At 63.8% G+C, this 56,905-nt stretch carries 51 protein-coding genes, 1 pseudogene and 1 riboswitch (2 of these 53 only partly in view); of the genes and pseudogenes, 19 read left to right on the top strand and 33 right to left on the bottom strand.

The genetic code is table 11. The features are described from left to right. The 6 genes from NLY36_RS18375 to NLY36_RS18350 all read right to left on the bottom strand — a co-directional run. On the bottom strand, positions 1–75 hold the beginning of the coding sequence (locus NLY36_RS18375; RefSeq protein ID WP_023668840.1) for an ABC transporter ATP-binding protein. 924 nt of this gene lie to the left of the window's left edge; only the first 75 of its 999 coding nucleotides appear in the window; it begins with the start codon at positions 73–75; its stop codon lies off the left edge, out of view. A 30-nt stretch (positions 76–105) separates the two neighbouring features. After that, positions 106–1,167, bottom strand: a complete 1,062-nt coding sequence (locus NLY36_RS18370; protein ID WP_023696937.1) for a Gfo/Idh/MocA family protein — start codon at positions 1,165–1,167, stop codon at positions 106–108. A 249-nt stretch (positions 1,168–1,416) separates the two neighbouring features. Continuing rightward, positions 1,417–2,256: a carbohydrate ABC transporter permease gene (locus NLY36_RS18365; RefSeq protein ID WP_023668842.1), complete on the bottom strand. Its 840-nt coding sequence runs from the start codon at positions 2,254–2,256 to the stop codon at positions 1,417–1,419. A gap of 227 nt (positions 2,257–2,483) precedes the next feature. Then, positions 2,484–3,413 carry a carbohydrate ABC transporter permease gene (locus NLY36_RS18360; RefSeq protein ID WP_023696936.1) on the bottom strand — a complete coding sequence of 310 codons (930 nt, stop codon included), beginning with the start codon at positions 3,411–3,413 and terminating at the stop codon, positions 2,484–2,486. Between the two features lie 242 nt (positions 3,414–3,655). Then, positions 3,656–4,915 carry an ABC transporter substrate-binding protein gene (locus tag NLY36_RS18355; RefSeq protein WP_023668844.1) on the bottom strand — a complete coding sequence of 420 codons (1,260 nt, stop codon included), beginning with the start codon at positions 4,913–4,915 and terminating at the stop codon, positions 3,656–3,658. Position 4,916: 1 nt separating this feature from the next. Continuing rightward, positions 4,917–5,873 (bottom strand): N-acetylmuramic acid 6-phosphate etherase, encoded by a 957-nt coding sequence (locus NLY36_RS18350; RefSeq protein WP_023696935.1) that lies wholly within the window; start codon positions 5,871–5,873, stop codon positions 4,917–4,919. A 198-nt stretch (positions 5,874–6,071) separates the two neighbouring features. Here NLY36_RS18350 and NLY36_RS18345 point away from each other — a divergent pair, with 198 nt between their 5' ends. The 6 genes from NLY36_RS18345 (at position 6,072) to NLY36_RS18320 (ending at position 13,178) form a co-directional block, all read left to right on the top strand. Continuing rightward, complete coding sequence (locus tag NLY36_RS18345) at positions 6,072–6,950, top strand: glucosamine kinase nucleotide-binding domain-containing protein (RefSeq protein ID WP_023696934.1); 879 nt, start codon at positions 6,072–6,074, stop codon at positions 6,948–6,950. After that, positions 6,947–7,729, top strand: coding sequence for a GntR family transcriptional regulator (locus NLY36_RS18340; RefSeq protein WP_023696933.1), 783 nt, complete (start codon positions 6,947–6,949; stop codon positions 7,727–7,729). The genes NLY36_RS18345 and NLY36_RS18340 overlap by 4 nt, the downstream gene beginning before the upstream one ends. Continuing rightward, positions 7,726–8,757, top strand: a complete 1,032-nt coding sequence (locus tag NLY36_RS18335; protein ID WP_023684262.1) for an SIS domain-containing protein — start codon at positions 7,726–7,728, stop codon at positions 8,755–8,757. The genes NLY36_RS18340 and NLY36_RS18335 overlap by 4 nt, the downstream gene beginning before the upstream one ends. Next, the gene (gene nagA / locus NLY36_RS18330; RefSeq protein ID WP_023696932.1) at positions 8,754–9,929 is read left to right on the top strand and encodes an N-acetylglucosamine-6-phosphate deacetylase; all 1,176 of its coding nucleotides are present in this window, start codon (positions 8,754–8,756) and stop codon (positions 9,927–9,929) included. Before NLY36_RS18335 ends, nagA begins: the two co-directional genes overlap by 4 nt. Positions 9,930–9,938: 9 nt before the next feature. Beyond that, entirely contained in the window at positions 9,939–11,051 is a 1,113-nt protein-coding gene (locus NLY36_RS18325) for an NAD(P)/FAD-dependent oxidoreductase (RefSeq protein ID WP_023696931.1), read from the top strand. Positions 11,052–11,123: 72 nt separating this feature from the next. Beyond that, on the top strand, positions 11,124–13,178 hold the full coding sequence (locus NLY36_RS18320; protein ID WP_027049251.1) for an ABC transporter ATP-binding protein/permease: 2,055 nt from the start codon (positions 11,124–11,126) through the stop codon (positions 13,176–13,178). Positions 13,179–13,250: 72 nt separating this feature from the next. On the opposite strand, the gene NLY36_RS18315 is transcribed toward NLY36_RS18320, so the two are convergent. The 5 genes from NLY36_RS18315 to NLY36_RS18295 all read right to left on the bottom strand — a co-directional run bounded on the left by NLY36_RS18315 (position 13,251) and on the right by NLY36_RS18295 (position 23,330). Then, positions 13,251–14,762 carry a malonate--CoA ligase gene (locus NLY36_RS18315; RefSeq protein WP_031249232.1) on the bottom strand — a complete coding sequence of 504 codons (1,512 nt, stop codon included), beginning with the start codon at positions 14,760–14,762 and terminating at the stop codon, positions 13,251–13,253. A 230-nt stretch (positions 14,763–14,992) separates the two neighbouring features. Continuing rightward, positions 14,993–15,730 (bottom strand): GntR family transcriptional regulator, encoded by a 738-nt coding sequence (locus NLY36_RS18310; RefSeq protein WP_023668851.1) that lies wholly within the window; start codon positions 15,728–15,730, stop codon positions 14,993–14,995. 494 nt (positions 15,731–16,224) lie between these two features. Beyond that, complete coding sequence (gene rpe / locus NLY36_RS18305) at positions 16,225–16,902, bottom strand: ribulose-phosphate 3-epimerase (protein WP_023736228.1); 678 nt, start codon at positions 16,900–16,902, stop codon at positions 16,225–16,227. A 304-nt stretch (positions 16,903–17,206) separates the two neighbouring features. Continuing rightward, positions 17,207–21,064, bottom strand: a complete 3,858-nt coding sequence (locus NLY36_RS18300) for a DUF7929 domain-containing protein (RefSeq protein WP_023736229.1) — start codon at positions 21,062–21,064, stop codon at positions 17,207–17,209. A 10-nt stretch (positions 21,065–21,074) separates the two neighbouring features. Continuing rightward, positions 21,075–23,330: a hypothetical protein gene (locus NLY36_RS18295; protein ID WP_031193739.1), complete on the bottom strand. Its 2,256-nt coding sequence runs from the start codon at positions 23,328–23,330 to the stop codon at positions 21,075–21,077. Positions 23,331–23,532: 202 nt separating this feature from the next. Between NLY36_RS18295 and NLY36_RS18290 the strand changes: the two genes are divergently transcribed. Further along, positions 23,533–25,125, top strand: coding sequence for an ABC transporter substrate-binding protein (locus NLY36_RS18290; protein WP_023736231.1), 1,593 nt, complete (start codon positions 23,533–23,535; stop codon positions 25,123–25,125). Positions 25,126–25,131: 6 nt separating this feature from the next. Then, positions 25,132–25,995, top strand: coding sequence for a hypothetical protein (locus NLY36_RS18285; protein WP_023736232.1), 864 nt, complete (start codon positions 25,132–25,134; stop codon positions 25,993–25,995). Between the two features lie 6 nt (positions 25,996–26,001). On the opposite strand, the gene NLY36_RS18280 is transcribed toward NLY36_RS18285, so the two are convergent. From NLY36_RS18280 to bcoG, 7 genes are all read right to left on the bottom strand, one after another. Continuing rightward, on the bottom strand, positions 26,002–26,937 hold the full coding sequence (locus tag NLY36_RS18280) for an alpha/beta hydrolase (RefSeq protein ID WP_023736233.1): 936 nt from the start codon (positions 26,935–26,937) through the stop codon (positions 26,002–26,004). 123 nt (positions 26,938–27,060) lie between these two features. Then, on the bottom strand, positions 27,061–27,843 hold the full coding sequence (locus NLY36_RS18275; protein WP_023736234.1) for a carnitinyl-CoA dehydratase: 783 nt from the start codon (positions 27,841–27,843) through the stop codon (positions 27,061–27,063). Next, positions 27,836–29,914 carry an acetate--CoA ligase family protein gene (locus tag NLY36_RS18270; RefSeq protein WP_023736235.1) on the bottom strand — a complete coding sequence of 693 codons (2,079 nt, stop codon included), beginning with the start codon at positions 29,912–29,914 and terminating at the stop codon, positions 27,836–27,838. The genes NLY36_RS18275 and NLY36_RS18270 overlap by 8 nt, the downstream gene beginning before the upstream one ends. Positions 29,915–29,917: 3 nt before the next feature. Continuing rightward, positions 29,918–31,081, bottom strand: a complete 1,164-nt coding sequence (locus NLY36_RS18265) for an acyl-CoA dehydrogenase family protein (RefSeq protein WP_023736236.1) — start codon at positions 31,079–31,081, stop codon at positions 29,918–29,920. Positions 31,082–31,086: 5 nt separating this feature from the next. After that, a complete protein-coding gene (locus NLY36_RS18260) occupies positions 31,087–32,181 on the bottom strand; it encodes a carnitine 3-dehydrogenase (protein ID WP_023696920.1) in 1,095 nt (364 codons plus the stop codon). 2 nt (positions 32,182–32,183) lie between these two features. After that, positions 32,184–32,807, bottom strand: a complete 624-nt coding sequence (locus tag NLY36_RS18255; protein ID WP_023736237.1) for an HD domain-containing protein — start codon at positions 32,805–32,807, stop codon at positions 32,184–32,186. Between the two features lie 13 nt (positions 32,808–32,820). Next, on the bottom strand, positions 32,821–33,744 hold the full coding sequence (gene bcoG / locus NLY36_RS18250; RefSeq protein ID WP_023736238.1) for a 3-dehydrocarnitine:acetyl-CoA trimethylamine transferase BcoG: 924 nt from the start codon (positions 33,742–33,744) through the stop codon (positions 32,821–32,823). A gap of 76 nt (positions 33,745–33,820) precedes the next feature. Here bcoG and NLY36_RS18245 point away from each other — a divergent pair, with 76 nt between their 5' ends. Beyond that, positions 33,821–34,801 carry a GlxA family transcriptional regulator gene (locus tag NLY36_RS18245; RefSeq protein WP_023736239.1) on the top strand — a complete coding sequence of 327 codons (981 nt, stop codon included), beginning with the start codon at positions 33,821–33,823 and terminating at the stop codon, positions 34,799–34,801. Between the two features lie 61 nt (positions 34,802–34,862). Here NLY36_RS18245 and NLY36_RS18240 read toward each other — a convergent pair whose 3' ends face one another. Further along, entirely contained in the window at positions 34,863–35,066 is a 204-nt protein-coding gene (locus tag NLY36_RS18240) for a hypothetical protein (RefSeq protein WP_023668865.1), read from the bottom strand. A gap of 205 nt (positions 35,067–35,271) precedes the next feature. After that, positions 35,272–36,597, bottom strand: a complete 1,326-nt coding sequence (gene xylA / locus NLY36_RS18235; protein WP_023703616.1) for a xylose isomerase — start codon at positions 36,595–36,597, stop codon at positions 35,272–35,274. Between the two features lie 113 nt (positions 36,598–36,710). Between xylA and NLY36_RS18230 the strand changes: the two genes are divergently transcribed. Beyond that, positions 36,711–37,073 (top strand): nuclear transport factor 2 family protein, encoded by a 363-nt coding sequence (locus tag NLY36_RS18230; protein WP_023715528.1) that lies wholly within the window; start codon positions 36,711–36,713, stop codon positions 37,071–37,073. A 191-nt stretch (positions 37,074–37,264) separates the two neighbouring features. On the opposite strand, the gene xylB is transcribed toward NLY36_RS18230, so the two are convergent. The 3 genes from xylB to NLY36_RS18215 all read right to left on the bottom strand — a co-directional run bounded on the left by xylB (position 37,265) and on the right by NLY36_RS18215 (position 40,773). Beyond that, complete coding sequence (gene xylB, locus NLY36_RS18225; protein WP_023715527.1) at positions 37,265–38,719, bottom strand: xylulokinase; 1,455 nt, start codon at positions 38,717–38,719, stop codon at positions 37,265–37,267. Positions 38,720–38,799: 80 nt separating this feature from the next. Continuing rightward, positions 38,800–40,125 carry a tetratricopeptide repeat protein gene (locus NLY36_RS18220; protein ID WP_023715526.1) on the bottom strand — a complete coding sequence of 442 codons (1,326 nt, stop codon included), beginning with the start codon at positions 40,123–40,125 and terminating at the stop codon, positions 38,800–38,802. 24 nt (positions 40,126–40,149) lie between these two features. Continuing rightward, positions 40,150–40,773 carry a LysE family translocator gene (locus tag NLY36_RS18215; protein WP_023696914.1) on the bottom strand — a complete coding sequence of 208 codons (624 nt, stop codon included), beginning with the start codon at positions 40,771–40,773 and terminating at the stop codon, positions 40,150–40,152. Positions 40,774–41,002: 229 nt separating this feature from the next. Between NLY36_RS18215 and NLY36_RS18210 the strand changes: the two genes are divergently transcribed. The 6 genes and pseudogenes from NLY36_RS18210 (at position 41,003) to NLY36_RS18185 (ending at position 45,529) form a co-directional block, all read left to right on the top strand. Then, complete coding sequence (locus NLY36_RS18210) at positions 41,003–41,770, top strand: L,D-transpeptidase (RefSeq protein ID WP_023668871.1); 768 nt, start codon at positions 41,003–41,005, stop codon at positions 41,768–41,770. Positions 41,771–41,869: 99 nt separating this feature from the next. Beyond that, positions 41,870–43,036, top strand: a complete 1,167-nt coding sequence (locus tag NLY36_RS18205; protein WP_023696913.1) for a diphosphate--fructose-6-phosphate 1-phosphotransferase — start codon at positions 41,870–41,872, stop codon at positions 43,034–43,036. Beyond that, positions 43,036–43,800 carry an MBL fold metallo-hydrolase gene (locus NLY36_RS18200; RefSeq protein ID WP_031196287.1) on the top strand — a complete coding sequence of 255 codons (765 nt, stop codon included), beginning with the start codon at positions 43,036–43,038 and terminating at the stop codon, positions 43,798–43,800. The genes NLY36_RS18205 and NLY36_RS18200 overlap by 1 nt, the downstream gene beginning before the upstream one ends. Before the next feature lie 15 nt (positions 43,801–43,815). Next, positions 43,816–44,046, top strand: a pseudogene (locus tag NLY36_RS18195) (PDZ domain-containing protein); the annotation flags it as partial. Positions 44,047–44,180: 134 nt separating this feature from the next. Beyond that, the gene (locus NLY36_RS18190; RefSeq protein ID WP_023696910.1) at positions 44,181–44,792 is read left to right on the top strand and encodes a sulfite oxidase-like oxidoreductase; all 612 of its coding nucleotides are present in this window, start codon (positions 44,181–44,183) and stop codon (positions 44,790–44,792) included. Further along, positions 44,789–45,529 carry an FAD-binding oxidoreductase gene (locus tag NLY36_RS18185; RefSeq protein ID WP_023696909.1) on the top strand — a complete coding sequence of 247 codons (741 nt, stop codon included), beginning with the start codon at positions 44,789–44,791 and terminating at the stop codon, positions 45,527–45,529. Before NLY36_RS18190 ends, NLY36_RS18185 begins: the two co-directional genes overlap by 4 nt. Positions 45,530–45,574: 45 nt before the next feature. Here the strand turns inward: NLY36_RS18185 and NLY36_RS18180 are convergent, their stop codons facing one another. From NLY36_RS18180 to NLY36_RS18145, 8 genes are all read right to left on the bottom strand, one after another. Beyond that, the gene (locus NLY36_RS18180) at positions 45,575–47,041 is read right to left on the bottom strand and encodes a nucleotidyltransferase family protein (RefSeq protein ID WP_023696908.1); all 1,467 of its coding nucleotides are present in this window, start codon (positions 47,039–47,041) and stop codon (positions 45,575–45,577) included. Further along, positions 47,041–47,733 carry a glycosyltransferase family 2 protein gene (locus NLY36_RS18175; RefSeq protein WP_245260271.1) on the bottom strand — a complete coding sequence of 231 codons (693 nt, stop codon included), beginning with the start codon at positions 47,731–47,733 and terminating at the stop codon, positions 47,041–47,043. Before NLY36_RS18175 ends, NLY36_RS18180 begins: the two co-directional genes overlap by 1 nt. Continuing rightward, a complete protein-coding gene (locus NLY36_RS18170) occupies positions 47,718–48,470 on the bottom strand; it encodes a glycosyltransferase family 2 protein (RefSeq protein ID WP_023736240.1) in 753 nt (250 codons plus the stop codon). Before NLY36_RS18170 ends, NLY36_RS18175 begins: the two co-directional genes overlap by 16 nt. A 33-nt stretch (positions 48,471–48,503) precedes the next feature. After that, a complete protein-coding gene (locus NLY36_RS18165; protein ID WP_023668880.1) occupies positions 48,504–49,247 on the bottom strand; it encodes a glycosyltransferase family 2 protein in 744 nt (247 codons plus the stop codon). Next, the gene (locus NLY36_RS18160) at positions 49,244–50,293 is read right to left on the bottom strand and encodes a hypothetical protein (protein WP_023696906.1); all 1,050 of its coding nucleotides are present in this window, start codon (positions 50,291–50,293) and stop codon (positions 49,244–49,246) included. Before NLY36_RS18160 ends, NLY36_RS18165 begins: the two co-directional genes overlap by 4 nt. A 152-nt stretch (positions 50,294–50,445) precedes the next feature. Beyond that, positions 50,446–50,868 (bottom strand): PqqD family protein, encoded by a 423-nt coding sequence (locus NLY36_RS18155; RefSeq protein ID WP_023696905.1) that lies wholly within the window; start codon positions 50,866–50,868, stop codon positions 50,446–50,448. A gap of 160 nt (positions 50,869–51,028) precedes the next feature. Beyond that, entirely contained in the window at positions 51,029–52,129 is a 1,101-nt protein-coding gene (locus NLY36_RS18150; protein ID WP_023696904.1) for an FAD-binding oxidoreductase, read from the bottom strand. 37 nt (positions 52,130–52,166) lie between these two features. Further along, positions 52,167–53,414 carry an aromatic ring-hydroxylating oxygenase subunit alpha gene (locus tag NLY36_RS18145; RefSeq protein ID WP_023668884.1) on the bottom strand — a complete coding sequence of 416 codons (1,248 nt, stop codon included), beginning with the start codon at positions 53,412–53,414 and terminating at the stop codon, positions 52,167–52,169. Between the two features lie 117 nt (positions 53,415–53,531). Beyond that, a riboswitch (cobalamin riboswitch) is annotated at positions 53,532–53,733 on the bottom strand. A 499-nt stretch (positions 53,734–54,232) separates the two neighbouring features. On the opposite strand from NLY36_RS18145, the gene NLY36_RS18140 reads away from it, so the two are divergent. The 3 genes from NLY36_RS18140 to NLY36_RS18130 all read left to right on the top strand — a co-directional run bounded on the left by NLY36_RS18140 (position 54,233) and on the right by NLY36_RS18130 (position 55,013). Further along, positions 54,233–54,439: a DUF680 domain-containing protein gene (locus tag NLY36_RS18140; protein ID WP_023668885.1), complete on the top strand. Its 207-nt coding sequence runs from the start codon at positions 54,233–54,235 to the stop codon at positions 54,437–54,439. A gap of 66 nt (positions 54,440–54,505) precedes the next feature. Continuing rightward, complete coding sequence (locus NLY36_RS18135) at positions 54,506–54,709, top strand: DUF680 domain-containing protein (RefSeq protein WP_023668886.1); 204 nt, start codon at positions 54,506–54,508, stop codon at positions 54,707–54,709. Positions 54,710–54,779: 70 nt separating this feature from the next. Further along, complete coding sequence (locus tag NLY36_RS18130; RefSeq protein WP_023736241.1) at positions 54,780–55,013, top strand: DUF680 domain-containing protein; 234 nt, start codon at positions 54,780–54,782, stop codon at positions 55,011–55,013. A gap of 73 nt (positions 55,014–55,086) precedes the next feature. Here the strand turns inward: NLY36_RS18130 and NLY36_RS18125 are convergent, their stop codons facing one another. Together NLY36_RS18125 and bglA are read right to left on the bottom strand one after the other, a co-directional pair. Further along, the gene (locus tag NLY36_RS18125) at positions 55,087–56,199 is read right to left on the bottom strand and encodes an ABC transporter ATP-binding protein (protein ID WP_023668888.1); all 1,113 of its coding nucleotides are present in this window, start codon (positions 56,197–56,199) and stop codon (positions 55,087–55,089) included. A 66-nt stretch (positions 56,200–56,265) separates the two neighbouring features. Then, positions 56,266–56,905: the end of a beta-galactosidase BglA gene (gene bglA, locus NLY36_RS18120; RefSeq protein WP_031201799.1), read on the bottom strand. It continues 1,025 nt past the right edge of the window; the window shows 640 of its 1,665 coding nt (coding positions 1,026–1,665); its start codon lies beyond the right edge, outside the window; it ends in the stop codon at positions 56,266–56,268.

Here is a 56,905-nt window from a genome sequence, read left to right as displayed (position 1 = left end):
TTCGAGGTTGATGCCTTTCAGCACCTCGACCGGCCCGAAGGCCTTCTTCACATTCTCGATTACCAGCGAGCCCACGGCTTCGTCCTTGTTCTAGAGTTTGCCCTACTAGAGCTTAACTGGGGCGCCGCTGCGCACGCTCTCATCGGCGGCAAGGCAGACGGCGAGCGATTTGACCGCGTCGTCCATGTGGCGGGTCAGGTCGATGTCTTCCCGGATCGCCTTCAGCACGAAGGCCTGTTCGAGATCGCAGAGGTCCTGGTGGCCGGGTTCGCCGTCCATCGACAGCATCTCGTCCGGCCTGGCGAACTTGCCGTCCGCGCCGGTCGCCGCACTGTGCAGGCGGATGGTCGAGGTCTTGGTGTGGGTGTCGATGTCGTCCGACTTCACACCTTCCTTCATGACGATCGACACGCAGCCATTGGGCGAAATCACGTCCTTCACGAAGAACGCTGTCTCCGAGATCATCGGGCCCCAAGCCGCCTCGTACCAGCCGACCGAGCCGTCGTCGAACAGCACCTGGAGATGGCCGTAATTGTACATTGTCGGCGCGATCTCCTCGGTCAGCCGCAGCCCCATGCCGCGCACCTCGACCGGCCTGGCGTCGGTGATCTGCAGCATCACGTCGAGATAGTGCACGCCGCAATCGACGATCGGCGACGTCGTCTGCATCAACTGCTTGTGCGTCTGCCAGGTCGGGCCTGACGATTGCTGGTTGAGGTTCATGCGAAACACGTAAGGGCCGCCGAGCTTGCGCGCCTCGGCGATCAGCCTGACCCAGGACGGGTGGTGGCGCAGGATGTAGCCGATCACCAATTTTCGGCCATTGGCCTTGGCCGCGGCGACGACGCGCTTGGCGTCCGCCACCGTCGTTGCGAGCGGCTTCTCGACGAAGACGTGGCAGCCGGCCTCGAATGCCTTCACCGCATAGTCGGCATGGCTGTCGGAATAGGTGGCGATGCAGACGACATCGGGTTTCTCGTCGCGCAACGCCTCGTCGAAGGAGCGCCTGATGCCATAGGCCGACAGCCCGTCCGGTAACGGCACGTCGGAGCGGTTGATCAGGGTCGCGATCTCGAAGCCCGGATTGTTATGATAGGCCAGCGCATGGCTGCGGCCCATATTGCCGAGGCCTGCGACGACGACGCTAAGGGGCGATTTAGAGGTCACCTAACTACTCCAGATGTTCCAGTTGTTCCTTCTGAGAGGGTGTCACCCCACCCGGCGCTTCGCGCCGACCTCCCCATCGAGGGGAGGTAGGACTTTGTTGCGAACACCCTCGCTGCCAAAGAAGCTTCTCCGAAAGTCGCCCATTGGCGGTCGTGAATGAAGCCACGACCTTTTACCTCCCCTTGATGGGGGGTCGGCGCGCAGCGCCGGGTGGGGTGAAGGCTCCAGCAGAGATTTGTAGGGCTCCGCTCACTTGACGGCTCCGGATGTGATGCCGCGGATCAGCTGCCGCGAGAAGATGACGTAGAGGGTCAGCACCGGCATGATGGCCAGCGAGAGTGCCGCCAGGATGGCGTTCCAGTTGGTGACGAACTGGCCGAGGAAAAGCTGCGCGCCGAGCGTCACCGTCTTGGTCTCTTCCGACGGCGCCAGGATCAGTGGGAACCACAGATCGTTCCAGATCGGGATCATGGTGAAGACGGCGACCGTCGCCATCGAGGGCCGCACCAGCGGCAGCACCAGCCGGAAGAAGATGGTGTATTCCGACAGGCCGTCGATGCGGCCGGCATTCTTCAGATCGTCGGACACCTGCTTCATGAATTCCGACAGGATGAAGACGGCCAGCGGCAGCCCCTGCGCGGTGTAGACCAGGATCAGCGCCGTCAGCGTGTTGACCAGCCCGCTCGCCACCATCAATTGCAGGATGGCGACGGTGCCGAGCCGGATCGGGATCATGATGCCGAGCGCGAGGTAAAGCCCCATCAGCGTGTTGCCGCGGAAGCGGTATTCCGAGAGCGCGAACGCCGCCATCGCGCCGAACAGAAGCACGAAGAACAGCGAGGCGACGGTGACGACGAGGCTGTTCTGGAAATAATGGATGAAGTCGCCCTGGCCGATCACCGTGGTGTAGCCGATCAGGTCGAAGGTTTTTGGCGTCGGCGGCGTCAGCGGCTCGCTGAAGATGCCGGCGCGCGATTTGAACGAGTTCATGATGACCAGGATCACCGGAAACAGCGCGATCGCCGTGTAGGTCAACAGGATCGCGTGGGCGCCGATGGTGCGGGGCAGCGAACGGGTGGCGGTGCTCATTGGAAGGTCTCCTGACGAGCCAAGGCAAGCGAGGTTGGCGCCAAGGCACCCCCCTCTGTCCTGCCGGACATCTCCCCCTCAAGGGGAGAGATTGGCAGCGTTGACCTTGCCGTCCACCTTGCAACGCTGGTGATTGGCGAAAGCGACGATGACATCTGATCTCCCCCCTTGAGGGGGAGATGCCTGGCAAGGCAGAGGGGGGTGTTTAGCCGTAACATGTCTGCCCCTCAGAACTGGTAGCGACGCAGGCGCGTCTGGACGAGGAACAGGTAGACACAGACGCCGCCGAGGATGATCAGGAACATCATGGTGGCGATCGCCGCGCCCATATTGGGGTCGCCGGTCTGCAGCTGGAAGCCGAAGAAGGCGCGGTAGAGGAAAGTGCCCAGAATATCGGTCGAATAATTCGGGCCGGCCAGCGCCCCTTGCGCGGTGTAGATCAGGTCGAAGGCGTTGAAATTGCCGACGAAGGTCAGGATCGAGATGATGCCGATCGACGGCAGGATCAGCGGCAGCTTGATCTTCCAGAACTGCGACATGCCGGTGATGCCGTCACATTCGGCCGCCTCGATCACCTCTTCGGGGATCGACAAAAGGGCTGCATAGATCAGCATCATCGGGATGCCGACGAACTGCCACACCGAGATCAGGCTGAGCGCGGTCAGGGCATATTGTTCTTTGCCGAGCCACGGCGTGAACAGGCTTTTCAGGCCGACCAGATCCATCAGATGCGGCGCCACGCCCCACAACGGCGACAGGATCAGTTTCCAGGCGAAACCGACGATGACGAAGGACAGGATGGTCGGCACGAAGATCGCGGTGCGGTAGAAGGCGGCGAATCTCAGCCTCGGGCTGGACAGCAATGCCGCCAGCATGACACCGATCGGGTTCTGCACCACCATGTGGATGATGAAGAACCAGGTATTGTTCCGCAGCGCGTTCCAGAAGCCGACCGACCAGTTGGGGTCGCCGAACAACGTACGGAAATTAGTGAAACCGACGAACACCTGATGCTGATCGACATTGCGGAACAGCGACAGCTGCAGCGTGCCGGCGAGCGGCAGGATCATGATCGCCGTATAGACCAGCAGCGCCGGCGCCAGGAAGACGCCGATATGCCAGCGGAACGGTCGTTTCGGTCGTGTTTGTGCGGCCATGAGTGCGGTCCCCGCCGATCAGGTTTAGCAATGCCTTCGACGGCAGCGCTGCCCCTCACCCTTACCCTCTCCCCGTGAAGGACGGGGAGAGGGGGCGCCTGCGTTTCGGCTGATCCTTCTCCCCGTCACTATACGGGGAGAAGGTGCCGGCAGGCGGATGAGGGGCGGCGCCGTCGTTCGTAGTCGATGATGCTATCGAAAAACGCAGGGCCGTCCACTTGGGGCCGTGTCTGTCTCTGAGCTTACTTGCCCGGCTTGTACCAGCTGTCGAGGCCGTCCTGCAGCTTCTTGGCCGCAGCTTCCGGCGTGTCGGTGCCGTTGATGACGTTGGCCGATTCAACCCACGTCTCGTTTTCGAGGTTCGGCGTGCCGCGCGACAGGATCTGGTAGGTCGAGCGGATCGTCGACTTGCACTTGTCGCGCCAGGAGACGAATTCCTGCGCCAGCGGGTCTTCCATCTTCACCGGGGTGGAATTCAGGCTGAAGAAGCCCGGCAAAGCGTTGGCGTAGATGGTGGCGAAGTCCGGCGAGGCGACCCAGGACAGGAAGGTCTTGGCCGCGTCGGCATTCTTCGACGCCGCATTCAGGCCCATGCCGATATCGGTATGGTCGGAGATGTAGCAGGTGTCGCCGGCCTTCTCGACCGGCGGCGGGAAGGCGCCCATCTTGAACTGCGCCTGGGTGTTGAACAGGCCGATCTCCCACGATCCCGCCGGGTAGATGGCGGCGCGGCCAAGCGTGAACAGGTTCTGGCTGTCCGGATAGGTCTGGGCCTCGAAGCCGTCGCCGAGATAAGGCTTCCACTTGGCCAGTTCCTCATAGGGAGCAACCCAGTCCTTGTCGGTCAGCTTCTGGTCGCCCTTGATCAGCGCTGCGCGGCCCTCTTCGCCCTTCCAGTAGTTCGGACCGATGTTCTGATAGCCCATGGTCGCGGCTTCCCAGAGGTCCTTGGTGCCCATGGCCATCGGGATGTAGGTGCCGTCGGCCTTGATCTTGTCGAGCGCGGCGAAGAACTCGTCACGCGTCGTCGGCACCTTGAGGCCGAGCTTGTCGAAGGCGTCCTTGTTGTAGATGAAGCCGTGAATGACCGAGGCCATCGGCACGCAGAAGCTCGCCTTGCCGTCGTCGGTCTGCCAGGCGGCCTTGGCAACGGGCGAAAAGTTTTCCATGCCGGGCAGCGCCGACAGGTCGGCAAGGTTGCCCTTCTTGAACAGTTCGAGCGACTTGTCGAACGGGCGGCAGGTGATCAGGTCGCCAGCCGAGCCGGCGGCGAGCTTGGCGCCGAGTGCGGCGTCATACTCGGTCGGCGCCGACGGTGCGAACACCACTTTGATGCCCGGGTTCTTGGCCTCAAAAGCCGGGATCAGCTTGTCCTTCCAGATAGCAAGGTCGTCGCCGCGCCAGCTTTCGATATTGAGCGTTACGTCATCGGCGTGAGCCAACCCGGCGGTGCCGAGAATGCTGGTGCCGAGAAGCAGTGCCGTCAGTAATTTCGTTGTCATGCTAGTCTCCCTGTTGACCTTTTTCAGGTTCGGTTTTGAGAACAGGGGCCTTCGCGCCCTTGTTCCCCTCGATCGCGGAAAGGGCTGGCCGCAGCTTCTGGCCGGTCCCTTCCAGTATCTTCTCGGCCGCAACGGCGTTGGCAGCGCCGGCGGCGAGCAGAATGGCTGTTTTGACGACGCCGCCGCTCGCTTCGAGCAGCCGCACGGCGTCTTGCCGGTCGCGGCCGCTGATAGCGGCGACGATGCGAGCCGCGCGGTCGCGCAGCTTGATGTTGTCGGCGGTGAGATTGACCATGTAGCCGTCATGGACATGGCCAAGATGAATGGCGGTAAGCGTCGACAGCATGTTGAGCGCGATCTTCTGGGCAGTGCCGGCGCCCATGCGCGTCGAGCCGGCAATCACCTCCGGCGGCGTCTCGAGCAGGATGGCGACGTCGGCCAGCCTGAGCAGGGGCGTGTCCTTGTTGTTGGCAATGGCGATGGTTGCCGCGCCCCGGCTGCGCGCATCCTTCAGCGCCTGCACCGCATAGGGCGTCGAGCCGCTGGCCGAAATCGCGATCAGGCAGTCGCCCTTGCCGATGCCGGCGCCGGCAATTGCCGTCGAGGCTTCGTCGGTGTCGTCTTCCGGTCCGCCGGCCAGGGTCTTGAAAGCGTCGTCGCCACCGGCGATGAGGATGGCGATGCGTTCGCGCTTGATGCCGAAGGTGCCGGGCAACTCCAGCGCGTCGGCCAGCGCCATCAGGCCGGAGCTGCCGGCCGCAGCATAGGCGAGCTTGCCGCCGCCGTTCAGCCGCCCGGCGATGATTTCGGCTGCGGCGGCGATGGCGGGAATGGCGTCGCGCACAGCCTTGGCGGCCTCGATCTGCGCATTGACCAAAGAAGAAAGGATGGCGTCCGGGGCCTGGATGTCCAGTCCCTCGGCATTGCTGTGAAGCGCTTCGGTGCGCGGTTCGGCCATCCCTGTCCCTCCGATGGAAGAACAATACCAAAAAAATACCACTTGTCCACACGCATTAACGAAATTGCGAACTGGAAATCGTTGAGCCGGCGAAATTCCCGGGTTTTTCAACCTGATACGCCTCAATCTTTTTGAAACGGAATTAATCCCTTGGCTATTGGTATTTTATTGGTATTATCCGCCCGGAGGAGACATCGCGTGAAATTCGTGCTCGGTATCGACGGCGGCGGCACCAGCTGCAGGGCAGCCCTTGCGACAGGCGATGGCGTTGTCATTGGCCGTGCCAAAAGCGGCGCCGCCAACATCCGCACCGATCTCACCGGCGCTCGCACCCACATCGTCGAGGCTGCTCGTCAGGCCTTCATCGCCGCCGGGCAAGATCCGGACCTGATCCCGCAGACACCAGCCATTCTCGGCCTTGCCGGCGCCAATGTCGGCACCTACCGCCAGCAGCTTGAAGCAATCCTCCCGTTCAGCATCAGCCGCGTCGAGACGGACGCCGAGATCGCGCTCGAAGGGGCAGTCGGCTCTGGTGACGGCGCCATGGCCATCCTCGGCACCGGCACCGCCTATATGGCGCGCAAGGGCGGCACGTCGCGCGCCATCGGCGGCTGGGGCTTTCAGGTCGGTGATCAAGGCAGCGGCGCCCGGATCGGCCGCGACCTGCTGGAGCAGACGCTGCTCGCCCATGACGGCGTCCGGGCGCGCTCAGTCCTGACCGACAGCATGATGGGCATTTTCCGCAACAATCCCGAAGACGTGGTCGAGTTCACCACCAATGCCAAGCCCGGCGATTTCGGCGGCTTCGCGCCTAAGGTTTTCGAGCATGCCGAGAAGGGCGACAGCGTCGCCAACTGGATCGTGGACAAGTCGGTTGCCGATGTCGAGGAGTCGCTCCACGCGCTCGACCTCTCTGATGACGCCCCGCTCTGCCTGCTCGGCGGGCTGGCGCCGCTCTATGGGCCGCGCCTTTCCCAGCGCTACCAGGCGCTGGTGAAAGCGCCGCTCGACGATGCGCTGGGCGGCGCCGTGCAGATGGCTGCCCGCATCTTCGCCAAAGCGGAGGCGACGCGATGAGCGACGCCGCCGACCAGATCTTCGCCACGCTGAAGCAGTCGTCGCAGAGCGGCGCCCCGCTCTATCTGCAGCTCAGGAAAAGCATCGAGGACGCCGTCAATCGCGGCCTGATCGGGCCGGGCGATGCGCTGCCTTCCGAGCGCGACATCGCCACCAAGGCCGACATTTCGCGCGTCACCGTGCGCAAGGCGGTGCAGGATCTGGTCAAGGGCGGCATCCTCGTGCAGCGCCACGGCTCCGGCACCTTCGTCGCGCCGCGCATGGAGCGCGTCGAGCAGTCGCTCTCCAGGCTCACTTCATTTACCGAGGACATGGCAAGGCGCGGCATGGCGGTGCGTTCAGCCTGGCTCGATCGCGACCTCTACCCGCCCTCGCCCGACGAGATGATGGTGCTCGGCCTGTCGTCGAACGAGCTGGTGGCGCGCGTGGCGCGCCTGCGCATCGCAAACGACACGCCGCTGGCCATCGAGCGCGCCTCGTTGTCGGCCAGCGTGCTGCCGGATCCGGCCGGGATAGGCTCGTCACTCTATGCGGCGCTGCAACTGACCGGTAACCGGCCGGTGCGGGCGGTGCAGCGCATATCGGCCGCCAATCTCGGCGACGCCGATGCGCGTCTGCTCGAAGTGCCATCCGGCATTGCCGGCCTGCACATCGAACGCATTTCCTATCTCGCGAGCGGCAAGGTGATCGAGTTCACCCGCTCCATCTACCGCGGCGATGCCTATGATTTCGTCGCCGAATTGCGCCTGACAGGGCCGAGCGAAGAGGGCCGACCATGATCCCCAAGACCACCCATATGCGGCGCGAGATCGACGAAATTCCGCAAGCCGTCGCTCGCCTGCTCGATGGCTCGGCGGCGGTGCTGACCGAGGCCGGACGCGGCATTCGCGAGCGCGATCCGAGCTTCGTCGTTACCGTCGCGCGCGGTTCGTCCGACCATGCCGCCACCTTCATGAAATATGCCGTCGAACTGACCGCCGGCCTGGCCGTCGCTTCGGTCGGTCCATCGGTCGCCTCGATCTACGGCGCCAAGCTCAAGCTCGCCGGTTCGGCTTGCCTCGCCATCTCGCAATCCGGCAAAAGCCCTGATATCGTCGCCATGGCCGAGACGGCACGAGCCGGCGGTGCGCTCACCGTCGCCATCACCAACACCGCCGATTCGCCGCTGGCGCGGGCTTCGGATTTTGCCATCGACATTCTGGCCGGCCCCGAGCGCAGCGTCGCGGCGACCAAGACATTCGTCAATTCGGCGGTCGCCGGCCTGGCGCTGATGGCGCATTGCACCGGCGACGACAGACTGCTGGCCGCCCTTGCCCGCCTGCCCGAGCATTTCAGCAAGGCGATCGCCTGCGACTGGATGGCGCTGGCCGGCGCATTGGAGACGCCGCAATCGCTGTTCATCCTGGGACGTGGCCCGTCGGCGGCGATGGCCAACGAGGCGGCGCTGAAATTCAAGGAGACCTGCGGCATGCATGCAGAGGCCTATAGCGCCGCCGAAGTCATGCACGGCCCGCTGGCCCTGGTCGGGCCAGGCTTCCCGGTGCTGGCGCTCGCCGCCCGCGATGCCTCCGAGCCGTCCGTGGCAGAGGCTGCCGACAACCTTGCCGGCAAGGGTGCAGCAGTTTTTGTAACCTCGGACAAAGCCAAGAGCGCGGCGCGGCTGCCGCATGTCGCCACCGGTCATCCCTTGACTGACCCGCTGACGCTGATCGTCTCCTTCTACGGCTTCGTCGAAGCCTTCGCCCGCCATCGCGGCCTCGATCCGGATGTACCGCGCAATCTGCGCAAGGTGACGGAAACCGTATGAGCGACCGTTTTGCCCTGACTGGCGCCCGAATTTTCGATGGCGACGACTGGCATGACAACGCCGCCCTTGTCGTGCACGGCGATGTGGTCGAAGGCATTCATCCCGTCGGCGCCATTCCGTCGGGCGTTGCCCGCATCGACGCCGGGGGCGGCATGCTGGTGCCGGGTTTTGTCGACCTGCAGGTCAATGGCGGCGGCGGCGTCATGCTCAACGACCATCCCGATGTCGCCTCGCTGGCAACAATCTGCCGGGCGCATGCGCCGTTCGGCACGACCGCACTGCTGCCGACGCTGATCACAGATACGCCTGACATCACCGCCGCGGCCATTGCCGCCGGCACCGGGGCGGTACGGCAAAAACTGCCGGGATTTCTCGGCCTGCATCTCGAAGGGCCGCATCTCTCCGTCGCCCGTAAGGGCGCGCATGAACCGGCGCTGATCCGGCCGATGACGGATGCGGATGAAGCGGCGCTGGTCGCGGCACGCAAAAACCTGCCGGTGCTGCTGACGACGATAGCGCCTGAATCCGTCGAGCCTGCCCGCGTTGCGGCCTTGGCCAAGGCCGGTGTGATTGTCAGCCTCGGCCATTCCGACACCGGCTACGCCACGGCCAGAGCCTTTGCCGATGCCGGCGCCAGCGTGGTCACACATCTGTTCAACGCCATGAGCCAGATCGGCAACCGTGAGCCGGGGCTGGCGGGTGCGGCCATCGACATAGGCAGTCTGTCGGCCGGGATCATCGCCGACGGCATCCATGTCGATCCCGCCACCATGGCAATCGCGCTGCGCGCCAAGCAGGGGCCGGGCAGGATCGTGCTGGTCACCGACGCCATGGCGACGATCGGCACCGACATGACGTCGTTCACCCTTAACGGCCGCATCATCTATCGCAAGGATGGCAGTCTGCGGCTGGCCGACGGCACGCTGGCCGGCGCCGATCTCGATATGATCTCGGCCGTCCGCTACATGCACAGGATCGTCGGGCTGGACCTGTCGGAAGCGTTGCGCATGGCCTCGCTCTATCCGGCGCAGGCGGTCGGCCAGGCCCACCGGCTCGGCCGCTTCGCCAATGGCACGGCTGCCGATATCGTCGCTCTGTCGGACGCCCTCGACGTCAACGGCGTCTGGATCGGCGGCGACAAGGTTTTTGCAGGCGCGGACAGTCCGCGCTAAAGTCCACCCATGCATGATGTCGACTGCGTTGTCGCCGGAGCCGGTGTTGTCGGCCTCGCCATTGCCCGCGCGCTGGCGCTGTCGGGCCGCGAGGTGCTGGTGGTCGAGAAGGCCGCAGCCATCGGCACGGGCACCAGTTCGCGCAATTCGGAAGTCATCCATGCCGGGCTTCATTATACGCCGGGCAGCCTGAAGGCCCGTCTCTGCGTCAACGGCCGCGAGCGTCTCTATGCCTATTGCCGCGAGCACGACGTCGCCCATCATCGCACCGGCAAACTGATCGTTGCCGTCCAACCCGAGCAGTTGGACAAACTGCAGGCGATCCAGATCAACGCGGCGCAATGCGGAGTCGGTGACCTCAAGCTTTTGACGCGCGCAGAGGCCGAAAGCCTGGAACCGGCGCTGAGCTGCGCCGGCGCGCTGCTGTCGCCGTCAACCGGCATCGTCGACAGCCAGGCGCTGATGCTGTCATTGCGTGGAGACGCGGAAGCGGCCGGCGCATCTTTCGCCTTGCTCACCGTTGTCTCAGGCGCGAGCATCGAAGCCGACGGCATCCGGATCGACACGCGCGACGCCGATGGCGAGGGTTTCACCTTGAAGACCGGCGCCTTCATCAACGCCGCCGGCCTCGACGCGCAGGCGCTCGCCGGCCGCATCGAAGGCCTCCCGCAAGACCGTGTTCCGCCGCTGTGGCTGGCGCGCGGCAATTATTTCGCGCTTTCCGGCCGCTCGCCCTTTTCGCGGCTGATCTATCCGGTGCCGGTCCATGGCGGCCTCGGCGTGCATCTGACCCTCGACATGTCGGGGAGCGCGCGCTTTGGCCCGGATGTCGAATGGATCGATCGCGTCGACTATACCGTCGATCCCGCACGAGGCGCTGCCTTCTACGACGAAATCAGGCGCTACTGGTCCGGCCTGGCGGACGGCGCCCTGCAACCGGCCTATGCCGGCGTCAGGCCGAAACTGTCCGGTCCGGGCCAGCCGCCCGCCGACTTCGTCATCCAGGGACCGGCTGACCACGGGGGCGGTCAGATCGTCAATCTGTTCGGCATCGAGAGCCCTGGCCTTACCGCCAGCCTCGCCATGGCAGAGCATGTCGTTGGGCTTTTATATCCGCAATGACGGACGTTTCCTGAAACGTCGGGCAGGCGCATACCATGAAACCTTTTGATATGGAGGTCGTTGTCGGGGCATATGTCCGAGGCAAAACCCAAATCGGAACCGACCGACGGTGTCGGAGCGCGCGATGCCACGAAGTCGCGCCGGGAAAAGCCGTCACGGCAAACGCGCGGAGATGGACCGCGCGAGGACACGCCGCGCGAGAAAAAAGCATCGACAGTGGAAGCCGCCTCCGAGCCCGTTGGCGAGGCTGCGCCGCCGCCGGATGCCGTCGAACCCGATCCCAAGCTGACGCCTGAGCAGGCCGAGCAGGCGCGCAAGAAATATCTGCTGCGGCGTTTCTGGATCAGCGGGCGCGGCTATTGGGGGAGGCATGGCGACAAGCTCGCCTGGCCTTTGACGATCGGAGTGCTGCTGCTGATCTGCATCAACATCGGTTTCCAGTATGGCATCAATGTCTGGAACCGCTCGATGTTCGATGCCCTCGAGCAGCGCAACGCCCGCACGGTCTATCTCCTCAGCGCCGTATTCGTGCCGCTGGTGATCTGCAGCGGCAGCCTTGTCGTCGCGCAGGTCTACCTGCGCATGACGATCCAGCGCCGCTGGCGTTCCTGGCTGACCACCGGGGTGGTCGCGCGCTGGCTGGCAAACGGCCGCTACTACCAGCTGAACCTCGTGGGCGGCGACCACCAGAACCCCGAGGCCCGCATGACCGAGGACCTGCGCATCGCCACCGAGTCGCCGGTCGATTTCACCGCCGGCGTCCTCAACGCGTTCCTGTCGGCCTCGACCTTTATCGTCGTGCTGTGGACCATCGGCGGCGCGCTCACCCTGCCGATCGGCGGCGAGAGCATCACCATTCCCGGCTTTCTGGTCATCACCGCGATCATCTATGCCGCCATCACCTCGACCTCGATGGTGGTCATCGGCCGCGATTTCGTCCAGCTCTCCGAGCGGAAGAACCAGGCGGAGGCCGAACTGCGTTACACGCTGACGCGCGTGCGCGAAAACGGCGAGAGCATCGCCTTGCTGGGAGGCGAGGACGAGGAGCGCAGCGGCATCGACAGAAATTTCGGCCACGTGCTGAGGCAATGGGCTCTGCTGACCGGACAGCACATGCGCACGGCGGCGGTGTCGCAGGGATCGAGCCTGTTTGCGCCGGTCGTGCCGATCCTTTTGTGCGCGCCAAAATTCCTCGAAGGCTCGATGACGCTTGGCGAGGTGATGCAGGCGGCGTCTGCCTTTGGCATCGTGCAAGGCGCGTTCGGCTGGCTGGTCGACAACTATCCGCGCCTCGCCGACTGGAACGCCTCCGCGCGGCGCATTGCCTCGCTGATGATGTCGCTAGACGGGCTCGAGCGCGCCGAGCAGAGCGATGCGCTCGGACGCATCAACCGAGGCGAAGCCGAAGACGGCGCCATCCTCAGCCTCGACAATCTTTCCGTGACACTCGACGACGGCACCTCCGTGGTCAAGGAAACCGAGGTCGTGATCGAGCCGGGCGAGCGGGTGCTGGTTTCAGGCGAATCCGGTTCAGGCAAGTCGACGCTGGTGCGGGCCGTCGCGGGCCTGTGGCCATGGGGCGGCGGCAGCGTCAATTTTCACACCGACAGGCGCCTGTTCATGCTGCCGCAACGCCCCTACATCCCTTCCGGAACGCTTCGCCGCGCGGTCGCCTATCCCGCGGCGGCGGACAAGTGGACCATCAAGCAAATCAAGGCTGCCCTCGACAAGGTGGGGCTTGGCTATCTCACCGGCAGGATCAAGGAAGAGGCGCCATGGGACCAGACGCTGTCGGGCGGCGAAAAGCAACGCCTCGCCTTCGCGCGCCTGCTGCTGCATCGCCCCGATATCGTGGTGCTGGATGAAGCGACTTCGGCGCTCGACGAGAAGAGCCAGGACACGATGATGTTGACGGTGATCCGCGAACTGCCTGACGTCACCATCATCAGCGTGGCGCATCGTGCGGAGCTCGAAGCCTTCCACAGCCGCAAGATCACCCTGGAGCGGCGCGAGGGCGGCGCCAAGCTCGTCAGCGACGTCGACCTCATCCCGCGCAAGCGCAAACGCAGCCTGCTGAACCGCGCTTTGTGGGGTTCCAGCACTCGGGTGAAAAAGCCGCGCAGGTAAAAGGCGCCACTGCCGAACCGCGAACAGATGTCCAGGCGAAGCGCTTGGGCAAAGACATTAGCCGGCTATGGATTAGCCGTAGAGACCCTTGTAGGTCTCGCGCAGCAGGTTCTTCTGCACCTTGCCCATCGTGTTGCGCGGCAGCTCATCGACGAAGATCACCTGCTTCGGGTGCTTGTATTTGGCCAGCTGGCCGGCAATGGCGCCAACGATCTCGGCCCCGGTGATCTGCGATGCCGGCGCCCGCACCACGACAGCGGTGACGCCTTCGCCGAAATCGGGATGGGCAATTCCGATGACGGCACTTTCCAAGACGCCGGCAACGGCGTCGATCTCGCTCTCGATCTCCTTGGGATAGATGTTGTAGCCGCCGGAGATAATGAGATCCTTGCCGCGGCCGACGATGTGGACGTAGCCGTCCGCGTCGATGATGCCGAGGTCGCCGGTGATGAAGAAGCCGTCCTTGCGAAACTCCGCCTTGGTTTTTTCCGGCATGCGCCAATAGCCGGAAAAGACATTCGGACCTTTGACCTCGATCATGCCGACTTCACCCTGGCCAAGCGCATCGCCGCTGTCAGGGTCGGCGATGCGCAGCGAAACGCCGGGCAGCGGGAAGCCGACCGTGCCGGCCCGACGCTCGCCCTCATAGGGGTTCGACGTGTTCATGTTGGTCTCGGTCATGCCGTAGCGCTCGAGAATGGCGTGGCCGGTGCGCTCGCGCCAGGCCTTGTGCGTTTCGGCGAGCAGCGGCGCCGAGCCGGAAACGAACAGGCGGATGTTCTTCGCCGCCTGGGCATCCAGCCCGTCCTGCTGCAGGAGCCTGGTATAGAAGGTCGGCACCCCCATCATCACTGTCGCGCGGGGCAAGAGCGAGACGATGCGGCCGGCGTCGAATTTCCGCTCGAACAGCATCGAGGCGCCGGCCATCAGGGTGACGTTGGTGGCGACGAACAAGCCGTGCGTATGGAAGATCGGCAACGCGTGGATCAGCACGTCATCCCCGGTGAAACGCCATTGCTCGACCAGCACGCGCGCATTGGAGGCCAGGTTTTCATGGCTGAGCATGGCGCCCTTGGAGCGTCCGGTGGTGCCGGATGTGTAAAGGATTGCGGCCAGATCGTCCGGCCCGCGCGCCACGGCGTCGAAATCCGTGGGCTGTTGTGCCGCCAGTGCGGTCAGCGAGCCCTCACCATTGCTGCCAAGCGTGACGGTGGCAGCACCCGACGCCTGCGCCAACGGCGCGATAGCGCCGGCGCGGGCCGGGTCGCAGACGACCAGCCGCGGCTCGGCATCCCCGAAGAAATAGCCGAGTTCGGCCAGCGTGTAGGCGGTGTTGAGCGGCAGGAAGACCGCGCCGGCGCGCAGGCAGGCGAGGTAGAGGAAAATGCATTCGGGGCTTTTTTCGACCTGCACGGCAACGCGGTCGCCCGGCTCGACGCCAAAATGCCTCAGCGCATGTGCCAGCTGTGCCGATTGCGCCAACATGTCGCCATAGGCGATCGCGCGTCCGTCATCGGTCGCCATCAGGATGCGCTCGGAGGCTGAAATCCGGCCGCGGAACGCGTCGAACAGGTGATTGGTCATGCGCATTCCCTAGAGATGATGCCGAAAAGTGTGAAGCGGTTTTCGGAGGACATCATGCTCTATCCCTTTGATTTAGAGCCGGATGGCCTTGGAACAAAGGAAACGATTTCGCCTCCGTCCGGCAAAAACGTGAAATCGGGTTTGCCGCCGATCAGATGAAGGCAAGCGGACTTGGATAACGGGCGATTTTGGATAGCGGGCGGATTTTGGATAGCGGACCGGAAGCGCTTCTATCTGCGGCTGCGCAGCGCCTTGGTGGCGCTCACGCGTGGATCGCCGCTGTCGTTGAAGCGCTCCATGCACATGGCTGCCGTCAGACGGTAGTGGCTGAGGAGGGCTTCAACGGCGCCATCGGCATCGCCATCCACCGTGCGCTCCGCAATCAGCCGATGTTCACTGATTTCGTCGCGCTCGCTGCCGTCCTGGGAGATCAGCCGGTAACGGGAGGCCTGATCCGAAAGCTGGTCGCAAAAGCCGGTCAGCCAATGCGAGCGGCAGCCTGCGATCAGTGCCCGATGGAAGGCGCGGTGCAGCTTTTCCCATTCCGGATTGTTCGAGGACGGATCCTCCGGCAAGCGGCGCGGGGCACGCGCCAGGCGATGCAAGGCCAGCACGAGCTGCTCTTCCCATTCGCCGGTGCGGTTGGCAATGGATTCACGCAGCGCCCGCTCTTCCAGCCAGCAGCGGGTGCGCGTCAATTCCTCAAGTTCCGGGGCACTGACCGGCATGATGAAGAAACCGCGCTGGTCGTGGCGGCCGAGCAGGCCTTCCGAAGCAAGTCGGTTGAGGGCCTCGCGAACCGGTGAGGCGCCGGCGCCGTAACGGGAAACCACCCATTCGACACGAAGCTTGCTTTCACTTTCAAACACGCCGCGCAGGAGATCGTCGCGAAGCTGTTGATAGACCGTACTAGCGAGTGTGCTCTTGGGTCCCGCGCCTTCGCTCACATCGGCAGATCCGTAGGTCAATACGACTCCTGTAGCTCTCCCATGCTCCGCTAGCCCGTTCGCGAAGCAAACGATTTCCCCTGCAAATTTACTGTAACTCCTAAGGCATCCGCCCCTCAAGCGAAAGATCACGATATTCGACTTAAAGAGGAAGGTTGACCGCATCTTATCCGCCGGAAGTAACTAAAATCGTGAAAAACTTGTTCTTCTGAAGAAAGTTTGTCTGCCAGCATGGCAGGTGCCCTCGAGAAACAGCTTCGAGATCCCGAATACGGATAATTTTTTCTTAACGCGCGTCATGCCGCCGGATTGACCTCTCCCCGCATGCAGATCCCTTCGGCAGTTATCCACTAGATTTATGGGCCAAAACTAGTGCCGGATGCCGCGATCCTGTCGCTTGCCGCGATGCCCTTGCGGCTGCCACCCGTTGACGGCTTTTTGGGAGATCGAAGGATCAGGCAGGGAGATCAGGCCGAGGAGAACCTACCAGCCGGGAACTTGCCCTGGAACTGATGTCAGCCGGCAGCCCGGTCGGCCGCGGTTCGGATGGCTTCTATATTGGCCCGGTAGGCTTCGACGCTGCCGCCCTTGAAGATGGCGGCGCCTGCCACCAGCACATCGGCGCCGGCTGATGTGACCAGGGGGGCGGTTTCCGGCGACACGCCGCCGTCGACCTCGATGCGAATCGGCCGGTTGCCGATCAGCGCTTTCACCCGCTTGACCTTGTCGACCATGGCCGGGATGAAGGCCTGGCCGCCAAAGCCCGGATTGACGGTCATGATCAGGATCAGGTCGAGCCGGTCGAGCACATATTCGATCGCACTTTCCGGCGTCGCCGGATTGAGCGATACGCCGGCCTTCTTGCCGAGACCCTTGATGGTCTGAAGCGAGCGGTCGAGATGCGGTCCGGCCTCGGCATGCACGGTCATGCCGTCGCAGCCGGCATCGGCAAAGGCGGCCAGATAAGGATCGGCCGGCGCAATCATCAAATGGCAGTCGAAAAAGGCCTTGGTGCGGTTGCGGATGGCCTTGATCACCGGCGGGCCGAAGGTGATGTTGGGCACGAAATGCCCGTCCATCACGTCGAGATGGATCCAGTCGGCGCCGGCCGCCGTCACCGCCTCGACCTCGTCGCCGAGCTTCGAGAAATCCGACGCCAGCACCGATGGCGCGATCAGGGTCTTCCTGCTCATGATGCGGCCCCTTTGGGCGCCCTGTTTGCGGGCGCGGCCTTGACGACTGCTAGAGCAATTCCAAGAAAAGTGGGAACGGCTTTCCGTCCGGAATTGCGTGAAAACAAAGAGATAGAGCGGTTCGGCTTTTCCACCAAACGATGAACTGCTCTAGACCATGATCCCGGAAAGGGAAAGTCGGTATTTGCTGCGCCCGGCAGCGGGTTCGGCGAATACCTGGCCGCCCGATCGCCGCAGCGCGCCCAAGGAAAAACCCCGCCGGATCGCTCCGGCGGGGTTCTGAATTTTGACTCGTATCCAGATCCTATGGCTTGAAGTTGGCCGCCGGATCCCTTTGCGGCTGTACCTGCGTCTGCGGCGTGCGCTTCGGTATGAACTGCTGAAGGACACCTGGATTGAGCAACAGGGTCGGATCGAGCGACGGCTGCTGCCGGATCGCCCTGCAGTTCGGGAACCGACCAACGGTGCCTTCGGGGCAGCGCCGCTTGATGATCGGCACGCACTGGCCGCCGACCATCTGCGAGCCCGGGGCGCAGTCTCCCACCTGCGGCCTCGGCTTGCGGCATGCGCCGTCGATCGCCTGGGTGCCGCGCGGGCAAACACACTCGCCGCGCTTGTTGTGCACCTGGCCGCGTATGTCGCACTGTTCCAGCACAGGCTTCTTCTGCCGGCAGGCATTGCCTTGCACCTCGGTACCCCGCGGGCAGACACAATTGCCGTTGGCGTCGTGGACCTGGCCGCGGATCGAGCACTGCTCGGGCTTCGGCCGGATCGGCCGGCAGACCTTGCCCCTGACTTCTGTGCCGTCCGGGCAGACGCAATCGCCATTGGCGTTTTGGATCTGACCACGGATCGAGCATTGTTCAGGCTTTGGCCGGATCGGCCGGCAGGCTCCATTGCGCACCTCTGTCCCACGCGGGCAGACACAATCGCCATCGGCGTCATGAACCTGGCCGCGTATGCCGCACTCCTCGGGCTTCTGCTTGTCGCGCACGCAGGCATTTGCCTGTCGGTCGAGATGCGTACCTTCCGGGCAGTAGCAGCCATTGCCGTCCGACGTCGGGACCGAACCGGGGATGGTGCAGCCAGGCTTGTCGGTCTTGATGCAAGCGCCGTTCTCAAGCTCGGTTCCGCGGGGGCAGACACAGCGTCCATCCTCGGTGCGGATCTGGCCCTTGAGCAGCACGCAGGGCCTTGGATCCTTTGGCTGGATGATGACGCCGCCGTCGGGCGAGCACTGGCCGTTGCGGAACGTCGTGCCTTCCGGACACACGCACCGACCGGCATCGTTCATGACGAACCCCGGCGAGCATTCCTTCTTCACCTCGCGCTTGATGGTGAAGGGATGGCAGGCATAGGCCTTGCCGCGATCGCCCTGGATATTGGTCAGGTCGCCGGGCAGTACGTCGCCGCCGCCTTGCACCCTGGTGTCGGGAGACAAGACCCCGACGCAGTTCCGGCCGCTGACGTTGCCCCGCAGATTGGCCAGGGGAGCGTCGGGAAGGACCACGGTGACCTTGTGCACATGGCTTTCCCCGGCGCCGAGCGTCAGGTTGGCAATGCAGGTCAACGGCAAGGTCGTCGGTTCGGGCGAGCAGCCGAAGGGCGGCTCGATCGAGGTGATCGCGACGCCTTGCAGCCGCCCCAGCCCGTCCACCCCGATCGCATCGCCGATGCGGACCGGACCGGAGAAGGCGGTCTGGCCATCATTGGTGATGGTGATCTCGAACGAGCAGGGTTGCCCGGGCTGGCACTCGGCATCGCCGGTCTTCTTGACGCTGATGGTGGACGTGCCGCCGCCCTTGGCGCAGGCCTGGCCGATAGGGTAGACGATATCGTCTCCAGGGGCCGGGCCATACGAGCCGCGTGCGCAGTTCTCGAACGCGCCATTGGCCGAGACCGTCACGTCGAAGTGCCTCGATGTTCCGGGAGTCATCACGGCGCCGGGAATCTGGCACGACAGCGCATTGGCCGGAACCGCTCCGCAGGCCCATTCCGCACCGTCGGGTGTGACGGTCTGGATCTGGACCGGCGCGCCACCCGATATCAGCGTGGCAGCATCGTTGACCCGCACCGGACCGGTGGGGGCAGAGGTGCCAAGGCTGATGACGGTGATGCGGCAGGAAACCACCGCCGCACCGGCGAGCGAGCCATTGCAGACCTTGGTGATGCGTAGGGTCGGCTTGCCGCCATTGGGATGACGGAAGCGTTCCTTGGCGCAGGCCTTGTTGTTGGTGAGGTCGACCTCACCGGGGACGGGCTTCAGCGCCGCGCAGTTCTCGACCGAATCCGACTGGTAGCCGGCCGGCATGACCGCCCTGACGACGATCGGCGTCGAGGCGCCCGGCATCAGCACGATGCCTGCATTGTCGCAGCGGAACTGGCCGGGACCGTTCGGTCCGCATGTCCAGGGCGGAGACGGGCCGAAGGTCGAAGAGGCCGGCGCGCCGCCCGGGTAATTGTCGACAACCGTCAACGGCCCATTATAGGGGACGCTGCCATTGTTGATGATGTCGATCACGAAGTAGCAGATGCCGTCGGGCGTGCAGACCGGGATGCGGGCACGCTTCTTCAGGATCAAGTCGACCTTCTTGTCGACCGGGGGCCGGCAATCGCGGTCGCGGTCGCCACGCCGGCAGATCGGGATCGAGGCACAGCCGCGATCGTTCTGCTGGCTGCCGAACAGCGGCTTGCCGCTGGCGCCGTAATTATAGGTGGCGCAGTTGCGCAACGCGCTGCCTTGCCAACCACCCGCCGGCTTGAAGCCGAGCTTGAGGTTGATGGAGGCCCCCGGATTGAGCGTGGTCACCGGATAGGTGCACGTCATCGGGGTCACGCCGGGCATGCATACCCAGGGCGGGTTGGGCCCTGAATCCAGAGTCGAGCCGGCCGGCAGCGTCACCTCGTCGAGCACGATCTTGCCGTGATACGGCCCGTCGCCGACATTGGTGACCTTGATGGTGAAGTCGCAGCCGCCGCCCATCGTGCAACGCGTCACGTCGGCGCGTTTCTCGACCTTGAGGTCCGGTTCCTTGTCCTTGGGGGGACATCTCAAGTCACGCGGGATGACGATGTCGATGGTCTGCGTGCAGCATAGTCCCCAACCCTCCTTCGGGCCGGCATAGGTCTCGATGCCGGTGACGATGAGGTGGATGACGTCGCCGGGCGATGCACCGACGATCTTCCAGTTCAGCACACCGCCGCCCGCCGGCACCAATTGCGTGTCGGGGATGATGGTGATGCCTGGGGTCGTCGTCGATACCTGCACCCATTTGCCGCCCATCTCCGGGCCGACAGGCATGTGGTAGATGAACGCGCCGCCGCCTTGCACGCAATCGACCGTGCCGCGCTCCACCTTGAAACATTCCCGGTCGGGAGGCGGAGGCCGCTTGTCACAGTTGGTGAGGTCGATCTTGATCGAGGTCTTGGCCCCGGTCTTGTAGTCGCCGTCGTCGGGCTTGCCCGGATCCTGCGACGGGATGATGGCCCCCGTGCCGACGCCCGGCGTCACCTTGATCATGCCCTGGTTGTCGACGATGGTCGGCGAAGGAAACGCCGCATGGTCGATCTTGGCGGTGATCTTGAAATTGATGACGCGTTCATTGCCAGCCCCAGCGCCGTCGAGATCGGTGGTGGAAATCCGGAAATCGGAAACCGTTGCCGTATCGTTCGGATTAGCCGAGGTGCTGATTGTCGCACCCGGCAGCGGTCCGCCAGACGCATCCGTGCCGTCGCCGGACACGTTGACGTTGACGATCGCAAGACCGTGCGGAAGCTGATCCTTGAAGTCGAGTTGGAGTTTCTTCAGCCTGGCCGAAAAGCTTGGGTCGGCAAAGCCTTGCGAGTCGCCGCGCAGGCCAAAGCTCAGGGAGTAGACGACGTAGTCGCAGCTCCTCTGTGTGCCTGTTTTGGTGAAGAACGGCACGATCCGTTCCGGCCTCGGATTGACGATTTTTGAATTGTCGAGGTCGAGCCGCAGTTCCGGAGTGATCGGGACTGCATCTTCGGCGTGGCTTGCCACAGGGGTGAACATGGCGACCGCGATACCGGCCGCCATCAGCCAGCGCGCGCCGCGCCTGGCATATGACAGGGGTTTCATGATGGTCTCCATGACGTTGGATTGACTGCTGTTCGCGGTCGGGGAAAGTGCGAGATTTTTCATCTTCCCCTCCTCAACGTTCGCAGCTGACGGCTGGGGTTCTGAGCGGCAAAGTCATCTTGCAGCAAGGGTAGTAGCCACCCTTGTCCTTGTCGGACTGCCTGTAGAAGCAAAGTCCAACATCGACTCTGTCGCCCGGAGAATGGCCGGTGATGTCGACCGTGTAAGGCTTACCGGGAGCATGCGACTGGGGTGATGTCACCCCGACGCCTGGTGTCATGGACTGGACCTTGATCGAATCGCCGCCAAAGCCGGCATGGTCATGGAGATAGAGGTCGGCCTGGAGGCCGCGAGGCGTGCAGTAGAACTGAACATCCTCGACATCGATGCACGGAGGCAGATCGCCGGGCGGTGGGAAGCCCGGCGGATAGAACGGCGGCAGATAACCGCCTGGGATCTCTTCATAATAGCCGGCACGGCCGTCGCAGGGGTGCCAGACCTCGACGTCGCCGACATGGCCTTCCACTTCTGGGTCTTCGAAATAGCCGTCGAAGTCGACGAACCACGAGCCGAAAGGCGGCACGTTGGCCGGCTTGACCAACGGCGTCGGCGTGATCTGCACGCCGTGCACGGCAAGCGGCCCGCCGGCGGCGAGCTGGTCGGCAAGTGTCGGGTTGTCGCGCAGCTTGTCGCCGGTGTTGACCAGCGTGTCGGTGCACACGCCGGTGTCGAGATTGCCGTCGGCGTCATAGCCATATTGCAGGTCGAGCCCACCGGCCGACTGCCGGTTGCCTTGCGGGAAGCCGACTGCATATTCCTGCGGCTCTTCCACCCAGACCGATTCCGTCGCCGGATCGTCCGGGTTTTCGCGCCAGTAGCGGATGACCTCGCCCTTGCCGGAATCGGCGAACTGGCTGTAATCGTAGCGATTCTCGACCGGGCCGCGCTGCGCCAGATACATGAAGCCCTGGTTGTCGAAGGCGATGTCGGTGACGGCGTAGTCCTTGTCGGCCTTGACCGTCAGCTCCCAGCGCGGATCACCGGCAAAGCTGCCATCGCGGGCAATGCCAACCGACCAGATCTCGGCCTTTTCGCCGACCGAATAATAGAGCCGGCCGCCATGATAGGCGACGGACCAGACGCGGCGTTCGTCCTGCGTGTAGCCCCATGTGTCGGGGTCTTCCGAGTCGAAGGCAGCACCCTGTATGTCCATCACCGCACCGTCATCGGCGACGGGAGCCAGCCCATGCGCCGGCCGCCCGGCAACGCCGTGATCGAATGTGTCGATCAGCGTGCCGTTGGCATCGAGGCGGTGGATGAGGCCGGTGTCGAGATCGCTGGCGAAGAACTCGCGGTGATTGCTGTCGAAGCTGATGTCGCCGATGCCGGAACCGCTGTTGGTGTCAATGTCGGCGAATTTGGAGACCGCGCCGGTGATGCCGTCGATCTTCCAGATCGTGCCCGGACCGCCACCGCTTTCGGTGCCGAACTGGCCGTCCATGAAGACGGCGCCTGCGGTTCCGCGGCGCTGTCGCTCGGGCCGACCGTCGGCATCTTCGTCCGGGGTGACGATACGGATGCCGTGCAGCGAGGTAGCGCCGGCATAGAGGTTGGGGACGCCCGAGGGAACGCCGTCGCGCACACCGTCATCATAGGTGATGGCGAATACCTGGCCGATCTGTTCGGCCGTCACCTCGAAAGGCGGCGGCGTGTAGACGAGCTGGCCGGAAGCCGGTCCGCCGAGCGCCGAAACGTCGAAGACGCGCAAGGTGGCGCGCGTCGTGTCGATGAAGGTTTCGTCGACCGGGTCGACGCCGGGCGGCAGCCCCCCCCTTTCGGAATCGGCAGAGTCGAAATTGGGAATGACGGTGCCGGAAAATCCAGTGACCGCCATCGAGCCGGGATAGATGATCTGGGTTTCCTGCGCTTGGGCGGCTGTGCCCAACCAGAGCGCGGCGCTCAGCGCCAGGGCAAGCAAACCGCCGGCCAGATGGAGCGAACGGCGCAAACCGCCGCTTGGAGACGACATGGACGCGCCGCGATCGCAGGACATAAAACTCCCCCCGAAGTTTTCGGGAGGAACATCCGGTCCGGCCGCGCGAAACAGGGCAAGGCGCGGCGTTCCGGCACGTTCGTCCCTGATCGAATTGTCTGCTTTCCTCATCTTCACGATACGCCTGCTCCTGCGCAGGGTCAACGGAATCAGCCGAAAGCCCAGCGCATCGACTCCATCCCGAAGGCGGTGGTCTCGCTGAGCTTGCGTTGGTCCCGGAGACCGTGGAGCCTCTGGGGTCCTGGTCATGGGGGCATCCTTTCCGGCCCGCACCATGCGGCGCCTGGTCGTCAGTCGCAGGCTGAAGCGGAAAGGTTCATGCAAAACGGCGGCCGGGTCTGTCCGCCATTTCACAGAGGCGCGGCTAATTCCTTGTGTCAACTCAAGGTGGAAAACAGTCTTGGCGCGCGAAAGACCGGCCGGCTTACTTACCGTCAGTGCCGGCTTCTGCTAGCGTCTTCCCAACCCTGGGGGGATCATGACACGCAGGCACTTCGTTCTGTTCCTGGCGGCGCTTTTTCCATGTGCGTTGCCGGTCCATCAATCCGTGGCCAAGACCTTGATCTACTGCACCGAGGTCAGTCCGGACACGTTTGATCCCGCACTCGCCTCCGGCGCCCGCGACGCCTCGGCCACCGCTCTCTACAACCGCATGGTCGAGTTCGAGCCCGGCACCACGAAGGTACGCCCCGGCCTTGCCGAAAGCTGGGAGATTTCCGACGACGGCCTCACCTACACATTCCACCTGCGGCACGGTGTGAAATTCCACAGCGTCGAGGGCTTTACGCCGAGCCGCGACTTCGACGCCGACGACGTGCTGTTCACCTTCGACCGTCAGGCCAACGCTCAGAACCCGTTCAACAATTATGCCAAACGCCAGTACATTTACTTCGACGGCATCGGCATGCCGGATCTTGTCGCCGGCTGGCGCAAGCTTGACGACCATACCGTCGTGATGACGCTGAAGGCGCCGCATTCGCCGATGCTTGCCGACCTGGCGATGGATTTCGCTTCGGTCGTTTCCAGGGAATATGCCGATAAGCTCGTCGCCGAGAAGCGGCTGCTCGACCTGGCGCTGAAGCCGGTCGGGACGGGTCCGTTCCAGCTTGTCGACTACCAGCAGGATGCGGTCATCCGTTACAAGGCCAATCCGGACTACTGGCGCGGCAAGCCGAAGATCGACGATCTCGTCTTCGCCATCACCGCCGATGCCAGCATTCGCATGGAAAAGCTGCGCGCCGGCGAATGCGACCTGATGCCCTATCCAAATCCGGCCGACCTGGAGGCGATCAAGGCGACACCCGGCATCAAGGTCATGCGGCAGGAGGGCCTCAATACAGGATACCTCGCCTTCAACACTTTGCAGAAGCCCTTCGACGATCCAAAGGTGAGGAAGGCGATCGCCATGGCCATCGACACCCAGGCGCTGGTCGACGTCGTGTTCCGCGGCACCGGTGAAGTCGCACGCAATCCGCTGCCGCCGACGTCCTGGGCCTATGACAAGACGAGCCCCGATCATGTCTTCGATCCCGCTGCCGGCAGGCAGGGGCTCGCCGATGCAGGCATCAAGGACCTGCACATGAAGATCTGGGCGATGCCGGTGCAGCGTCCGTATAACCCGAATGCGCAGCGTATGGCCGAAATGATCCAGTCCGACCTGGCAAAGATCGGTGTCACCGTGGAAGTCGTGACGTATGAGTGGACTGAATACCTTGCCCGCTCGAAGTCACGCGACCGCGATGGCGCCATGCTGTTCGGCTTCACCGGCGACAATGGCGACCCCGACAATTTCCTGTCGGTGCCGCTTGGCTGTGCCGGCGTCGGCACCACCAATCGTGCCAACTGGTGTTTTCCGGCCTTCGACGATCTGCTCAAGCAGGCAGCCGGGATCGTCGATCCCGCTGCCCGCGCAAAACTCTATTCGCAGGCGCAAACGATCTTCAGGGAGCAGATGCCGTGGGTCACTATCGCCCACTCCGTGGTCTCGATGCCGATGCGCGAACAGGTGACGGGCTATGTCATGGACCCCTTTGATCACCATGATTTCTCGGGCGTCGATATCAAGGAATAGCGTTCGGTGTCTGCCGCCGATCTCGATGTCTATGTAGAGAGCCTGCGCAATTTCCGACTGGTGCGGAGCTATAGCATCGCGCAGTTGCTGTCTTACCTGGAACAGGCTGGATTGAAAGTGCGCCTGCTCGACCGGCCAGCCGGCCGAGATCGGGCCCCGGTGGCCTTTCTGCATGTCGACCTGACAGTCGTGCCGCCAACGTACCGCGGGCTCGGCCACCTCTACGACCGCACCATCAATGGCCGCGCGCTGTCCATCCACCGGCACCTTTATTCGACACTGAAGCTGGAGGCAGGCGACAGCCACGAGGGGCCGGTTGTCGTCAAGACGGTCCTCAACTCCAGGGGCCGACCAGAGCAGCGCTGGTGGCAGCATCGCAACGGCCTGACCAGGAGCGCGCATGCCATCCGCAAGCTCTTCGAACCCGGCTACAAGGACCGCCTGTGCCCGCCCTATAAGGTCTACCAGACGATCGGCGAGGTTCCGCGGGATGTATGGCGCAACAATCGCCTGATGGTGGAAAAGTTCGCTTTCGATACGCTCGACCTGCCCATCGTCAAGCACCGCTACATGTTCCTGCTCGGTGCCGAGGTCAACATGCGGCAGGTCTACGACGATGTGTTGTGCGCCGGCTCAAAAATCCTAAGCAATGAGGTGGGCGGCGCCGTGCCACCGGAAGTGCTGGCGGTGCGGCAGCGGCTCAACCTGGACTTCGGCGCCATCGACTATTTCATTGTCGATGGCAAAGGCGTTGTCGTGGATGCCAACAAGACCGTCGGCTCAAACCCTGAATGGCTGAAGAAGAATCGCTTTCGTCAGGAATTCAACGATCGCATGGCTGAGGAACTGATCGCCTTTGTCCGCGGTTGAGCCGGATCACCAGATCCAGTCGCCCTTGCCCAGCACCGACACCGCTTCGACGATACGGTTGAAGCTGGCGCGGGCCCGGCCGACCGTGTGCCTGGCCCGGAGATAGCCGTGCACCAGTCCCGGCTCCTCGAACCAGGCGGCATGGCCGCCGGCAGCGAGGACGCGGTCGCGATAGGCCTCGCCGTCCGACGACAGCGGGTCGCATTGCGCGGTGATCAGCACTGTCGGTGGCAGGCCGATGAAATCTGCGTCGGCCAGTGGATACAAAGTGATGTCGCCGGTCCCATTGAGGCCGCCGGTGCGGACATCCCTGTAGAAGTCGAGATCGCGCACCGTCAGCATCGGCGCTTCCGCATGCGTCAAATAGGAGCCTTGCGAACGGTCGCCGCCGAGGCCGGGATAGATCAGCACCTGGCCGATCGACTTTTTGGTATGGCTGCGCGTCGCGTGGGCGAGAGCCGCGCAGAGATTGCCGCCGGCGCTGTCGCCGCAGAGCAAAATAGGGCAGTCGTAGTTTGAGGCCGCCCATTCGAAGGCATGCAGCGCATCGTCGAAGGCGGCCGGGTGCAGATGCTCCGGCGCCAGCCGGTAGCCGATGGAGACCACTTCGAAGCCGGTCCGGGCGCACAGCTCGGCGCAGACATCGTCATGGCTGTCCAGCCCACCGAGGATGAAGCCGCCGCCATGGATGTAAAGCACCATCGCGGCATGGCCCGGTGTCGTGCTGCGATAAATGCGGATCGGGATGTCGTGGGCGGCAATGATTGTCGTTTCCGCCGTCACGCCATCGGGATAGCCGGCAAAAAACTCGCGGCACATCCTGTCATAGATCGCACGCTGCTGGGCGATGGTGTAGTCGATCGTGTCGGGAGGATAGTAGGAGTTGGTCTTCTCGATGAAGGCCCAGGTCTCGGCGTCGATGAGGGTTTTGTAGTCGGTCATGCAGCTCCTTTACCTCCCCCTTGATGGGGGAGGTCGCCGCGAAGCGGCGGGTGGGGGTGGTGGCGCATCACCCCACCCCGGACCTTCGGTCCGACCCTCCCCATCGAGGGGAGGGTAAAGAGGCTACTTCCCCTTCCACACCGGGTCGCGCTTTTCCGCAAAAGCCCGGAACCCTTCCATATTGTCCTCCGAGCCATAAAGCGCATCGACCGTCGCCAATTGCCGGCGCGTCACGCGGTTCATCGCGTCCTGGAAGGTCAGCGCCTCGGCCACCCGCGCCGTCTCCTTGATCGCGGCAAACACCAGTGGCGGACCGCCGGCGAGCAGCCGGGCGATCTCCCAGACGCGCTCCTCGAGCTTGTCCTTGGGCAGCACTTCGTTGACCAGGCCCCAGCGATGCGCTTCCGCCACATCCATCCAGCGGCCGGTGAGCAGAAGGTCCATGGCGACATGGTAGGGAATGCGCTTGGGCAGCTTGATCGTCGCGGCATCAGCCAGCGTGCCGGCGCGGATTTCGGGCAGGGCGAAGGAGGAATGGTCGGAGGCGAAAATGAGGTCGCAGGACAGCGCCAGCTCGAAGCCGCCGCCCACCGCCATGCCGTTGACGCAGGCAATGATCGGCTTGTTCATGTCGCGCAGCTCCTGCAGGCCGGCAAAACCGCCGACGCCATAGTCGCCGTCGACCGCATCGCCACCGGCTGCTGCCTTCAAATCCCAGCCGGCGCAGAAGAACTTGTCGCCGGCGGTCTTGACGATGGCGACGCGCAGTTCCGGATCGTCGCGGAACGCCTTGAAGGTCTCGCCCATCAGCCGCGACGTTTTCAGGTCGATGGCGTTGGCCTTGGGCCGGTCGAGCGTGACCTCGAGGATGGTGCCTTCGCGGCGAGTTGAAATGACGTCAGACATTCTTCTTCTCTCCCAGCACCAGCAGCGCGTCGGCAATCCAGGCGCCCTTGCCCTCGGCGCAGACGATCAGCGGGTTGATGTCGAGTTCCTCGATCTCTCCGGCATTCGTCTGCACGAAGCCGGCAATGCCGGCGATGGCGTCGATGGCAGCCCCGACATCGGCCTTGGGCCGGCCACGATAGCCGTCGAGCAGCGGAAACAGTTTGAGGCCACGCAGGGCGGCCTCGATGTCGTCGCGCGTCGCCGGCAGCATGAGCGTAACGCTGTCGCGCAACAGCTCGACCAACACGCCGCCGGTGCCCAGTGTCATGACCGCGCCGAACATCGGATCGCGGGTGAAGCCGACGATCAACTCGGCAACGCCGTCGCGCACCATGCGTTCGACATAGAGGCCGGTGCCGAGCGGCAGCAGATCATGCGCGGCCGTGCTGACCGATTCGGCGTCCTTGAGATTGAGCCTGACAGCGCCGACCTCGGATTTGTGGGTGACGCCGAGCGCCTTCAGCGCCACCGGGAAGCCGAGCGCCATGGATGAGATGACGGCCTCGACAGCGTTAGCGGCACGTTCTGCCTTCGGCACCGGCAAGCCGGCCTTGATCAGCCGCGCCTTGGCTTCGGCCTCGTCAGGGGTGACATGATCGCCGCCGGCAGCACCGGCAGCCGATGTGTCGATCGGCTGCGCCTGCGGCTCGGCCCAGGCCCAGCCGATGAAGGCTGCCGCGCCTGCGGCGTCCATGGCCTCGGAAATGCCGAACAACGGCACCATGCCGCGCGCCATCAGTTCGGCGGTATATTCCTCCGGCAGGTTCTCCGGCAGCGAGGAGACGATCGCACCATGCGCCTTGTTGGTCTTCAGCGCCGATTCGAAGGCGCGCAGCGTCGCCCACCAGTCGGTGACCGAGCAGCGGTCGGGGCGCGGGAAATCGAGCACCAGCATGTTGAGGTCGAAACCGCCCGACACCATGGCGGTGAAGGTGGCGGTCATCGCCGGTTCGTTGTTCCAGATGAAGGTGTGATAGTCCAACGGGTTGGCGACCGCGACCAGCGGCCCGAGCGTCGATTTGACATGGGCGCGGTGCTTGCTGGTGAGCTCCGGGAAATTGACCCAGCGGCCTTCGGCGCTGTCGGCCATGACAGAGGCTTCGCCGCCCGAGCAGCTCATCGATGACAGTCGATAGCCGGGCAGTGGTCCTGTGACATGCAGAAGCTTCAGCGCCTCGATAAAGGCGGGGATGGAATCGACGCGGGCAATGCCGAGCCGCCGCAGGAAAGCGCCCGAGGCAGCGTCCGAGCCAGCCAGCGATGCCGTGTGCGAGACCGTCGCCTGCCGCGCCTGTTCGGACCGGCCGACCTTCATGGCGATGATCGGCTTCTTCAGTTCGCGCGCCCGCGCCGCCAGCTTCTCGAAGCCTGCTACCGAATCGAAGGCTTCGATGTGCAGGCCGAGCGAGGTGACGCGCTCGTCCTCGATCAGGCCGAGCGCCATTTCGGAGAGGCCGGTCTGCGCCTGGTTGCCGGCGGTCATCAGGAAGGCGATCGGCAGGCCGCGCTTCTGCATCGTCATGTTGATGGCGATGTTGGAGGACTGGGTGATGATGGCGACGCCCTTGGCGCCTTCGGGCAGCCTGATGCCGCCATGCTGGTCGGGCCATAGCAGCGCGCCATCGGCATAGTTGATCAGGCCGTAGCAGTTCGGCCCGATGATCGGCATCTGGCCCGCGGCAGCCACCAGTTCGGCCTGCAGCCGCTCGCCGTCATCGTCATAGGCCTCGGTCTCAAGAAAGCCCGCGGCAAAACAGACGGCGCCGCCGGCGCCACGCTTGGCCAGCGCCTTGATCACCTCGATGGTGAGATGCCGGTTTACGCCGACAAAGGCGGCGTCGGGCGCCCCGGGCAATTCGGCGACCGAGCGATAGGCCTTGCGGCCGGCGACCTCGTCCTTGTTCGGATGCACCGGCCAGATTTCGCCGACAAAGCCCATCTTGATCGATTGGGCGACGACGGCGGCGGCCTGGGCCCCGCCGAACACCGCGATGGATTTTGGGCGCAACAGACGCTCAAGCTTGTGCATGGGTTATGCCCCGAACGGGCGCAGCAGCGCCCGCGAAATGATGTGGCGCTGGATTTCCGATGTCCCTTCCCAGATGCGCTCGACGCGGGCGTCGCGCCAGATGCGTTCCAACGGCAGGTCGTCCATCAGCCCCATGCCACCATGGATCTGGACGGCTTCGTCGGCAACGAAGGCGAGCATTTCGGTAGCCTTCAGCTTCGCCATGGCCATGTCCTGATCGGTGACGGTGCCCTGATCGTACTTCCAGCCGGCTTCGAACACCATCAGGTCCGCCGCCTTCAATTCGGTCGCCATGTCGGCGAGTTTGAACGACACGCCCTGGAACTTGCCAATCTGCTGGCCGAACTGCTGGCGCTGCGCCGAATATTCGATGGCATGACCGAGCGCCCGCTCGGCGCGGCCGAGGCAGGTGGCGCCGACCTGCAGGCGCGTGGCGCCGAGCCAGGAATTAGCGACGTCGAAACCCTTGTGCACTTCGCCGAGAACTTGGGCTCCCGGCAGGCGGCAATCGTCGAATTCGAGGATGGCATTGGTGTAGCCGCGATGCGAGACGTTGCGGTAGCCGTCGCGCACGGTGAACCCCCTGGTGCCCTTGTCGACGAAGAAGGCGGTGATCTTCTTGCGCTTGCCGCGCGGCGTTTCTTCCTCGCCCGAAGCCATAAAACAAATCGCGAAATCGGCGAGATCGGCATGGGAGATGAAATGCTTGGTGCCGTTAAGGACCCAGTCGTCGCCGTCCTGCACCGCGGTCGCCTTCATGCCTCGCAGGTCGGAGCCGGCGCCGGGCTCGGTCATCGCCAGGCAGTCCCACTTCTCGCCGCGGATGCACGGGAACAGGTACTTTTCGCGCTGCTCGGGCGTGCCGGCGAGCAGGATGTTGGAGGGGCGCGCGACGCAGGTCCAGTGCAGCGCATAGTTGGCGCGGCCGAGTTCCTTCTCGTAGAGCAGCCAAGTCACCGTATCGAGGCCGGCGCCACCGACATCGGCCGGCATGTTGGCCGCATAGAGCCCCGCTTCGATTGCCTTGACCTTGATCTCCTCGATCAGCTCGCGGCGCAGCACGCCGGTGCGCTCGACCTCGCGTTCATGCGGGTAAAGCTCGTTCTCGACGAAAGCGCGCGTCGTCTCGACAATGAGCTTCTGTTCCTCCGACAGCCCGAAATCCATGGTCTTCAGCCCTTCTTCTTTTTCTTCGGTTTTTCCGCCTTCTTTACCGGCTTGGATGCCTTGGACTTCTCGGCGGCCCTGGATGCGGCCGGCTTCTTCGCCGCCAGCTTGGCCAATTGCCTGGTATAGTCCTTGTGCAAGGCGCCGGCGCCCCAGCCCTTGCCTTTGTTCTGTTTCGACAGAGCATCCATAATCGCGACCAGATTGTCGTCGCGGATCTTTTCCAGCTCACGGATCGACAGGCCATGCGCCTGGTCGTCCGACTGGGTGGCGATCAGATCAACCAGCTCGTCGTTGAACTCCGGGACGTCCATCAGCTTGGTCCACGGCCATTTCAGGCACGGCCCGAACTGCGCCATAAAGTGGCGCATGCCGGCCTCGCCGCCGGCGACGCGGTAGACCTGGAACATGCCCATCTGAGCCCAGCGCAGGCCGAAGCCATAGCGCATGATGTCGTCGAGTTCCTCGACCGTGCAGATGCCGTCCTTGATCAGCCACAGCGCCTCGCGCCACGCCGCCTCCAGCAGGCGGTCGCCGACAAAGGCCTCGATCTCCTTACGGATCACCACCGGCTTCATGCCGATCGAGGCATAGATTTCCTTGGCAACCTCGATCGCTTCGGGGAACGTCTGCTCGCCGCCGACGATCTCGACCAGCGGCAGCAGGTAGACCGGGTTGAAGGGATGTCCGACAACCAGACGCTCCGGATGCTTCTTCATCGCGACCTGCATGTCGGTCGGCTTGATGCCGGAGGTAGACGAGCCGACTATGGCGTTCGCCGGCGCATAAAGGTCGATCTCGGCCAGCACGCGGTGTTTGAGGTCGAGCCGCTCCGGCACGCTCTCCTGGATGAAATCGGCGTCGGCCACCGCCTCGGCGATGGTCTTGGCAAAGGTCAGTCTGCCTTCCCTGGGCAGGCCGCCTGGAACCATCTGCTTGTAGGCGCGGCGCGCGCCCTTCATCACTTCCGAGACCTTGCGCGATGCCTCCGGATCGGGATCGAAGATCGACACGTCGATGCCGTTGAGCAGCAGCCGCGCCACCCAGCCGGCGCCAATGACACCGCCGCCAATGGCGGCTGCCTTGTTGATGATGCTCATGGTCAGGCTCCGGTTCTTGTCTTGGCGGTTTCGGGGTCGATGAGAGGCACGCGCTCGCCGGAGCGGATCACGGAGGGGTCGTAGGCCTTGCGGGCGAAGACTTCGAGCACGAAGGGCCAGAAGAATTCGATCGGCAGCGTGTCGTAGTCCGGGTCGAAGCTCGACTGGTCCCAGCGTTCGCAAAACTGGTCGCAATCGTCGAAATAGGCATGGCCGGCGAAGCGGTCGCGAGCATGGCGGTTGCCGCCGAGATGATGCGCGTAATAGAGCCGCTGGAAGTCGCCATGCTTTTCCACCACCCAGGTGCATTGCTCGCGCACGAAAGGTTTCAGGATCGAGGCGGCGTATTCGTCGTGATTGTACGGTGCGTAGATGTCGCCGATGTCGTGCAGCAGCGCGCAGGCGATCCAGTCGGTGTCGGCGCCGTCGCGCCAGGCACGAGTCGCCGCCTGCAGCGAATGGCCGAGCCGGGTGATCTTGTAGCCGGACAGGCCTTCGTCGAGCTGCACCAAAGCGTCGAGCAGCCGCTCGCCGGTCTTGGCGGCATAGTCGATCTCATGGGCGGTTAGGAACTCGTAGTCTTGCCTGTCGCCATCCTTCATCGCGGTGAATTTGACGGTAGCCATCGTCAATCTCCGCTTAAGCCGCCGCTGCGATCGGCGCCCGCTTGGTCAGGTTGAGCTTCCTGCGCACTTCCTCTGGCCCAAGGATCCTGGCGCCGAGATTGATGACTATGCTGGCCGCGCGCTCGACGAGCTGCGCATTGGTGGCCAGCACGCCCTTGTCGAGCCAGAGATTGTCTTCGAGACCGACGCGGACATTGCCGCCGGCGAGCACTGCAGCGGCTGCATAGGCCATCTGGTTGCGGCCGATGGCGAAGGCCGACCAGTTCCAGGTCGGCGGCACGTTGTTAACCATGGCCATGAAGGTGTTGAGGTCGTCTGGCGCACCCCACGGCACGCCCATGCAGAGCTGCACCAGCGCGTCGGCGTTGAGCACTTTCTCTTCGACCAGCTGCTTGGCGAACCAGAGGTGACCGGTATCGAAAGCTTCGATCTCCGGCTTGACGCCGAGCGCCGTCATCATGCCGCCCATGGCGCGCAGCATGCCGGGCGTGTTGGTCATGACATAATCGGCCTCGGCGAAGTTCATGGTGCCGCAATCCAGCGTGCAGATTTCCGGCAGGCACTGGCGCACATGTTCCAGGCGGTTGGTGGCGCCGCCCATGTCGGTGCCTTTTTTATTGAGCGGCAGCGGCGCTTCCGGTGAGCCGAACACCATGTCGCCGCCCATTCCGGCGGTCAGGTTCAGGATCACATCGACTTCTGCCGCGCGGATGCGGTCCGTCACTTCGCGGTAGAGATGGACATCGCGGCGCGGCTTGCCGGTCTCGGGGTCGCGGACATGGCAGTGGACGATGGCGGCACCGGCCTTGGCCGCGTCGATGGCAGAATCGGCGATCTGCTTGGGCGAGCGTGGCACATGCGGGGAGCGGTCCTGCGAGCCGCCGGACCCGGTCACGGCACAGGTAATGAAAACCTCACGGTTCATCGCGAGCGGCATGGACATCTCCTCCCATAGAAACAGACCCAACAATGCCCGACTTGCCGGAAACTGTTTTGCGATTTACGAAGCTCTCATGATCAAAAGCGAAAAACCGACCATCTTTCGCGCTGAGCGATCGCCGCTCAAGGTGACGCTGCTGGTGTTTTCAGGCTCGTCCATCATGTGCGTGGCGTCGGCCGTCGACCCGCTGCGCGCCGCCAACCGCATCTCAGGCGAGACGCTGTTCGATTTCAAACTGGTCTCGGTCACCGGCGAGGCGCCGGTCACCACATGCGGCCTGCCGGTGGCGGTCAGGGGCCGCTTCGATGCGGCCGAGCCGACCGACGTGCTTGTCGTCGTCGCCGGCTTCGGCACCCAGAATTACGCGACATCGGCTCTGCTTTCCGGATTACGGCGAGCGGCCCGCGCGGCTCGCGCCTGCGGCGGCGTCGAGGCCGGCACATGGCTGGTGGCGCGCGCCGGCCTCCTCGAAGGCCGCAGCGCCACCACCCATTGGGAAGACATGGAGGATTTTTCCTCCGCCTTTCCCGGCGTCGACGTGCGTCCGGACCGCTACGTCATCGACGGACCGGTGTTCACCTCGGGCGGGGCGTCGCCGACCTTCGACCTGATGCTGCATCTGATCCGCACCCGGCTCGGCATGGCCGTCGCGCTCGATGTCGCCAGCGTCTTCATCTACGACCAGGCGCGCGCCGCGACCGACGCGCAGCCGCTGGTCTCGCTCGGCCGGCTCGATGGCTACGACCCGCGTCTGGCGCAGGCTATCCGGCTGATGGAATCGCATGTCGACCAGCCGCTGACCATCGACGCGGTGGCAAAACGCGCCGGGGTGACGGCGCGGACATTGGAGAGCATTTTTCGCAAGTCGATCGGCGAGACGCCGGGCGCATATTATCTCAGGCTGCGGCTGGGCGCGGCGCGGCGGCTGGTGGTCGACACGCGGATCGCCATGGCGGATATTGCCGGGCGGACGGGGTTCTCGTCCGCCGCGGCATTTTCCAGAGCGTTTTCAAGAGCGTTCGGCGAAGCCCCGGTCAGGCTGCGCCGAGGTTGATGCATGTCGCCCAAAAGTGTGTCGCGGTTTTGGGATAACGACATGCACAGACAAAGGGAGATCAGGCTGCGTTCTGTCGATCGCTGCCGGCGTCCATCTGCGAGCGCATCTGCCTCGCCAGACGGACTTCAAATCGGCTGCTGACAGCACGATCCCATTCGTTTTTCACGCTGTCGGTCGGCCGCGGCAGCGCCATCAGCCGGTCGATGATCGATCCGGTCTCGCCGGATGAGAGCAGGGCGTCGATTTCGCGTTCATGCTGCATATCGGTTCGCCTCCTTCCTTTTCACCCGCCACAACCGCATCCTTATACGAGATACGTGACGGCAGTTTGAAGGCAAGAGCGAGGTCATTGAGGGGCGCCAAAGGGCAAACCCTTGTCGTCGGATAGGGTCTTGCGCAAACCCCATTCCGGGGCGGCCGGAATGTTATCCAGCCACCCTTGAGCACAACGAATCGGCTTTCCGCCCTCAGACGTAGCGGTTGACGATGTTTTCCAGCAACTCCTGGCGGCCGGAGCGTGGCTGCGGCTCGATCTTCTTCTTCACCACGCGCTCGGCGATGTCTTCCAGCGAGCGCTTGCCCGACAGCATCGCCTTGCCCTCGGCCGTGTTCCAACCGGCATAGCGCTCGGCCAGCGGACCCGACAGCGCCTTGTCCTCGACCATCTTGGCGGCTGCCTTGAGGCCTCGTGCGCAGGAATCCATGCCGCCGATATGGCCGATCAGCAGGTCCTGCGGGTCGAGCGACTGGCGGCGCAGCTTGGCGTCGAAATTGGTGCCGCCGGTCTTGAAGCCGCCGGCCTGCAACACCTGGTAATAGGCCAGCGCCATCTCGGGCACATTGTTGGGGAACTGGTCGGTGTCCCAGCCCGACTGGTAGTCGTTGCGGTTCATGTCGATCGAGCCGAAGACGCCGAGCGCATTGGCCAGCGCCAGCTCGTGTTCGAAGGAATGGCCGGCGAGAATCGCGTGGCCCTGCTCGATGTTAAGCTTCACTTCCTTCTCCAGCCCGAAGCGCTTGAGGAAACCGTAGACCGTGGCGACGTCGTAGTCGTACTGATGCTTGGTCGGCTCCTGCGGTTTCGGCTCGATCAGGATCGTGCCTTTGAAGCCAATCTTGTGCTTGTAGTCGACGACCAGGCTGAGGAAGCGCCCGGCCTGCTCCTGCTCGCGGGCAAGATCGGTGTTGAGCAGCGTTTCATAGCCCTCGCGCCCGCCCCACAGTACATAATTCTCGCCCTTCAGCCGCTTGGTGACGTCGATGCAGCTTTTCACCGTCGCCGCCGCATAGGCGAAGACATCCGGATCGGGATTGGTGGCGGCGCCCGACATGAAGCGGCGGTTGGAGAACAGGTTGGCCGTGCCCCAGAGCAGCTTGACGCCGGTCTTCTTCATCTTGGCGGCAAAATAGTCGGCGATCTCGTCGAGCCGCGCGGCACTTTCGGAGAAATCCTTTCCTTCGGGCCGCACGTCGGCGTCGTGAAAGCAGAAATAGGGGGCGCCGAGCAGCGAGAACATCTCGAAGGCGACGTCGGCTTTCAGCTTGGCGAGTTCCATCGTGTCGACGCCGCCAGCCTTGGGAAACCAGGGCCGGTCGAAGGTCTGGCCGCCAAAGGGATCGCCGCCCGGCCAGGCGAAAGAATGCCAGTAGGCGACGGCGAAGCGCAGATGGTCTTCCAGCCGTTTGCCGGCCACCACCTCGTCGGGATTGTAGAAGCGGTAGGCCAGCGGGTTGATCGAATCCGGCCCCTCATACTTGATCGCTTTGATGTCGCCGAAAAATCCGCTGCTCATGATTTCTGTCCTCTCTCGAATAGTTCGCCCTGATTACCTCAGGCGTAATTGGTTTCGCTCTCGCTCGGGGTGAAAAGGCTCGTGTCAAAGCCACTCAACGAAGGAGACAGACCATGACCGACCTCAACACGATCGCCCAGAACTACATCACCGCCTGGAACGAGGCCGATGCGGATCGCCGCGCCGAACTGCTCAAGGCCACCTTCACGGAAGACGTCAGCTACCGCGATCCGCTGATGCAAGGCGACGGCCATGCCGGCGTAGCCAAGCTGATCGACGGTGTACAGCAGCGCTTCGCCGGCTTCCGGTTCTCGCTGAAGGGCCAGCCGGACGGGTTTGGCGACCGCATCCGCTTCTCGTGGAATCTTGGGCCGGAAGGCGTGCCGTCGGTTATCGAAGGCACCGATATCGGTGTTATCGAGAACGGCCGTCTGAAGAGCGTCACCGGGTTTCTCGACAAGGTGCCGGCGCAGTGATCGATTAAGGGTGGCGCGAGACACCCCCCTCTGCCCTGCCGGGCATCTCCCCCGCAAGGGGGGAGATTGGCTGGCATCCACGCCTTCGCTAATCACCCACCTTACAAGACTGGCATACCCGCCGACGCTGCCGATCTCCCCCCTTGCGGGGGAGATGCCCGGCAGGGCAGAGGGGGATGCCTCGCGCTCACTCACGCCATGGCGCCTTTGATCGCCGGGTATAGCGCCCGGTAGCGCTGGTACGCATCGGCATACGCCCCGCCAAGCGCAGCATCCGGCTCGATCGTCGCATCCGTCCTCGGCGCCGTGCACACCGCCCGCGGATCAGCCCCTGTCGCCGCGATCAGACCAAGCCTCGCCGCGCCAAAGGCAGCACCGAAATCGCCGTCGGCCGGAATGTCCACGGGCACCTGCAGCGCCGTAGCGATCGCCTTCAGCCAGTAGCGCGAGCGCGAGCCGCCGCCGATTGCCGTCACCCGCGTCAAATCCGTGCCGGCGGTCTTCAAGGCTTCGAGACTGTCGCGGAATGCGAAGGCGACGCCCTCGAGCACGGCCTGCGTCAGCACTGCGCGCCCGGATTCATGCGCCAGTCCGGTGAAGGACCCACGAATGGCGGAATCATTGTGCGGCGTGCGCTCGCCCGAGAGATAGGGCAGGAACGACACCCCGCTAGGCGCTTTCAGCACATCGCCAAGTTCGGCGGTCAATTCGCCGGCCTTCTTGCCTGAAATCTCCGACAGCCAGTTCAGCGAATCGGTCGCCGACAGGATGACGCCCATTTGGTGCCAGGTGTTTGGCAGCGCGTGACAGAAGGTGTGCACCGCGCTGGCCGGATTGGGCAAATAGGACGCGTTGGCGGCAAACAGCACGCCGGATGTGCCAAGCGACACGAAGGCATGGCCGGCGCCGACCGTGCCCATGCCGCAGGCCGAAGCAGCATTGTCGCCGGCGCCGCCGGCAACCGGGGTGCCCGATGCTATGCCCCAGCTGGCGGCCAGTTCGGCGCGCAAGGCGCCGGCCTTCTCCGTGCCTTCGACCAGCGACGGCATATGCCTTTCGTCGAGCGATGTCGCCGCAAGCAATTCGGGGGACCAGCGCCGTTTGCCGACATCGAGCCAGGAGGTGCCGGCCGAGTCGGACATTTCTGAGATATGCTCGCCGGTCAGCCACAACCGCAGGAAATCCTTCGGCAAAAGCACCTTCCCCACTTTGGCGAAGACGGCAGGCTCATTGTTCTTCACCCAGGCGAGTTTCGGCGCCGTGAAGCCGGGGAAGACGATATTCCCGGTGAGTTGGCGAAAGCGCGGGTCGGCATCGAGCGCGGCGGCCTCGGCGTGACTGCGCGTATCGTTCCACAGGATGCAGGGGCGCAGCACCTGGTCGCCGGCATCGAGCAAGGTGGCGCCATGCATATGGCCGGAAAGGCCGATGCCCTTGACCGCGGCAAGCTCTTTCGGGTGCGAGGCTTTCAGCTTGGCAATGGCGGTCTCGCAGGCGCGGATCCAGTCGGCGGGGTTTTGTTCGGACCAGCCGGGATGCGGCCGCGATACGTCAAGCGAAGCATGGCCGGAGCCGATGATCTTCTGCCCGGCATCGATCAACAGCGCCTTGACGCCCGACGTGCCGAGATCGAGGCCGAGATACATGCATTCCTCCCATTGCCATAATTTTTTCGGGTCTCGAAAAAATCTGGCTTGCCAGTTTTTAAAACAAGATCCGCCGCGGGTCAATTCTCTGACAAATTGGCGGCGCGTTGCGAAAACAGCGCCGACAGCGGACTGTCCGGCCGGACCAGTGCGCGCTCGGCCGTCAACGCCCAGGCAAGCGCCGTGTCGCCGGCGCGCAACGCCGCCTCGATCAGCGTGAGATCAATCACATCGCGCTGGGCGTGGCTGCCGCCAAAGCGATGGGCAATGGCGCGGATCGGTCGGATCAGGCGCACCGCTTCGCTGTAATTGCCCTCGCCGAATGCCTTGATGCCTTCCGTCAGTGGCTGGCCGACATCCCGGGTAAAGGCGGCGTTGTCGTCGCTGCCGCGCATCGCCTCGTGCTGGGCTTCGAGCAAGATCTTGGCCGGCGCTTCGAGACCGGCGCCGACGAATGCCATCATCGCATGCGCATCGTTGAAGGCGTAATTGCCGGCTCCAGCCTTCGGCGCCCAGTTGGCAGCGAGCGCTGCCCAGCGGTCGCCGACATCGACACCGCCGAGATAAAGCCGCCACAGGATCGCGGATGCATCGACCATGTTCAGCGCCAGCGTCGAACGCTCGCCATAGATCGGCCCGTCATAGAGTTTGAGCACCTCGTCGGTCTCGCCGAGATCGTAGTGGAACAGCGCCAGATGCCACCAATTATGCACCTGCAGGAAGCTCTCTTTGGTCCACGCCTCGGGATTGGCGCGCATCCAGGCGATGCCGTCCCGTTGCCGGCTCTGCATCTCCATGACATGGGCGACCGCGTGCTGCGCCCAGCCGTCTCGCGGCTCGATCTCGATCGCCTGTCGGCCGAAACTTTCGGCTCTGATATAGTCGCCCATCTCCTCGAGACCGAAGGCCTGCATACCGAGAATGGCGTGATAACCTGGCATGCCGCTCTGCCAGGACGGTAGCGCGCGGCCGATACGGTCGCGCAGCATGCGGGCATTGCCGGTGAAGAAGTCGATCTGGTGGCCGACCTGCAACGCCACCACGTCGAGCGGGTTGTCGATGGCGATATCTTCGAGCAGGCGCGCGGCGTCATGCCAGCGTCCCTCGGCAAGGTGGCCAAGGGCCGCCACATGCGCCTGTTCGCGCGGCGTCGCGGCAAGCGGCAGTGCCGCAGCATGGCATGCCTGGGTGACCGCCATTGCCTCGCGTTCGGTGGCGAGGCCGAACAGATACCCCTTGAAGACATGCGCCATGACGAAACCGGGATCCGCCGATATGGCGCGGTCAACGGAGCCGACCGGGTCGCCGACGAAGCATTGCAATTCATGAACGGCCTGGCTGTAGGGTGAAAACCCGGCCTCGGTCGCGCCCGAAAACATTAGGCCGAATGGATCTCTTACTGCCATATCGGCCCTGATGCTCCGCAGTTCCTAATTGCCCGAGCGCATCGCCACCGTGGCGATCCCGGCGCCGACCAGCAGCGTGCCGCCGGTGCGGTTGAAGATGCGGATCGCCTTGGGGTTGCGTACGACGTTGCGGGCGCGCGCCGCAATCAGCGCGTAGCCGAAGGCATTGGCGAAGGCGAGCGCCAGGAAGGTCGCTTCGAAGATCAGCATCTGTGTCCAGAAATCGGCTTCCCGGTTGAGGAACTGCGGCAGGAAGGCGACGAAGAAGGTGATGCTCTTCGGGTTGAGTGCGGTGACCAGCCAGGCGTGCGCCATCATCTTGGCGGCCGAGACGGCATCTGTGCGTGGTTCGGCTTTGAGCGCGCCGCCGGCGCGAAACAGTTTTACCCCGAGATAGATCAGATAGCAGGCGCCGATCAGCTTCAGAATGGTGAACACGGTCGCCGACGCGGCCAGCAGCGCGCCGATGCCCAGCATCGACAGGGTCATGGCGGTGAAGTCGCCCAGCGCCACGCCGACGGCCATCGGCAAGGCAGTGCGCCAGCCCTGGCCCAGCGCATAGGACACGACCAGAAGAATGGTCGGGCCCGGAATGATGAGCAGGACGGTGGAGGCGGCGGCGAAGGCGGCCCAGTTTTCGAACGACATCTTTGTCTCCTTGAGCGCAAAGAAAAGGATAAATCCTCGTGTGCGGAGGAATGTAAAGAGCCCTCTCCCAAAAATGCACGGCGGACCATTTCGCCAGATCGCTGCGGCTATTGGCGGCACAGGCTTAAGACCGGTCGTTGGGCCTTCACCCTTTTTCAACCATGTTTGGCGAAACTGCCTGCTATCCGGCCGGACCGTGTTTCCCGCCGACAGCGTAGGGTTTGGGTGCATGCGTGAGTTGCCGCAGAATGTGACGCCGCCAGCAAATGGCGACGCAAACGAGACCGAACATCTCTATTCCCGCCGCTTCGTCCTGTCAGGGGCCGGCGCCATGACGCTGCTCGGCATGGCCGGCTGCAGCACTTCGACGCTCGAGCTGCCGCAATTCCAGCTGGATGACACGGTCACCGGCTCGGTGCGGCCGATCCGTCCGGCGATCAGCGTCGACAAGAACGTCACCGGCCCCGATGTCATGTACGCTTCGCTCAACGATGGCGGCTTCGAAGTGCCGGCGGTGCCCTATCAGAAGGTCAAGCCGGAGTTCCGCCGCCAGATCGTCGTCAACGAGACCGGCGAGGCGCCCGGCACCATTGTCGTCCATCTGCAGGAGCGAAAGCTCTATCTGGTGCAGGAGGGCGGCGACGCCATCCGCTACGGCGTCGGCATCGGCAAGGACGGCTTCCGCTGGTCCGGCCGCGCCAACATCCAGTACGGCAAGGAATGGCCGACCTGGACGCCGCCGCCGGAGATGATCCAGCGCAAGCCGGAACTGGTGAAGTGGCAAAACGGCCAGCCCGGTGGCCTCACCAACCCGCTCGGCGCACGCGCTCTTTACATCTACCAGGACGGCAAGGACACCGGCTACCGCATACACGGTTCGCCGGAATGGGCGAGCATCGGCCAGGCGATGTCGTCGGGCTGCGTGCGCCTGATCAACCAGGATATCATCGACCTCTACAGCCGCGTTTCCAAGAAGAACCCGGTCGTGGTCGTCTGATCCTGTGCGGCGGTTTGGCGCCGCTGGAAACTCCCGTTGCGCGATGCGGCAAGCTAGGCCAAGGTGCCTTGAAAACCACAGCGCCGGGAGAGATCGAGCATGGCTGGAACGTTTGTCATCGCACAGGGCGGCGGCCCGACCGCCGTCATCAACCAGACGGTTGTCGGGGCCACGCTGGAAGTCCGCAAGCGCCATCCCGGCGCCAAGGTGCTGGGCTCGCTCCACGGCGTGCGCGGCATTCGTGACGGCAACTATGTCGACCTCTCCGCCATCCCCGAGGACCGGCTGCGGCTGATCGCCGGCACGCCGAGTGCCGCGCTCGGCTCGACACGCGACAAGCCCGACGCTGCCTATTGCGAAGTCATCCTCAACGGGTTGAAGAAGGCCGGCGCCGACGCTTTCATCTACATCGGTGGCAACGACACGTCGGGCACGCAGCAGATCCTGACCGACGCCGCCGGCGGCAGCATCGCTTTCGTCCATGCGCCAAAAACCATCGACAACGACCTCGAGGAAAACGACCACACGCCGGGCTTCATCTCGGCGGCCGAATTCGTCGCCGGCGCCTTCCTGTCCGTCGATCTCGATTTCCGCGCATTGCCCGGCATCTATGTCGGCATCGTCATGGGCCGGCATGCCGGCTTCCTCACCGCGGCGGCTGCAGCCTGGCAGCTCGATCCCGACAGCGGCCCGCATCTGGTCTACGTGCCGGAACGGCCATTCTCCGCCGCCGGTTTCATCGACGACGTGCGCGCCACGCTCGACCGCCACAAGCGCTGCATCGTCGCCGTCTCCGAAGGTGTCAGCACCGCCGACGGCAAGGCGCTGGTCGAAAGCCTGGTGCCGCCGGACAAGCTCGAGCGCGACGCGCATGGCAACGTCAAACTGTCGGGCAGCGACCTGCCGACAGCTCTGGAACGTGCGCTCGCCGAAGGCCTGCCGGGCAAGCGCGCCCGCGTCGATGCGCTTGGCTACATGCCGCGCGGCTATGTCGGCTCGATCAGTGCCGTCGACGCGCAGGAGGCTTTCGACGCCGGCGCCTTCGCGGTTGCCGTTGCCGGCGAAGGCGGTGGCTCGGTGGCGCTGCAATATGACGGCACGAAAACCTTGCTGAAGAAGGTGCCGCTGAAGAACGTCGCCGGCAAGACGCGCCATATGCCCGACGATTTCATGAAGCCCGATGTCAACCAGCTGTCGGAAGCGGGCATGGCTTACCTGAAGCGGCTGGTGCCGGAAAAATACAAGGTGGGAAAGCCCTTCGTCTGATGGGCGGCCGTTTTGGCGGCACCCGTTTTGGTGGCGAGCGCGTTGTCGGCGACTGGTTCGGCAAGACGATCATCGACGACCGCACGACGATGCTGACCGAGCCGTTCGTGCATGATTTCGTGCGCGCCAACATCTGGCATTTCAGGGGACGCGACGCCGACCTGCTGGTCGACACCGGCATGGGCATCTGCCCGCTGGCGCCTGAGATCGACACGCCCGAGGGCAAGCCGCTCATCGTTGTCGCCACCCACATCCATCTCGACCATGTCGGCTCGCTGCACGAGTTTCCGCTGCGCGCCGGGCCGCGGCACAGTGCCGAGCATTTCGAGACCATGAACGATCAGGTGACCTACGCCTACATGTTTTGTAATCTCGACGGCGCCGTTTCGAAATTGCCGGCGCCGGGCTGGACGGCGGCCGACTACAAGATTCCGCCGGCGCCGCTGACGCGCACGCTGGACGAGGGCGACATCGTCGACCTCGGCGACCGGCAGTTCCGCGTCCTGCATCTGCCCGGACATTCGCCGGATTCGATCGCTTTGTTCGACGAGGCAGACGGCCTGTTCTTTGCCGGCGACGCCATCTACGATTCCACGCTGATCGACGACCTGCCGGATTCCTCCCGGCCTGATTATCGCCGTACCATGCAGCGGCTCCTTGACCTGCCTGTTCGCCTCGGCCATGGCGGCCATGGGCCGAGCTTCGACGGCAACCGGATGCGCGAGATCGCCACAGCCTATCTCAGGCGCACCGGAGGCCTCTGACGACATTGGGATTGGAACCAGCGTGGCGCCGTGGTCGAGCGCGTCAATCCGGACAAGGCAGCTGCCAATGCCGGCCTGCAGCCGGGCGACGTCATCGTCGCCGTCGACCGGTCGCCCGTGCGGGATGCGCGGCAAGCCAACCAGGCGATCGCCGAGGCCGGCAGATCGGGCCGGAAGTCGGTGCTGCTTTTGGTCGACCGGGGCGACGCGCAAATCTTCGTCGCCGTACCCTTCGCCGCCGGTTGAGTCATGATGCGGCGGGCTCGCTGAACGATCGGCAGGCCTGCCGCACGGCCCCGCCAAAATTCCTGTTGCCCGCCGCGACATCTTCGAGAACATTACGGCAGGCCGGCAATGGCCTGCTAAAAACGGACAGTCCGATGGTCACTCGCGGTTTTTCCTCCGGTCGAAAGCCTCCGACGGAGACCGATGCGCGCATTCCGCCCGGTCAGTATCTCGAACAGGGCTTTCCGGTGCTGTCGGCGGGGCCGACGCCGCGCGTGCGCACCGAGGACTGGTCGTTCACGCTCAAGCACGGGCCGCGCCGGATCAAGAAATGGAACTGGGCCGAGTTCAACGCGCTGCCCTTGACCAAGATGACGCGCGACATCCATTGCGTTACCGCCTGGACCAAGTTCGATACCGCCTGGCAAGGCGTGCTGGTCGACGACATCCTTGCCGATGCAGGCATCGAAGCGCCGACCGGCTTCCTGCTGGCGCATGGCTATGACGGCTATACCACCAACGTGCCGGCCAAGGATCTCACCGCGGGGAAGGCGATGGTGGCGCTGCTTTATGAAGGCAAGCCAATCACTGCCGACCATGGCGGCCCGGCGCGGCTCCTGGTGCCGCATCTCTATTTCTGGAAATCGGCTAAATGGCTGAACGGGCTGCAGTTCACCGAGCGCGACGAGCCGGGCTTCTGGGAATTGCGCGGCTATCACATCTATGGCGACCCGTGGCGCGAGCAGCGCTATAGCGGCGATCCATGAGCGAAGCGCCGCAATCTCCCTGGCAGACGGCGAAAATCACCCGGATCGAAAAGCGGACGCCACGCGTCACCAGTTTCTTTTTCGCGCTGTCACGGCCATTCGCCTATCGCGCCGGACAGCATGTCGACGTCAGGCTGACGGCGCCTGACGGCTACCAGGCGCGCCGCTCCTATTCCATCGCCTCGGCGCCGGAGAGCGGCGCCACGATCGAGCTGGCGATCGAGAAGCTCGACGACGGTGAAGTCTCGCCCTTCTTCCACGACATCGCCGCGGTCGGTGACGAGATCGAACTGCGCGGGCCGCTCGGCGGCCATTTCGTCTGGTCCGATGGGGATGGCGGGCCGCTGCTTCTGGTCGGCGGCGGCTCCGGCGTGGTGCCGCTGATGGCGATGGTGCGGCATCGAACCTTGCGCAAATCGGCGGTGCCGGTGGCGCTGATGTTTTCGGTGCGGGTCTGGGACGAGGTGATCTTCCGCGACGAGCTGATCGGTCTCGGTGACCGCCGCGACGGGTTCGAGCTGGTGCTGACGCTGACGCGCGAGGCCGTACGGCGCCCGTCCGACTATTCGAGGCGCATCGACACGGCAATGGTCATGCAGGCGCTCACGCGGCTGCCGCGGCCGCCGGCGCTCGCCTTCGTCTGCGGGTCGAACGCCTTCGTCTCGGCGGCTGCCCAGGCGCTGATCGACGCCGGTATATCAGCGGAAATCATCCGCACCGAGCGCTATGGCGTCTGAGAGGGCCACAGTGGTTCACCGTTTCATGGAAACAGCCACCCGCTCTCAGGTGGGTGAAAACCTTGCCGACAGCAATTGGAACGGCAGCGCGCCATAGGCGGCGACTTCGGCCTCATTGTCCCAGTTGCGGAACTGGCGCGATGGCCGTGCCTCGATCACCAGAGGCCGGCCGGTGTCGTCCACCGTTACCTTGCCGCGAAAGCGCAGCACACGTCCGCCGCCGGCGCGGCTGATCACCATGGAACGCAGGCGGGCGACATGGCCGCCGCCGGCATTGATTTCCATCTCAATGCGGCGCCGGATTGGTGGAACGACGATCCTGACGGTGACGTCCAGCACCATCGCTCCAGTCCTGTCCGGACGCGGCAGGGGCTGGGAAAGTGCAAACGGCGCCGACGTCGCTCTTGCCTTGCGCAATGTCGGCCTGCCGCGCCAGACGGCGGGCGTCGGCTGCTGCAGGCGGCCCTTTTTGCGTTTGAGGCGCAACTGCTTGGCAAAGCCGCGCGACAGCCAAACGAGGCCGCCGAAATCGGTGCGCGGCTTGGCCTGCAGCACCGAGGACCAGCGCGACAGGCCGGCGCGGTCGGCCAACTCAATCGTCTTTGCAAGTTCGGCCTCCGGCACCGCAATGCCGATCCCCAGGCAGAGATAGGAGAGCGCCACCGCCGCGGCGACGGCGAGGCCCCGCTTGGCGACGATGTCGGCGAACACGCCCCAGTCGACTGCGCCACTCTCGATGGCGACCGCACAGTCGACCAGCCAGTCGCTGTGGGTGTGGGCATCGAGGCCGCCATGTGCGATGGCGAGCGCCATGCGGTCGGCCGGAGAGGGCACAAGCACGCGGACGCCATTGAAATCGGCTGACAGCGCCCGCTGCCAGATCGCCAGATCATCTTCCGCGCTCTGCTGCGACCCGTCATAAGCGAGCTGGTGCAGGTCGATGTCGCCGAAACTGCCCTTGAAAAAATTCATCGAACGCAAGGACGCCAGCCTGGTGCGCAGATATTGCGGACTGACGCCGGTGGCGATCTGCCAGTCGCGTTCGCTAAGCACATCGAAGGCGGCAATCATGGCCTGCGAGCGCACCAGTATGTCGATGTCATGCGCCACCCGGCCGCGCTGCGCCGACGCGTTGACGGCGATGCGGCTGGCGCCTTTGATAAGCATCACCGCGCAGCCGGCGTCGATCATGGCCTGTAGCGCCGGCTCGGCCTCGCGCGCAGCCAGTCGCGATTTGGTCCACAGCATCTTTTGCAGGCCGACAAGACGTGGATAGGCCGGATGCCCAGCGAGCTTGCGGCCGAACCTGTCGGAGATCGCGGCCAGCAGCCGATGCTCGCGGAAAGCAGCATGGTCGATATCGTTCTCGTCGAGCCAGCGCGCCGCATAGGCCCCGGCCGCCTCTTCATCGGGGAGCAATGCGGCCTTCAGCAACTGGTCGAGGCCGCCAGTGGGCCATGACCAACCATAGTCCGGAAACCGACGGCCGATACGGCGCATGGCATTGGCCATCAGTCGGCGCTCGCCTTTTTCGCTGCTCGCCTTTGCATGGCCAGCCTTACGACTTCGACATAACCGCGGTCGCGCACGGGGTCGCGTCCATAGGACATGCTGTCGGGCCGGATGCGGCGCAAGGTCAGGACATCGTCGAGCATGGCAAGCGCAAAGCCCGCCTCGCGGACACGGGCGATCCAGTCGACCATGTCGCCGCGACCGCCTTGCGGGTCGATGATCGGACCGACGGCCTCGGCTACCTCCCGGCGGATCATCATCGTCGTGCGCGACCAGCCCGCCACGGCCACGTCCTGTTGCACATCGGGCTTGTCATCGCGAAACGTCCGCCAGTGGGCAAAGACTCCTGCCGTCGCGGGAAACCGCTCGAAATGCTCCAGCTGCCTTTCGATCTTGGTCGGCAGCCACAGATCGTCCGCATCGAGCGTGGCGACGAAGGGCGTCGCCAGCGCGGCGATGCCCCTGGTGGTGGCGCTGCCTGGTCCGGCATTGTCCTGGCGCAACACCTGCACCGGCATGCCCAGCGAATTGACCACCGCGACCGTATCGTCGGTCGAGCCGTCATCGACGACGATTATGGCGTCGGGCTGGACCGTCTGGGCCGCGACCGATCGCAGCGTCTCGGCGATGGTGGCGGTCGCGTTGAAGGCCGGAATGACGACGCCGTAGCTGGCCATCACAGGAAACGCCAATTCGCAAGTTCCTTGAAATCGAAGATGCCGTCGACAGGGTGCAAGGAGCGGTCGGCCACGCGCCGTTTCATCGACTTGTAGACGGCGCGCATGAATTCGCGAAAAGGAACATCGGCCTGCCTGGTCATGTTGCCGGGATGGCGCCGGTAATAGAGCGCAACAGTGTCGGGCATCGTGAATTTCGGACCGCTTTCGAAAGTGCGCAGCAGATAGTCGGTGTCCTCGGCCTGGTGGAAATCCTCGTCGAAGCTGCCGATGCGTTCGACCAACCGCCGGACGAAGATAGCGGGAGACAGGTGAATGCCGCGAACCGTCATCGAGTGGCTGTCGGCTGTCGGCTCCAGCGTATCGTCATCTATGTCGTCGACCAGCGTCATGCGCGAATAGGTGAGCTCGAGGGTGGGGTCTGCGTCGAAACAGGTCAGATCCGCCTTGAAGCGGCCCGGCGGGGAAATGTCGTCGGAATCGAGAAACGATACCAGCCCGGTCTGCGGCAGCAATTGCCGCAAGCCCGCGTTGCGTGCCCGCGTCACCCCGGCATTCTGCTGCTGGAAAAGGCGAATGCACGGCGCCTCCGCGATCAGCGAGCGCACGACCGCCACCGAACTGTCGGTCGAACCGTCATCGATAACGATGATGTCGAGATCGGCGGCATCGCGCTGCCTCAGCAGCGAGCGCAGCGCCGAGCCGACATGGCGTTCGCGGTTGTAGACCGGCATGATCACGCTCAGCTTCACGCACGCATTCCAGGCTGTGATCTATTCATTCTTTCACCACTCTGCCGGGCGCTTGATCTCGAAAAGCCCCTCGACCGGGCGCCGCGACGGATCGGCCTTGCGCCGCCGCAAGGATTTCTGAATCACACGCAGATATTCGCGCACCGCCACATCCCTTTGCTTGGTCAAATTGCCGGGGTGGCGCCGGTAGTATACCGCGACGGTGTCGGGAAAAATGTGCTTTGGGCTGGTTTCGAAAATGCGCAGCAGATAGTCGGCGTCTTCGCCCTGCCGGAACTCCTCGTCGAAAGCACCTGTACGGTCGATGAGTGCCCTGCGGAGTATCCCGGCGCTAAGGCTGACGCCGCGCACGGTGGGACCTGCGCCGCCCCGTGCCGGCTGCAGGGTTTCGTCGTCCATGAGATCGACGCGCGTCATCAGCGAGTAGGTCAGCTCGAGCGCAGGGTCGGCCGCGAACAGGGGTAGGCCAGCCTTGAATCGTCCAGCCGGCGAGACGTCGTCCGAATCCAGGAACGACACCAGTTCGGTTTGCGGCAGCAACTGCCTCAGCCCTGTGTTGCGCGCGTTGGCCACGCCCTGGTTTGCCTGCTGGAACAGGCGGATGCACGACGCTTCCCGCATGATGGCGCGGACTGCTTCAACGGAGCTGTCCGTCGAGCCGTCGTCGACAACGATGATATCGAGATCGGCATCGTCGCGTTGCCTGAGCAGGGACCGCAACGTCGAAACGACATAGATCTCCCGATTGTACACCGGCACAATGATGCTCAACTTCATGCAGCGCCCCGAAGGACGAAATCCGCAATCGTGCCGGCGATCTCGCGCGGCTCGGTCCCCAGCGACAGCCGGTAGCATGGCAGATCGCGGGTAAGCTCGCTGAAAAAGCGAAAGCCCGCTTCCCGCTCGCCCGGCATCTGCACGATTCCTGACGGGGCCAAGGCGATCATGGCATCCTTGCGCGATATGGGCATGACCGAGCTTCTCGCACCTCCCCTGATATGGGGCACTATCAAAGCAATAATGTCCAGACTTGCAGGAGGTGGTCGAGGCGCGATCTCGTCGATGCGAAAGGCATGCTTGCCTTGCCAGTTCAGCGGTTGGTACGACTTTAGCCGACCCTCCAGCTTCAGCCGCTTGAAGCCCTCCGGATCCTGCTTGAGCGTGGCAAACAGCGGATAGGCCGTCACCCCCCCGGTCCGGTCGATCAGCACATAGTCGTCGCCGACGCTATCGAGCCCATTGAGCAGGCCGGCGACGACCGTTCCCGATTTGCCGGCACCGCCGGAGCCCGCCAGCAACACGCCCTTGCCATCGATGCCCAGCGTGCCGGCATGGGTGAGCCGCATGCCGCGCGCCGCATATTCCCAATGCAGGAAGGCGCGCAGCGGCGCCCCTTGTTCCCATGGCGGAAAGGCGTCGGCCGACATCATCAGCTGCGCCCCGACATGGCGTTGCGGATCATGGAACTGCCAGAAGTCGAGGTCATGATAGTAGCTGCCGCGCAATCCGGCCTCTTCCAGCCGGTTGGCAAAGGCATGATGGTTGTAATCGCCTCGGCCCCAGGTGGCCGGGGCGGGGACGCCATCGATGGCCGGGTGGGCGACGAAAATGCGGCAGCCGTCAGATGCAGACGGATTTTCCGGGGCCGGTATGAAGGCATGGCTCATGGCTTCCGCCAGCGTGCCATGGTCGAGGTGGACACTCAGGTCCAGTCCCGGCAACCGCACGCTGGCGGCAACGGGATAGAAGGCGGCGGCGCTTTCCGCGGCCGCCAGCACATGGCGGGCATAATCCGGCAGGGTTTGCAGCGTGATCAAAGGCATGTGTTGGTTGTTCAGCGTCCAGAATTGCGCCGGGTCGCCTGATGCATGTCGCTCGGGGTGGCCCCGGTTTTGAGACGACGACATGCATAAAATCAAAGATCTAAACCGCGTCGCCTGAGTCCGTTCAAACGCGACGCGCTTTAGGGAAACGATTATGCCTGTTTCACCGCCGGCCAGCCGAGAGGTTCCTCGACCTCATGGATCGGGTCGACAATGATGAGATCGGCAAGGTCGTCATGGACATCGACCTTGAGCGGCTCATTGCTGGCAGCAAGCGCAGACGACAGCTCGCCCGAAAGCGGTTGTGCCGGTGTTTCGGCTGGCGCAAGCAACCCGAAATCGAGCAGTCGGGCAACGAAGCTTTCGAGGTCGGCCAGGCTTATTTTTGCGGCGCCCGCGGCAGCTCCGACCAGCGCTTCAGTGGCGACGCCGGACGACAAAGCCTGCCAGACCCGGCTGCCGGAATCGGAAAAGCCGAAATACTTGCCGTTCGAAAGATCGAGAACGACGGCTTCGCCATCGAATGATTCGAAAACGATGTCCTTGCTTGCGACCGCGTAGACCCGCTGTTGCATCGCTGTGTCCCCCGTCCCATGCGCCCTGAAGGGATGCGCCGGCTTCACGGTCTGCCAAGCCCTTCCTAAGTGCGTCTAAATCACTTGGCCGTTGGTTGGCAAGACAAAGACCCGCGAATACAAGCCTGCGTCGGCGACCGTTGCGGCGAAGTCGACCGGCTCAAGCCTCGATTTCGAGCGCCGACAATGGTTTCGAGCAGCAGGCAAGGATAAAACCGTCATCGATCTCGTGGTCGAGGATGCCGCCATTGTGGCTCATCTCGACTTCGCCGGAGACCTTCTTCACCTTGCAGGTGCCGCACAGGCCGAACTCGCAGGCGGCGGGAATCCGCACGCCCGAGCTGCGCGCGGTCTGCAGCACGGTCTGGCCGGCGACGCAGCCGGCGTCGACCTCCGAAAGCGAGAAGCGGATCGGCGTCACGGCTTCGACAGGTGCAGCGATGCCGTCCTCGACCGGGGAGGCAAACGGCGCCGGAATTTCCTCCACCACAGGCGCGGCAAAGCTCTCCTGATGGTATTTCGTCATGTCGAAGCCGGCGGCATCCAGCATGCCGCGCACGGCGCGCATGAACGGATCGGGGCCGCAGCAGAAGATTTCGCGCTCGCGGAAGTCCGGAGCCAGCAAGGGCAGCCGGATCGCATCGATGCGGCCCATATGGCCGTACCAGCCTTCGCGGCTGGAACGTTCCTCGATCATGAAGCCGAGCGACAGGCCGGGCATATGGCCGCCGAGCAGTTCGAGTTCCTTGCGGAAGATGATCTCTTCGGCACGCCGCGCGCAGTTGACGAAACCGACATCGGTCCATGGCGCGCAGTCGTTCAGCCAGCGCAGCATCGACATCATCGGCGTCACGCCGGAGCCGGCGGAAATGAACAGGTATTTGGCCGCCGGGTGGCTGTGCAACGAGAAGTCGCCGGCCGGTCCGTAGGCCTTGACATGCGAACCGGGCACCAGATGGTCGAACATCCAGCGCGTGCCGATGCTGCCGGCCTGCGCCTTGACCGTCACCGCGATCGAAAACGGCCGCGATGGCGACGACGACAGCGTGTAGGTGCGCATCAGCGGCCCGTCCGGTGTCGGCAGTTCCAGCGTCAGGAACTGGCCCGGCTTGTAGCGGAACCAGGTCTGGTTGTCGGAGCGGAAGGTGAAGGTCTTGACGTCGGGCGCCTCGTCGCTGACGCCGATCACTTCCAGCACCTGCAGCCTATCGTTCCACGGCGCCATCTGGTCAAGATGGCGATAGAGCCCAAGATCCGTCATCGCATTCATCCTCTGGTCCCTCTTCGCCTGCTCCAGCTCACGCGACGCTGCGTAGCGCCGGCCGGCCGCCTTCGGCAAGGCGCGGGCCGATGAAGGCCGCGTACCATTCGACGAACTGGATCACGCCGCCCTCGTGCAGCTCCGAATAGGGGCCGGGCTCATAGGCCGGAGACAGGATGCCAAAGGCGTTTTCCTCGACGATGCGGCGGTCCTGGTCGTTGGTCTCGGTCCAGACATGGGTGAGCTCCTCAAGGTTGTAGTCGACCCCCTCGACCGCATCCTTGTGCACCAGCCACTTGGTCGTCACCGCGGTTTCGGTGGCGCTGATCGGCAGCACCCGGAAGGTGACCGCATGGTCGATCAGTATGTGGTTCCAGGTCGTCGGATAGTGGTAGTGCATCAAGGTGCCGATGCGGTCGGCGGCAACAGTGTCGGACAGGTTCTTCGTCACCGCGCGCTTTCCGGACATCGTGTAGCTGACGGCATCGCGCAGCAGCGGCGCGCGGGTGGCGCGGTATTGCCCGGCCGGATCGATGCGGAACTTGCTCGGCAGGCCCGCCGCCTCGCATTTCGCCCAGTGCGCCAGCATCTCCGGATCGCTGTCGGCGCCCTGCACGCCGGTCACCGTCGGCGCTTCGGGGAATGTCTTGCACAGCTCTGGATGATTGCCGGCGCAGTGATAGCATTCGCGGTTGTTTTCCCAGACCAGCTTCCAGTTGCCCTTCTCGATGATGGTGCTCTCGAAGGCGACCTTGGCTTCATTCAGCCGGTGCGGCTTGAGGTAGGGCTCTATCATGGCGCGCATCGGCGCAAAGTCGGCAGGTTCTTTCGCCAGGCAGATGAAGATGTAGCCGCCGACGCTCTCGCAGGCGACGGGCTTCAGGCCGAACTGGCTCTTGTCGAAACCGTCGGCCATCTGGCGGGCAAACAGCAGCCGGCCGTCAAGCTCGTAGGTCCACTGGTGATAGGGGCAGACAAGCTTTGCCGCCATGCCCTTCTCAGTGTTGCAGACACGGCTGCCGCGATGGCGGCAGGAATTGTGAAAGGCGTTGATGTTGCCCTTCTGGTCGCGGACCAGCACCACCGGATAATCGCCGATCTGCACGGTGATATAGCTGCCGGGCTTCGGCAGTTCGCAATCATGGCCGATGAACAGCCAGTCGCGATACCAGATAAGCTCCATGTCGAGCTTGAAATAGTCCGGGTCGGTGTAGAAGGGCTGTTCCAGCGAAAAGCCTTGCTTGCGGCCGTTCAGGAGCCTCAGCATGTCGTTGCGCGTATCCATAGTTCTGTCCTCGTGGTTTAAGGACTGAACTTGGTGGTGATGGAGGAAGGATCGGACGCAGGCCGGCGCGGCGCCGGACATGCACTATCCACCTCTTGACCGCCCACCGCGATCAGTCGAGTCTATGCATCTCGGGCTGGTTTCCGGGCTCTGGAGTTGTCCTTGCGGACCATCGCGACACCTTCCCAGGCTCTTGCCCAGTGGTCTCCCGTTGCGACTTCAACTCCACCACCGTTGCGGGGGCAGCGCCGGATTCTGACCGGCTTCCCAATTCTCCGCTGCGTCGTCACGAAGCGGCACCTGAGATGCGATCATCTAATCACGGCAGCGATCGCGACGTCGGCATGAAAGCGACATCATATCCATGCGGCGCGACACGCGCGGCATACGCCCCCCGCCGCCGGTCAAAGAGCTGAGACGTTTCTTGCGACGCCATCATCGCCGTTTCGAATCGCTGCGGATCCAGTTCGATCGGGGGCAAAAAGGGCTCAACGGTATCGAAAAGTTACTATTAGCAATCTCTAATCGAACCGAACGGTTCGTTTCTGTTGACAATGCGTGCAGGACGGTGTGAACGACGGCCCGGAAACCGACATCGGAGCGAACCACTCGGTTCGGCATAAGCGACTGAAAACAATGCGATAAATGACCATAGAGGAACTTCCTGGCACAATTTCAAGGTGCAGGACCGTGGTCCACACGGAACAACTTCGTGATTGGAAACCAGCCTATGGCTTTCCCACATCGGGGCTGTCCGAACGACGCGAATTCCTCCCAAGACACGCCGCTAGACGGACAGACAAACTGGAGTACTAAAAATGAAAAAGATCATCCTCACTGCCGCAGCCGTTTTGGCGATCACCGGCAGCGCCTTCGCCGGTAGCGACAATTACGGTTCCAATGGTGCGAACCAGCCAGCCGTCTCGGTCGACAGCTCGTATACGGCTTCCATTCAGAAGCCGGCGCACGCTGACAAGCAGCCTGTCGTTCAGGGCGCCGACCGCGACCTCTACGGCAATCGCTGATCCCGACCAAAGAAGGGCGGCTAACCCGTCGCTCTCGGGATCCCAAAAAATTCAGGAGTATTTGAAATGAAAAAGATCATCCTTGCTGCCGCCGCCGTTTTGGCCATCTCCGGCAGCGCTTTCGCCGGCAGCGACAACTACGGTTCGAACGGCGCCAACCAGCCTGCGATTACGTCGACCGATAGTGGCCATACGGCTTCGGTTGAGAAGTCGGCTCCAGCCGAGCAGGCGCCTGCCCACGGTGCCGACCGTAACCTTTTCGGCCGCTAAAGCCGGTTTCCAGCACGTGGCGGGCTTATCCGCTGCAGCTGGCGGCATCAGAAAAATTCAGGAGACTAAAATGAAGAAGATCGTTCTCGCCGCCGCAGCCGTTCTGGCTGTTTCGAGCGCTGCCTTTGCCGGCAGCGACAATTATGGCTCCAATGGCGCCAACCAGCCGGCCGCTGCCGTCGACACCACCCGCACTTCGTCGACCGGCACCAACTCGGCGCTCTACAAGCTGCTGAACTCGTCGGACGACCAACAGAAGTTCGTTCCTCAGAGCAGCGACAGGGATCGGTTCGGCAACAACTAACAGCCGAAGCTTAAAAAAAGAGCGGCGGGCCTGGCCCGCCGCTCTTTTTTCATGCCTGTACGACGCAGCTATCTCAAGCCGCCTTCACTTCCACCGGCTTGAGCGAGAAGGAGTGCCCATCGGCGTCGAAGATGTGCAGGTCCCCGGCATCCGCGGTCAGCCGCAGCTTTGCCCCGCGCTTGACCTCGACATTGCCGGGCAGCTTGGTCACCAACGGCAGGTCAGCGCGGCCGATATCGACATAGACAAGCTGCACCTCGCCGAGTTGCTCGACATAGTCTACCACGCCCTCGAAAAGATATTCCGCGCCGGTGGCGGCCGACAGATCCTCCGGCCGCACGCCGAAGCTGACTGCCGCACCCTTTGCTGACGCCGGCGTTGCGATCGGCACCGTTGCCTTGCGGCCGCCGACATGGCTGACGATTGTCGGGTTGCCCGTCCTGTCGATTGTCGCCGGCAGGATGTTCATGGCCGGCGAGCCGATGAACTGGGCAACGAACAGATTGCCGGGCTTCTTGTAGAGGTCCATCGGCGTGCCGACCTGCTCGATATGGCCATCCTTCAGCACGACGATGCGGTCGGCGAGCGTCATCGCTTCGACCTGATCGTGGGTGACGTAGATCATGGTCGTGGCAGGCATCGATTCCTTGAGCTTGGCGATCTCGATGCGGGTCGCGACGCGCAGCGCCGCGTCGAGATTCGACAGCGGCTCGTCGAACAGGAACACTTTCGGATTGCGCACGATGGCGCGACCGATGGCGACACGCTGGCGCTGGCCGCCCGACATCGCCTTGGGCAGGCGGTCGAGATATTTGGTCAGCTGCAGGATTTCGGCGGCCTGCCGCACCCGCTTGTCGATCTCGGCCTTGCTTTCCTTGCCGATCTTCATCGAGAAGGCCATGTTGTCGTAGACGGTCATGTGCGGATAGAGCGCATAGGACTGGAACACCATGGCAATGCCGCGCTTGGAAGGCGGCACGTCGTTCACCACCTCGCCGGCGATCTTCAGCTCGCCGGAGGTGATCTCCTCAAGCCCGGCGATGGACCGCAGCAAGGTCGACTTGCCGCAACCCGACGGGCCGACGAAGACGATGAACTCGCCCGACTTTATGTCGAGGTCGATGCCGTGGAGAATGTGCAGATTGCCGTATGATTTCTTCACCTGTCTCAGCGTGACATCGGCCATAATTTCCTCCCAGTGATTTCCCTAGAGAACCTGGATTTCCTCAAAAAATCCAGTTTCGTCAAAAACTCAGTCGATGCGCCCGAACCAGGCGCCGTAGCCGCCGAGGCGGATGGAACCTGTGCCGGATTGTCCCGAAAAACCGTGCCCGGCCAATGGCAGCAACGCCTGACCACCGAGATCGACCTCGGCCGGCTTGCTGGCCAGATTGAAGACGCAGACGATCTGCTCATTGCCCTCACGGCGGGTGAAGGCGACGGTGTCGCCCTCGCTTTCGATGAACTCGATGTCGCCTTTGGCCAGGGCCGGATGCTGGCGGCGGAAACCGAGAAAGCGCCGGTAGTGCTCGAGCAGCGAGGCCGCGTCGCCCTGCTGAACATTGACCGCTTGCGACAAGTGCTTGCCCGGCACCGGCAGCCAGGGCTTGGCCGTCGAAAAGCCGGCATTGCTGGCGGTTGCATCCCACACCATCGGCGTGCGGCAGCCGTCGCGGCCCTTGAATTCGGGCCAGAAGCGAATGCCGTAGGGGTCCTGCAGATCCTCGAACTGCAACTCGGCTTCGCCAAGCCCAAGCTCCTCTCCCTGATAGAGGCAGACCGAACCGCGCAGCGACATCAGCAGCGCCGAGATAACCTTCAGATAGGCGGCCGGGTCGGCCTCGTCGGCGGCCCAGCGCGAGGCCGGACGCATCACGTCGTGGTTGGAAAAG

Origin of the sequence: Mesorhizobium sp. C399B (assembly GCF_030323185.1) — a bacterium.
GTDB lineage: Bacteria > Pseudomonadota > Alphaproteobacteria > Rhizobiales > Rhizobiaceae > Mesorhizobium.
Note: the sequence above shows the minus strand (reverse complement) of the source record. Positions and strands in the feature narration are given on the sequence as shown.

Coding starts and splice junctions, on each gene's coding strand:
- NLY36_RS18270 (WP_023736235.1), bottom strand. CDS start 29,914: ATGCACAAGCTTGAGCGTCTGTTGCGCCCAAAATCCATCGCGGTGTTC.
- NLY36_RS18325 (WP_023696931.1), top strand. CDS start 9,939: ATGCATGATGTCGACTGCGTTGTCGCCGGAGCCGGTGTTGTCGGCCTC.
- NLY36_RS18140 (WP_023668885.1), top strand. CDS start 54,233: ATGAAAAAGATCATCCTCACTGCCGCAGCCGTTTTGGCGATCACCGGC.
- NLY36_RS18165 (WP_023668880.1), bottom strand. CDS start 49,247: ATGAAGTTGAGCATCATTGTGCCGGTGTACAATCGGGAGATCTATGTC.
- NLY36_RS18135 (WP_023668886.1), top strand. CDS start 54,506: ATGAAAAAGATCATCCTTGCTGCCGCCGCCGTTTTGGCCATCTCCGGC.
- NLY36_RS18210 (WP_023668871.1), top strand. CDS start 41,003: ATGCGTGAGTTGCCGCAGAATGTGACGCCGCCAGCAAATGGCGACGCA.
- NLY36_RS18315 (WP_031249232.1), bottom strand. CDS start 14,762: ATGACCAATCACCTGTTCGACGCGTTCCGCGGCCGGATTTCAGCCTCC.
- NLY36_RS18125 (WP_023668888.1), bottom strand. CDS start 56,199: ATGGCCGATGTCACGCTGAGACAGGTGAAGAAATCATACGGCAATCTG.
- NLY36_RS18180 (WP_023696908.1), bottom strand. CDS start 47,041: ATGGCCAATGCCATGCGCCGTATCGGCCGTCGGTTTCCGGACTATGGT.
- NLY36_RS18255 (WP_023736237.1), bottom strand. CDS start 32,807: ATGGCTACCGTCAAATTCACCGCGATGAAGGATGGCGACAGGCAAGAC.
- NLY36_RS18355 (WP_023668844.1), bottom strand. CDS start 4,915: ATGACAACGAAATTACTGACGGCACTGCTTCTCGGCACCAGCATTCTC.
- rpe (WP_023736228.1), bottom strand. CDS start 16,902: ATGAGCAGGAAGACCCTGATCGCGCCATCGGTGCTGGCGTCGGATTTC.
- NLY36_RS18335 (WP_023684262.1), top strand. CDS start 7,726: ATGATCCCCAAGACCACCCATATGCGGCGCGAGATCGACGAAATTCCG.
- NLY36_RS18240 (WP_023668865.1), bottom strand. CDS start 35,066: ATGCAGCATGAACGCGAAATCGACGCCCTGCTCTCATCCGGCGAGACC.
- NLY36_RS18220 (WP_023715526.1), bottom strand. CDS start 40,125: ATGGCAGTAAGAGATCCATTCGGCCTAATGTTTTCGGGCGCGACCGAG.
- NLY36_RS18340 (WP_023696933.1), top strand. CDS start 6,947: ATGAGCGACGCCGCCGACCAGATCTTCGCCACGCTGAAGCAGTCGTCG.
- NLY36_RS18145 (WP_023668884.1), bottom strand. CDS start 53,414: ATGGATACGCGCAACGACATGCTGAGGCTCCTGAACGGCCGCAAGCAA.
- NLY36_RS18260 (WP_023696920.1), bottom strand. CDS start 32,181: ATGAGCATCATCAACAAGGCAGCCGCCATTGGCGGCGGTGTCATTGGC.
- NLY36_RS18130 (WP_023736241.1), top strand. CDS start 54,780: ATGAAGAAGATCGTTCTCGCCGCCGCAGCCGTTCTGGCTGTTTCGAGC.
- NLY36_RS18290 (WP_023736231.1), top strand. CDS start 23,533: ATGACACGCAGGCACTTCGTTCTGTTCCTGGCGGCGCTTTTTCCATGT.
- NLY36_RS18215 (WP_023696914.1), bottom strand. CDS start 40,773: ATGTCGTTCGAAAACTGGGCCGCCTTCGCCGCCGCCTCCACCGTCCTG.
- NLY36_RS18295 (WP_031193739.1), bottom strand. CDS start 23,330: ATGGTGCGGGCCGGAAAGGATGCCCCCATGACCAGGACCCCAGAGGCT.
- NLY36_RS18265 (WP_023736236.1), bottom strand. CDS start 31,081: ATGGATTTCGGGCTGTCGGAGGAACAGAAGCTCATTGTCGAGACGACG.
- xylA (WP_023703616.1), bottom strand. CDS start 36,597: ATGAGCAGCGGATTTTTCGGCGACATCAAAGCGATCAAGTATGAGGGG.
- NLY36_RS18245 (WP_023736239.1), top strand. CDS start 33,821: ATGATCAAAAGCGAAAAACCGACCATCTTTCGCGCTGAGCGATCGCCG.
- NLY36_RS18230 (WP_023715528.1), top strand. CDS start 36,711: ATGACCGACCTCAACACGATCGCCCAGAACTACATCACCGCCTGGAAC.
- xylB (WP_023715527.1), bottom strand. CDS start 38,719: ATGTATCTCGGCCTCGATCTCGGCACGTCGGGCGTCAAGGCGCTGTTG.
- bcoG (WP_023736238.1), bottom strand. CDS start 33,744: ATGCCGCTCGCGATGAACCGTGAGGTTTTCATTACCTGTGCCGTGACC.
- NLY36_RS18320 (WP_027049251.1), top strand. CDS start 11,124: ATGTCCGAGGCAAAACCCAAATCGGAACCGACCGACGGTGTCGGAGCG.
- NLY36_RS18280 (WP_023736233.1), bottom strand. CDS start 26,937: ATGACCGACTACAAAACCCTCATCGACGCCGAGACCTGGGCCTTCATC.
- NLY36_RS18365 (WP_023668842.1), bottom strand. CDS start 2,256: ATGAGCACCGCCACCCGTTCGCTGCCCCGCACCATCGGCGCCCACGCG.
- NLY36_RS18155 (WP_023696905.1), bottom strand. CDS start 50,868: ATGCAACAGCGGGTCTACGCGGTCGCAAGCAAGGACATCGTTTTCGAA.
- NLY36_RS18190 (WP_023696910.1), top strand. CDS start 44,181: ATGGTCACTCGCGGTTTTTCCTCCGGTCGAAAGCCTCCGACGGAGACC.
- NLY36_RS18160 (WP_023696906.1), bottom strand. CDS start 50,293: ATGCCTTTGATCACGCTGCAAACCCTGCCGGATTATGCCCGCCATGTG.
- NLY36_RS18350 (WP_023696935.1), bottom strand. CDS start 5,873: ATGGCCGAACCGCGCACCGAAGCGCTTCACAGCAATGCCGAGGGACTG.
- NLY36_RS18200 (WP_031196287.1), top strand. CDS start 43,036: ATGGGCGGCCGTTTTGGCGGCACCCGTTTTGGTGGCGAGCGCGTTGTC.
- NLY36_RS18205 (WP_023696913.1), top strand. CDS start 41,870: ATGGCTGGAACGTTTGTCATCGCACAGGGCGGCGGCCCGACCGCCGTC.
- NLY36_RS18150 (WP_023696904.1), bottom strand. CDS start 52,129: ATGACGGATCTTGGGCTCTATCGCCATCTTGACCAGATGGCGCCGTGG.
- NLY36_RS18185 (WP_023696909.1), top strand. CDS start 44,789: ATGAGCGAAGCGCCGCAATCTCCCTGGCAGACGGCGAAAATCACCCGG.
- NLY36_RS18300 (WP_023736229.1), bottom strand. CDS start 21,064: ATGAAAAATCTCGCACTTTCCCCGACCGCGAACAGCAGTCAATCCAAC.
- NLY36_RS18360 (WP_023696936.1), bottom strand. CDS start 3,413: ATGGCCGCACAAACACGACCGAAACGACCGTTCCGCTGGCATATCGGC.
- nagA (WP_023696932.1), top strand. CDS start 8,754: ATGAGCGACCGTTTTGCCCTGACTGGCGCCCGAATTTTCGATGGCGAC.
- NLY36_RS18275 (WP_023736234.1), bottom strand. CDS start 27,843: ATGTCTGACGTCATTTCAACTCGCCGCGAAGGCACCATCCTCGAGGTC.